Raw genomic sequence first — 57,257 nt, forward strand, 5'->3', positions numbered from 1 at the left:
TGCGTGACTACCAGCAGGAGGTTCGCAACTACACCCATGGACAGGGGCAGCTCGAATGCATCGTGGCCGGCTACCAGCCCTGTCACGACGCGGCGGCTGTTGTTAAACAGCACGCCTACGATCCGGTGGCCGACCTCGCCAACACCCCGGACTCGGTCTTCTGTGCCCACGGCGCCGGCTACCCCGTTCGCTGGAACCGGCTGCCGGAGATGGCGCACTTTCCATACCAGAAGAAATAGTAAAAAAAATCATCTTTGCCAATCGGCAAGGATGATTTTTTTACTTCTCTAGAATGTGGGCCAACTGGTGCAGGACGGCCTGGTCATCGTTCGTGCCGATTACCTGGCTGGCCGCCCGCTGAACATTGGCCGGAGCGTTCCCCATCGCGTAACTGGTTCCGGCCAGTTCAAACATCTCCAGGTCGTTTTCACCATCACCGAAGACCGCCAATTCCGCGGGATCAAGTCCCCACCGGTCGAGGAGGAGCTTGAGTCCGTACGACTTATCCATCCCCGGGATGATTAAATCGATTGCCCCGTAACCGCTGGCCGTGGCCCGGATGACCCCGGCGAAGCGAGTATCGATGGCGTGGGAAATCTCCCGCAGCCGGGTCGGCGGTACCGTCAGGGCAAATTTGAAGATCAGGTCATCCTGAATGTCCGCAAAGGTGCTGATCTCACGAACGCGGGTATAGAACTTCCGCATCCCCCGCTTGAAACCCTGGGGTGCGTCCTTCATCACGTAGGCGCTCTTGCGACCGCAAATGACGCCGTGAACGCCCGGCAGCTGAGAAACATATTGCCAGACCGCCAGAGCATTCTCCGGGGTCAAGCGACCACAGTACAGTTCCGTGCCTTTATCAATCGTCAGAACCCCGTTCTCCGCCACGAAGGCCAATTGATCGGCCTCCGCCGGGAAAAGGCTGCGTAGGAAATAGTACTGGTCCCCGCTGGCCACGATGAACCGAATCCCCTGATCGTTCATTTCCTGGTAGACCCGCTGAAACAGCGGCCGGTCGTAGTCCCGGTTGTTCGTCAAAAAGGTTCCGTCAATGTCGGTTGCTACCGCACGAATTGTCATTAATTATTCCTCCTCAATCTTCAACAGCAGACCATACAGGGCGCCCAGCAGGTTGGCCTCGTTCCCAAAATGGGCCGCCATGATTGCGGGCATCTGAATGTCGTCATGAAGGCGCCGGTCCTGGGCCTGCAACTGCCGAAACTGGCGCTTGACCTCCGTGATTAAAACCGGCTGGGCACTGATCCCCCCGCCGAGCAGGACCCGGTCCAGGTCGACCACCGCCTGGATGTTGACGATCAGGACTGCCACCTTCCGGCAAAAGTCGCTGAAGATTTTCCAAGCCGCCGGGTTGTGGCGGTTGATCTCGAGAAAGGCCCGGCGACCATCTTTCGGGTCGGGCAAATAGCAGGCCTGGGCGACCGCCATGATCATCCGCACCGCCGATGTACTGGCCCCCACCGTTGCCGTGTGGGGATCGGCGAAGTCGGCGTTATTGATGATCGCGCTCAGCTCACCCGCGCGGAAGTGGGGCCCGTGCAGTAGCTGGCCGTTGATCACCATGCCGCCACCCACCGAGGTTCCCAGGGTGATCACGGCCCCGTTGGCCACCCCCGTGAGGTTGCCCAGCCACATCTCGGCCAAGGTGGCGCAGTTGGCATCGTTGCCGACATAGACCGGCCGGCCCGCATAGCGCCGCAAGTAGTCCGCCAGGGCAAATTCACCCATGAAGCCCAGGGCACCGGTAAACCGGACCTCGCCCGTCACGGGATTGACGATGCCGGGCACGCTGACGCAGAGGGCCGCAGCAATCGGCTGGCGATCAATAATCGTCGTCAGGGCGTGCAGGAACGGGCCCTTCTGGTGTGGCGTGTCCACCCGTTTTTTAACAATGATGTTGCCCGAGTGGTCGATGACGGCGCTCTTAATTGCCGTTCCACCCACGTCGATGCTCAAGTATTGCCGCTGCATCCTGCTCACTTCCTTGCGCTTAAATTCTATTCACATTATACACTACTGCCGCCGAGGAGTTAGCCGCCAGCAAAGCAATCCGAAAACGGTGCCGACCAGGGCAAATGGCAGCCAACCCAGCCCCAAGTCATAAAGCGGCAGGCAGTGGTTGGCAAAGCTGATCAAGTCCTGGCTGCCCCTCAATTTCCGGAGCACCGGCGGGAAAGAATTGACCATGTCGAAAATGGCCGGTACGAAGGTGAAGAGCAGGGCACTTCGGTAAACGATTGGGGCGTTGCCGAAGAAGGGTGAAAACATCCCCAGCAAAACGAGGACGATCGCCAGCGGATAGAGCAGCATCAGCACCGGCGTCGACCAGAGAACGATCTTGTCCAGTCCCAAATTAGCGATTGCAAAGGACAACAGGCAGTTCATCCGTAAAAAGGCCTTGTAAGAGATCCTCGGGAACCGCTCGTGGAAATCCTGAGAAAAGGCAATTACTAGCCCCATCGCCGTCGTCATGCAGGTGATCGTCGCCAGCGTCAGCAGGAGGGCGTTGCCGAAGTCCCCCATGTAGTAATGGGCAACCTGGTTGAGCGTCGTTCCCCCGTTTTCAGCGATCGCAAAGTGGTGCCGGCTGGTGGTCCCCAGGTAGATCAGGCCGAGGTACATGATTCCAACTCCCAGGCAACCGATCAGACCGCCCTTGGTGGTGGCAAGGGAAACCGCCTTGCTGCCCTTAAAGCCCATCTGGGAAACGGCCACGACGATCGTCACCCCGAAGACCAACATGGCAAAGGCATCCATAGTGTTATAGCCCTGCAAGAAGCCACTGGTAAAGGCGTGGTGCACGTAGGCCGTCGTCGGCTGCGGCGTTGACAGCTTCCCCATCGGCCAGATGAAGGCTAGCAGGAAAATCACGAAGAGCATCACCAGGAAGACCGGATTCAAGACCTTGCCGATGATCTCGGTGATCTTCCCCTCCCGCGTCGCAAAGAAGTAGACCAGGAGGAAAAAGGCCCCGGTGTAAAGAGCCAGACCCCAGGGCTGCATTGCCGCGCTCAGGTAGGGGGCCACCCCAATGGCATAGGGAACCGTTGCGGAACGGGGCGTGGCGCAAAACGGCCCGATCGTGGCGTGAACCAGCAGGAGAAAAATCAGGGCAAACCAGGGGCCGACCGGCAGGGCCAGCTCAAAGAGGCCCCGTGACCGGGTGATGCTGATCGCCAATAGGGCAAAGAGCGGAAGCAGAACCCCAGAGAGGATAAAGCCCGCCGCGGCCGGCAGCCAGTTTCTTCCGGCCAGTTGCCCCAAGTGGACCGGGAAAACCAGGTTGCCGGCGCCGAAGATCATCCCAAAAATCAGTGAGCCGATGACCAGGTAGGTCTTACTCGCCGTTTTGAATCTATTCATGTTACTTCATTCCAATCTTTTTTAATAACCGATCTATTATAGCATAGTGCGCAGCTGAGCAAGTTAAGCCCTTGAAGTCGCTATGTTCACATAACTGACGTTTTCTTCAGCGAATGGCACAAAATTTCACTGTTCCCTCGCCAATGATAGCGGTTTGACCGAATAGTCATTATTATTGTCTTAGTACTTTTTAAACGGGAACAATTATATAATGAATGTTTTTGTTTTAGAGGACCAGTGGATTGAACAGCAATACCTCAGAAAGGTCCTGGAGCGGATTAGAACGCGACTCCACCTCACATCCTTTAATATCACCGCTTGGTCGTCGGTCGCGGAGGTGATTGCCAACCTGCCCGCACCCAGTGTCCATAACGTCTACTTGTTGGATTTGGAAGTCGATGGCGACAAAAAAGCCGGCCTTAAACTCAGCCAGCTGATTCGCCAAAACGATATTTTGGCCACCATTATTTTCATCACCGTTCACGACGAGTTTCTTCCCACAACCTACAGCTACCGGACCGAGGCCCTGGACTTCATCGCCAAGGATCAGGACAACATCGAGGACCGTCTCTATAAGGACTTTCAGTTCGCGGTGGAAAAGATCAATCACGGTCCCCAACCACGACTGGTCTTCAAGACGGCCGCGGGCTATTTGCGGATTGACTTTGCCAACATTCTCTATCTCGAGCCCAATCCCGCCAATTCGCATCAGGCCCTGCTGCATACCGTTGACCACCAGATGATCACGGTCAGTGGAACCCTGAACGAACTGGAAAAGCAATTTCAGACGCTCTTCCGCTCTCACCGGCATTTCCTGATCAACCCAACCCTGGTGGTTTCGGTCAACCTTGGCAATCACACCCTCCACTTCAAGGGCGAGACGCGTGACTACCCGTTCTCACGGCTGCGCACCAAGGAGCTCTTAAAGAGCCTTAAGCAGCTCAACCAGCCGTTCCAGATCATTTAGTCACGCCACCACTGCTGTTTAGCCAGCGAAAGTAACGAATTGAAGGCTTGTCGGTGACGTAACACCGCCCACTGTATTTCAATTTTCCCGTTTTCGTCTGGCAGTTCAGCACCATTGTCGGCGAGGCCTTAAGGGTAAAGGTACCGTTGGCTCGATTATCAACGTACTGAACTTGTCGCGCCCGCCGGTAATCGTTATCCGTTCGCAGATGAGAAACCAGCGCCGCCGTGCCGTCAATTCCGGTCGCAGTCGCCTTCTTTTTGGCGCCGATCAAGTAAAATTTTGAAACGACCCGCCGGTGCTGATCAAGCAGCTCGACCTCCTGGGGTGCGGAGTTGAGGAAGGTGGAGTAGGAGAGCGGTTGGTTGTCTTGAATGATTACTCCCAAAACTACCAGCGCCAAAATAATCCCAAAGGTTGCCATCATTGCCAGCCCACGCCGCGAAAGACGGTGCGTGGGGCTGGCCTTTTTTCTTGGCTGGGGGAGGGGAGCGCCGCAATTGCTGCACTGCCGGCTGCCAATGACGTTTAATTTGCCGCAGCGTGGGCAGGTAACGCTAAGATCATGATCCATTATTGTATTCCTTTCATCGTAAAATAGTATAATTAAAGTATACATCGATCTTAACAGAAAGCCGTCTATTATCCATGACATATATTAACCTGATTAATCCCTTCGTCTTGACGCCCTCACTCGGTTTCTTAATCGTCTGGGCCGTCAAGATTTGTGTTTTTTATCCACTGACCTTCTGGGGCACCTTTAAGCACCTGGGGCAACGTCGCGTGCCCTTTGTCCTCTACCTGGTCATTGCCGTAGTCGCCTTTTTCCTACCATTTAATTTCTTATTAAACGACTATCTGCTGATCACTCTGATGATCAGTCTTTACTATTTTTTTGCCAACCACTCCGGTGAGACCCTCACTGACCTGGTTGCCACCTTTTCTTTCAGTGCCCTCCTCGACTACTTTGCCTTTTTGATCGGCTCATACGGTCTCAGCATCTGCAAGGTCCTTTTTTCTTTCAACGGCACCACGTTTTACTACCTCTTAGTCAATTTGCTCGTTCTGATCTGCTACGGCATCGCATTGCTGATGGTGTGCGCCCTGCGACCATTTTTCCAGCGCTACCTAGCACGCCTGCACGGCCAGCACATCCTCGCCGAATGGCTCCTCAGTCTTGGCTTTTTGCCGCTGAGTTACTATCTTTACTACGCCCAGTACCACCGCTACCTCATGCAGTCACCGACCATGTTGACCGGTGCCGCCTTCCATCGTGCTTCACCCGTCCAAATTGGGGTGATCGCAATCCTTGAGGTCATCATTTACGTCTTGGTGGTACTGCTCATTATGGAACTGGTCAGCCGCTACCTGGCTAACCGGGACCGGGCCAACTTTGCCGACTACCGGCTGGCAAGTTTGACCCGCTACACCAGCCAGCTCGAGGTGATGAATGATGACCTGCGCCGTTTTCGTCACGATTATAAGAATATTCTCTACAGCCTCACTAGTGCTCTGGAGACCAACAATCTCGACTTCGCCAAGCGCTCCCTCGCCCAGCTGTCCGCCGCGACCAACAAAAGCATTGATGTGCCGACCGGAATTATCGGGCCGCTGAAAAACATTCAGGACGCCGGGCTTAAAGCCGTTATCTTTAACAAAATCTCAACAGCCATGGAAAAAAAGATCGATCTGCAAATCGAAATTGTCGACCCGATCGACTTCAACCAGACCATGGAGCCCGTCGACACCATTCGAATCGTCGCCATCCTGCTCGACAATGCAATCAAGGCCGCAGCATCCGCTCCACAGCCACGGATCAACCTCAGCCTGTACGAAAACGAGTTTGCCCAATTCATCGTCGTCGGCAACTCCACCGCCCAGCAGGTTGACCTGGCCACACTCGACCACTTCAGCCAAACGGTCAGCATCATCGGCAACCACCACCTCGGACTGCGCAACCTGCGGATCATCCTCGCCCGCTACCCCGACGCCAGCAACGACCGCCGTGCAGATCCACACTGGTTTGAGCAGCGGATTATTATTCCGAAGCGACAAGAGACGACTAACTGATTCCTACTCCTGCTTAGAAACAACTACTATTAATTGGGGGATAATCGCCATGCTCCTTTCTTCCATCACCATCGTCAGCGCGGCCGTCTTTGCCAGCATCCTCGCCGGCTTCATTCCGCGCCTGTCCATCAACTACGTCTGCATGCTCTTCGGGGTCCTGATCGTCGTCATCGCACCGCTCAACCACCTGGTGACCCGCTTTGACGCCGGGCTCTTCATGTACATCGTGGCACCCCTGATTTACTTTGAGGGGCAAACCACCCGGCTCAATGCCGTTCGCCAATCAATTGGCAAGATCATCGGCACCGCGATCGTCCTGGTCGTCGCCGCCATGGCCATTTCCGGCTCCCTCCTTACGCTCTGGGGAGTGCCCGCAGCCCTGGCTTTCCTGATTGCCGCCCTGAGCACCCCCACCGATGCCACCGCGACCGCAGCCGTTTCGACCGGTCTAATCGTGCCAAAGCGGCAAAATGATCTGCTCAAGATGGAGTCGCTCTTCAACGACGCCTCCGGAATCATCCTGATCACCGCCTGCACCCTCTGGATCCAAAACGGGGCCTTCCAGTACCAGTGGACCATTCTCCACTTCTTTACGGCAGCGATCGGCGGCATCTTGATCGGGATCGCGGCGGCCCTGGTAATGATCACCTTCCGCCGGGGCCTGCAGCAGCTGAATTCCTGGGCGGCCAACGCCCAAAACATGCTCTTCATTGCGACCCCCTTCGTCGTCTACTACTTGGCGGAGGAACTCCATGTTTCGGGGATCATCGCGGTGGTCTGCGCCGGATTGATGCAAAACAGCGAAAGCGCCAGCTCCCGTTTCATTCACCCGCGTCAGTACCACAATGGGCTTGTCTTGATGGGGATGCTCCAAGAGCTGTTGAACAACATGGTCTTCGTCATTCTCGGCATCATCGTCTCCCGGGTCGTTTATAAGGACCTTGTCACCCAAAGCTACAGCGGCAGGTGGCTGCTAATCGGTCTGGCCCTTTACATTGTTAACGTCATCGTTCGTTATCTCTACGGACGCCTGGTTACCATGACCCGGCGCGGCAGCCTCATTTTTGCCCTCGGCGGGGTCCGGGGCGCCGTCACACTGGCCCTGGTCTACTCGGTTGCCGCCAGTGTCAGTGCTCATCAGTTCAACCAGGTCATCCTGGTGGAAACACTGGTTGTCCTCCTAAGCATGATCGTGCCGTCCCTGCTTTTCCCCTTCCTGCTCGAACACGACATTTCCGAGAAGGAGACTGCCCGCCGAATCGTCAGCATCAAGGAAAAGATGGTTGAAGAGGGAATTAAGGCCATCGAAAAGATCTACCTGCCACCGACAATCCGCGCCAACGTTCTCTACGACCTGCGTGATCAGCAGTCGAACAACTCCTTTAAGAAGTTTTGGCAGCACTGGCTCCACACTAGTCGCCAGCCGGAGCTCTCACCCGGCGAAAAGGAAATGGAGCAGCGGGCCTTGCGCTGGGCCTTCCGGGCGGAGCGGGAATACCTGGACATGATCTCGCAAAAGGAAAATCTTCGTGACTATGTTTACCAACTCTATAACGGCGTTCTGCTGGCCGAATCGATCCTGATTGATCCCGACAACGAGCTGCGTTAAAGATACATAAAAAAGCGTACCAGCACGCAAATGCTAGTACGCTTTTTGATTTATTAAGTGTTTAATTAGTAATCAGGCAGATTACTTAAGACCCTTCCAAGTCCAGTTGGTAACTTCAGGCATGTCCTTACCTTCTGAACGGATGTAGTGGTTGTGCTTGTTGATCATGTTGTCCATCTTGGCAACAAAGGCAGCACTCTTCTGTTCGTAACCAGCTACGCTTTGGATAGCATCCTTAGCAAGGTGGTAACGGTCAAGTTCGTTCAGTACACGCATGTCGAATGGAGTGGTGATGTCACCATTTTCTTCGTATGAGTGAATGTGAACGTTGTGGTTAGCACGTTCGAAGAACAGAGCCTGGATCATGTCACGGAAGCCGTGCCATGCGAAGATCACTGGCTTGTCGGTCGTGAAGTAACGGTTGAATTCAGCGTCGTTCAGACCTTCAGGGTTCTTGTCGGTGTTCATCAGCTTCATGATTTCCACGATGTTGATGTAACGAATCTTCAGTTCTGGGAAGTTGTCGTGCAGAATGTCAATTGCGGCAAGAGCTTCTTCAGTTGGTTCAGTACCAGCAGAAGCAAAGACAACATCTGGTTCGCTGCCCTGGTCAGTAGATGCCCAGTCAACGTAGCCAAGACCGTTGTCAACCAGTTCAGTAGCTTCGTCAATGGAGAACCATTGTGCACGTGGGTGCTTGGAAGTTACGAAGATGTTGATGCATTCTTGGTCGTTGAAGGCCTTGTTGGAAACAGCCAACAGAGAGTTAGTATCAGCTGGCAGGTATTCCTTAACGAGGTCTGGACGTTCCTTTTCGAACATGTGAGTCAGCAGACCTGGATCCTGGTGAGTGTAACCGTTGTGATCCTGCTGGAAGACCGTTGAAGTATCAACGAAGTTCAGGGCAGGGTATTGCTTACGCCAGTACATGTCCTTGGCCTTACGTAACCACTTCATGTGTTGAGTCAGCATGGAGTCAACAACACGACCGAATGATTCGTAAGTTGCGAAGAAGCCGTGACGACCAGTCAGGGTGTAACCTTCGAGGAAACCTTCAGCCTGGTGTTCGGACAGTTGAGAATCAATCATCCGGCCAGAGTGAGCCAGGTTTTCATCGTTTGGTTCGTGGATCCCTTCCATCCATTGACGCTTGTCATCGTCAAGGAAGGCGTAGAGACGGTTAGACTTGGATTCGTCAGGACCGAAGCCACGGAAGTTGTCTGGGTTCAGTTCAGCCATCTTGCTGAGGTACTTACCCCATTCCAGCATGTCCTGCTTTACAACAGAACCTGGAGTTTGAACGTCAACGGCGAAGTCACGGTAGTTAGGCAGAACCAGTGGCTTAGGGTCGATCCCACCGTTAGTGATTGGGTTCATTGCCATCCGGTGGTTGCCTTCTGGTGCGTTTTCTTCAACCAGTGCTACTGGGCGACCGTTTTCGTCGAACAGTTCTTCTGGCTTGTAGGACTTCATCCAGTTGATCAGCAGATCCTTGTGTTCCATGTCATCCTGGGATACCGGAATTGGAATCTGGTGAGCACGGAAGGAGTTTTCGATCGGGTTGCCGTCGAGGTCCTTCGTTGGGCCAGTCCAGCCCTTTGGAACACGGAAGATGATCATTGGCCATTGTGGCAGAGAGTCATCGTTGTTTTCACGAGCATTCTTTTGAATAGCCTTGATGTCTTCGATTGCTTCGTCCATCGTCTTGGCCATTTCTTCGTGAACGTCCATGTGGTCCTTGTAACCGGAGAATTCACCGTCACGGTCAGCTTCCTTGTATGCGGAAACGAAGAATGGCTTCCAGCCCATCCCTTCGAAGTACTTAGTCAGTTCTTCGTCGCTCATCCGGGAAAGGATGGTTGGGTTAGAAATCTTGTAACCGTTGACCTGGACGATTGGTAATACGGCACCGTCCTTGATTGGGTTGATGAACTTGTCAGAGAACCATGAAGCAGCCAGTGGGCCGGTTTCAGCTTCACCGTCACCGATTTCAACAGCGGCAATTACATCTGGGTTGTCCAGAATTGCACCAACACCGTGGGACAGGGAGTAACCCAGTTCCCCACCTTCGTGGATGGAGCCTGGAACTTCTGGTGCGGCGTGGGATGCAGTACCACCAGGGAAACTAAAGTGCTTGAACAGCTTAGCCATACCCTTTTCGTCCTGAGTAAATTCAGGGTAGATTTCGGTGTATGAGCCGTCCAGGTATGAGTTGTTCATCATAACCTGGCCACCGTGACCGGAACCTTCGATGTAGAACATGTCCAGGTTGTACTTCTTGATAACCCGGTTCAGGTGGGCATAAATAAAGTTCTGTGGAACAATCGTACCCCAGTGACCAATTGGCTTTGGCTTAACGTCTTCAGCCTTCAGTGGCCGACGCAGCAGTGGGTTGCTCATTAAGAACAAGGTACCTGCTGAGAGGTAGTTAGCGGCACGCCAGTAAGCGTCAACACTTTCCAAGTATTGCTTGGAATCGTAATCTACTGCCATTCTAATAAACACTCCTTCTGAATAAATCAATACGTTCGTGTGCTTCAAACAACTAACGTAAATCATTCAATTTACATCTTTTATGATAACCGTTTTTCGTTTAAAGTCAACCTTTTTCAAAATTGATACGGTCCAATTACCAAATCTTAATATTTAGGTCATAAAAAAGGCGCAAAGATCACTCTCTACGCCATTGAATTGCCTATTATTCAATTATTGCCCGCTTCTTATTTCAGCGGCAGCATGGTCGGCTGGTCCAGCACGTGCCGGTACAAAACAACAATCCGTGCAAAGGCCCTCAATCTAATCTCTACTTAAAAAAGTCTGCCTGCTTGAACTCTGAATCAGGGTAGTGGTAGAAGCCCTGGCCGGCCTCGACACCGGTATGGCCGGCGTCGATCATTGGCTTGAGCTTATCCATAATCTTCTTGAACTGCTCGCTCTTTGTCTGCTCGTACTGGTTGGCAACCACGGCATAGGTTGTCCGCAGCCCCACGATGTCCTGAATCATAAATGGCCCCAGCGGTGCCCCGTTGGAGAGCATCCAGTCCTTGTCGATCGTGTGCGGGTCCGCGACGCCATTGGCCCAGAGTACCATTGCCGCGTTCAGGAACGGAACGAGCAGGGCGTTCATGATGTAGCCATGCTGCTCCTTCTTCAGAACCACCGGCACCATCTTGATCGAACGCGCGAAGGCCACCAGGGCGTCGATGACTGCCGGATCGGTCTGCGGGTTGCCGACAATCTCGGCCACGTTGTGTTTCCAGATGTGGTTGGCAAAGTGCAGGTGGGCAAAGCGGTCTGGCCGGTCGGTAAAGCCTACCAGTTCGCTTGGCACGAAGGTCGATGAATTGCTGGTGATGATCGTCTTCTCCGGGAGCAGTGGGCACAGTTCGGCGTAAAAGGCCTTCTTGATCTCCACGGATTCGGAAACGGACTCGATTACCAGGTCAGCGTCGGCTACCGTCTGGGCCAGGTCGCTGCTGATTGACACGATGTTGGCCATCGCCTGATCATAGTCGCTCGCGGTGGCATCCATGTCCTTGATGAAAGTATCCTTGATTGCCGCTAAACGGTGCTGAGCACGGTCCACGTGACGGTTCCAGACCTTGACCTGGTAGCCGCACCGGGCTGCCTGAAATGCGATTTGACTGCCGAGTACTCCCGCACCCGCAACTACAACGTTTTTAATTTCCATAAACATTCCCTCCAAAAATAAGCCTCTGCATATCTTTATTATAACAGAAATGATACCGCTTTCACTATTAAGCATGCCTGAGCTGTGTTTTTGGACACTTCTTAACTATTGTCAATTTTATCGGCCAGCACGCGCGCCTCCCTGCTGATTCGGTGGTACCCTAAGAAGTAACTTGATTACGAAAGGGGGAAGAGCATTTTGCAGCAGCTCGGTTCAAATGGTGAAGCCGACATCGGCGATTTTGCGAAGATGTTCGCAGTCGCCACGGTGATGACCCAGTCCGTCATCTCATTTTTAATGACGGACCGCCTTCCCGTCGGCCAACAGTTCTTCCTCGGCGGGATCTACGAGACGATCAAGTTCAGCGCCTCCGCCTTCATCTTTGGCATCCTCTTCTCCACCATCCGGACCCACCCGGATGCCAGCTGGAAGGACTACCCCCGCTTCATGAGGAACCGCTGGCACATTCTCTTCGTTCCCTCCATCCTCTGGACCGTTACCTACCTTCTCCTCGTCCCCCAGCTCCAGCAGCACCGCTACTATCACAACCTGGCGACCTTCTGCTGGCAGTTCATCAACGGAAACGCGGCACCCCACCTCTGGTACAACGTGATGATGCTCCAGTTCATCATCCTGATGCCCTTCTTCTGGGCCCTGGCACGCTGGATCAACGGAAGCAGACGCCGCGCCCTGGCTGCAGGGATCCTGGCCCTGGTCTTCGAGTTCATCTGGAACTGCGTCTACGCCAGCCGGATCTTCCACGGTCCCGAGCAAACAAGCTGGTACATGTTTGACCGGATCTTTCCCAGCTTCATCGTCTTTGCCGTCTGCGGCACCATCCTTTGGCAGTGTTACCCAGCAATCACCGAATTTCTGCAGCGTCACTGGCTGACCCAGATTCTCGTCTGGCTGGCCCTGCTCTACTACGTCACCCTGAACTTCTTTGGCTACGGGCTGCCGGTCAGGCTGACCAACGCGCCCTACTACCTGCCCTCGATGATCTTCTACAACCTGGCAACGATCGGCCTGATCGCCACCTTTGCCCTCTACATGCAGAGATTTTGCAATCAGTGGCTGCCGCTGGTTCACTGGATCGCCCTCTACGCGCACCGGGCCTACCTGTCACACGTTTTCTGGCTGTACTGGTGCTGGCGCCTGACTACCGGCTGGCACTTACCGCTGGTGATTTGGTTCCCACTTTTAATTTTCTTGACGATTCTCCTCGCCTTTTGCTCGGCCTACTCTTTCCATAGGATTTGGGTGAAAATAAAGGACCTGCTGGGAATCCACCGCCACCTTGCCAATGGCTAAACAAAAAGGCCTCGCAAAATAAGCGAGACCTTTTTGCTATTCATAATGTGGTGCGGATACCCACACTCACTACTTTTCCTGATCCAGGTTTACGAAGGTGCTGTACTTCATGTAGCGGTAGTGGATCCGCATGTTAGAAACCTCAAAGGGCGTGCCATCGTCTAAGAAGAAGACCCCGCCCATGATGCCTACGGGCTCGGTCGGCTTCAGCTTCAAGAGCTCTTGGTCCTGCTGGTCCGACGGGGCGACGCTGATCGTCATGAAGGACTTGGTGACCCGCTTGCCCTTGCTTTCTTCAAGGTAATTAAAGATCGACTTATCCACGATCGCCGGCGACAGGGTTGGCACGATCTTGATCGGGATAAAGCCCGTTTCGATCATGAAGGGCTGCTGGTCAATCAACCGCAGCCGTTTGATTTGATAGACAAAATCGTTATCATTGAGGAAGAGTTCCTCTTGGATATCCGCGCTGGCGGGCACCACCTGGTAGTCCAGCAATTGGATGCTTTGTTTCTTGCCATCCAGTTGGAAACTGTCCGTGACCCCCAAGTTGTTACCCTCGTAGTGGAAGAGCGACTGGTTCTTAAGGTAGAGCGGGTTGATGAAGGTCCCCGAACCCCGCTTTTTGAAGATAATCCCCTGCTGTGCCAAGACACCCAGGGCCCGCTTGACGGAACTGCGGCTCACCCCATAAGTTTCGCTGAGGGTCCGCTCATCCGGGAGACGCATCCCCGGATATTCATCTTTGAGAATTTTTTGTTTTATATCACGCATCACAGAGCGATATACTAAGTCTGCCATGTAATTCAGCTCCTTGGGCCAATTTACTATCTGATTACTTTCAACCTCTAGTATAACAGACCTGGCAAAAATTGGTACCTTGGTGGCAAAAATTGGTCCGTTCCAGTGATTTTAAAGAAAGGATGCAAAAAAATTGAGTAAGAAAAATAAGAAGAGCAAGTTGAAGAAGACTCAGGTCGAACAGATCCTCGACAAGAACAAGGTGGCCTACCAGCAGTTCGAATTTCCAACCCACCAGGATGGTGACGTGCGGACGATGACGGTCGACCACCTCGACATCGACGAGCACCACATTTACAAGACCCTAGTTCTTTCCGGCAACGTTACCGGGCCCCTGGTCGGTGTCATTCCAATCGACAACCACCTCGATGAAAAGAAGCTCGCCAAGGTGTCCGGCAACAAGAAGGTCGACATGGTCCCATTGAAAAACCTGCTGAAGACGACCGGCTACGTCCACGGCGCCAACACCCCGGTCGGGATTTACGAAAAGCACCACTACCCAATCTTCATCGACAGCGTCGCTAAAAAGCAGGGCGAAATCTACGTCTCCTCCGGCAAGATCGGCCGTTCGGTGAAAGTTAACGCCGAGGATTTAGCCAAGCTGGTGCACGCCGAATTCGCCGACCTGGAGCAAAAGGAGGGTTAATTGACCCGCCGTCAGCCCCGGTTATAGAATAGAAGGGTAATACTGAACTTTAGAAAGGTCTTGAACAAATTGAAGAAAAACCTATCTGCCTGCACGACCGTCCTGGCCGGCAAGGAAGCCACCATCGACGGCTCAACCATGGCCGCCCGCAACGATGACACCTTTGGTCCGTTGACGCCCCAGCGCTTCGTCACCTATCCGGCCTATCATAACCACCCCAACCAGGTGAAGGCCTACCTCAACAAGTGCGTCATCGACCGGCCTGCCGATGGCTACCGCTACCAGGGGACCCCGAACGTCAACTACGAGACTGAAGGGGTCTTCGACGAGAGTGGTTTCAACGAGAAGAACGTCGGCATGTCCGCCACGGAGAGTGTTTACGCCAACGAACGCGTCCTAGCCTGCGACCCGCTGAACACGGAGAGTGGAATTAACGAAGACCTGATCGTCGCCGTCACCCTGCCGTTCATCGACAGTGCCAAAGATGGGGTTGCTTACCTGGGTCAGCTGGTCAAGAAGTACGGTTCCGCCGAGGGCAACGGGGTAATCTTCTCCGATAAGAACGATGTCTGGTACATGGAAATCGTCACCGGTCACCACTGGGTTGCCCAACGGATTCCGGATGATGCCTACGCCGTCACCGGGAACCGGGTTGCCATCCAACAGGTCGACTTCGATGACACCGACAATTTCATGTGGTCCGACGGGATTCAGGAATTTGTCGAGAGCAACCACTTGAACCCCGACAAGCACGGCTGGGACTTCCGCCACATCTTCGGGACGGCCGACGTCTTCGACCAGCACTACAACACGCCCCGGCAATGGTATGGTCACAAGCTGCTGAACCCGAGCGTTGAGCAGGATCCACTCGACTTCGACCTGCCATTCATCATGCGAACCGATCACAAGATCACCCTGGAAGACGTTGAAAAGATCCTCAGCAGCCACTACCAGGGCACGCCGTATGATCCGTTGGGCCACGGCACCGAGGAGGAAAAGCACCTCTTCCGGCCAATCTCCTTGAACCGGACCCAGAACTCCCACGTCCTGCAAGTCCGCAACGACCTGCCGGAAGCAGCCTCCACGATCATGTGGATGAGTTTCGGGATCCCGACCTTTACGCCGTACGTGCCGTTCTTCGGTAATGCTGACGACGTTGATGTTTCCTACCGGGAGACGCCGAAGGAACTCAACATGGACTTGAAGAGTGCCTACTGGATGTACCGGGCCCTCTCGATGATCGTGGAGTCCCATCACGCTGAATTTGCCCAGGACGACCTCAATTACTTGAAGGACGCCCGGGAATACTTCTACCGGTGGGTCAACCAAACGGCTCCCCAGGTCAAGGACATGGATGCTCGGCAGGCCAGCGCCTTTCTGAGCGGAGAGACCCACAAGATGGTTGCTGAGATGGCCAAGCGGACCAAGGATCTGATGGCCAAGCTGATCATGCACGGTCTGGAGTTGTCCAAGCTGACCTTCATCATGGACAAGAATCTTTAATTTAACTATTTTGCTAAAAGGCGGTTGCTGTGGCAGCCGCCTTTTTCTATTCATGACAAAGTCTGCTATGATAGATGTAGCTTTAAAATATGCAAAGGAGATCCTCACAATGTATCAGCCAATGCTTGGTCTTAAGGGCAGCAGCGCGCGCGTCCAGATCGACGACCGCTTGCAGCATGATCCCGTCGTCTACGAATTTTTCACCGCCGCCAGCGACTTTACTCCCGACGGTTACAAGCACCTGTATGATGCCGTTCAGTACGTGCAATCGCAGGGCATCCAGCACATCGTCCTTCACCACCCGATGAAGTTTCACGAGCACCACTCCGATGTCGTCGCCCCGGAGAAGGATTACCCGGACCTGTACCGCTTCATCGAAAACACGACCGAGCAGCTAATTCGTCTGGGTCATGACCTCCACGTTCAAATTCTCGTCCACGGCGGCTATTCGGGTCCCGAGGTCGCTCACATGGTAGACCTCTACCCGAATGTTCAGGCGGCCCGGCAAGCCGTTTACGACCGTCTCGACCGCTTTGCCGATGAGGGTGGGCAGCAAATCATGTTTGAAAACTCGATTGCCCCGGTCTTCGCCTACGGTCATCCCGACCAGGAAGATGAAATCCTGGCCCACCACTACCGGCTGGCCTTTGACACCTCACACTGCTTCATCGAGCTCCACGGTGACAATGCCGGTCTGCAGAAGTCGCTCCAGCACCTGGCACCCGCCGTCGTCCACTACCACCTCGTCGACTCGATGGGCCAGACCCACGACAGCCTGCAACTTGGCACCGGCAAAATTGACTGGGCGGGCGTGTTGCCCCTGCTCAACCCGGCTGCCACCAGCATCTACGAGATCAACCTCCACGATCAGACTAATTGCCGCGAACAGTTGGCCAGCCACACCTACCTGACCCGGGTGTTTGATCAGCTCCAGTCTAAAAGGGGGTAGCCAATGAACCTGCACATCAACCGGCGCCACCTCTCCCTGGTTCTGGCCCTCTTTCTTCTCTACCTGGCAATTACCTACTGGAAGACGGTTGCTAGGTTTATCCAGACCATTTGGTCCGCTGCTATGCCCCTGGTGGTCGGCTGCGTGATCGCCTACATCGTCAACCTCCTCCTGCGCCAGTACGAGCACCTCTACCTGCGGATCTTTCCCCAGCCCCGCGCCCAGCGCTTCAAGCGGGTGTTTGGGATCGTCCTTTCCTACCTATCGATCATCGTCATCGTCGCCCTGGTGATTCGGCTGGTCATCCCCGAATTAGTCAGCTGTATCCGCCTGCTCTTCTCCAACCATAGTCAATCGGTCAACAAGATCGTCAGCTTCGTCCAGCAAAACGGTCTCTTCAAGAATGTTTGGAAGCATCTCGACCTTCAGCACTTGGATTGGCAAAAGACCAGCAAGCTGCTCGGCTTTGGCGTTGGGGGCACGATGAAGAAGATCGTGACAACCGCCTCTTCGGTTGTCACGACGACCACCAAAACCGTCATCGCGATCTTCTTCTCGATCTACCTACTGATTTACAAGGAAAAGCTGGCCCGCCAGTTTTACCAGGTCATGGACACTTACTTTGGCAAGATCAAGCGGCCATTCATGCACGTTGTGAAGACCTTTGACGAGAGCTACAGCAGCTATATCGTTGGCCAGTGCAAGGATGCCGCCATTTTGGGGGTCGCCTGCTTCGTGGGGATGCAGGTGCTGCGGATGCCGTACGCCTCCATGATCGGCGTCGTCACCTTCTTCGGCGCCTTGATCCCGATCGTTGGTGCCATCCTGGGGGCCGGGATCGGGGTCATCCTGATCTTCGCCGTTTCACCCGTCAAGTCGCTGATCTTCTTGATCTTCATCATCGTCCTCCAGCAGTTCGACAACCGGATCACCTATCCCCTGGTGGTCGGCAAGAGCATCGGCCTGCCAAGCGTCTGGGTTTTCGCCGCCGTCATTGTCGGTGGGGGCATTTCCGGGATCCTCGGGATGATGCTGACGGTGCCACTCTTCGCCGCTATCTATAAGCTGGTGGCCGAGGACATCGAGCGCCGGCACCTTGCCAAAATTGAATAAAGAAAAAAGCTGCGTGAGAAATTTGAGCATTCTCGCGCAGCTTTTTTAATATTTGCCAATACCAATATGGTTAGCGCAGTTCTTCTGGAACCTCGGCTTCGGGCGCGTCCTTCGTCAGGTGGTAAACCTGCGTCGTCTCAACGCCAAAGTACTTGGTGATCAGCTTGCTCAACTCGTCCATCGCCTCGTTGGCGTGCGGAATCTGTTCCTTATTCACGGACTCGATGACGGCAACGACCTTGGTCGAGTCCTCCGTCAGCATCGTCCGCTGGGCATCACGCCAGTTCAGGCACCGGCAAACGGCGCCCTCGTCGTCGTACCAGCAAACCTCACCGGGCAGGGTTGGCTCATCCTTGTCGGCACCAACCGGACGGAAGGCTTGGCCGCCCTCGACCTTGCCCAGGTGCATCGTTCCCTTGATCTTGTCCCGGTCTTCCATGCCGACCGGCACCCCGTAGGACAAGGAAATGCTGTTGTAGACGTCCACCATCGGGTCGATTGGTTCGAACTTGTGCCCCTGGTTGGCACGCTTTAGCAGTGCTTCAACTGAGGCCCGGGCCCCCTTCTTCTTCTTGAACTGCTGGTAGGCCTTCCGCCACTGGTCAACAACCGGGTTCAGCCGGAAGGTCTCGTTGGTCAGGAACTGGCCGGCCTCCTTGGTTGCGTTTGCCAAGAGCTTGCGCCGGTCGTCCAAATTCTGGTCGGTGTCGTGGTTATCAATTCCGCTTGCGTACAGGATGTTCACCTGACCGTCCGGGAACAGTTCAAAAAAGCTGGGATCAACTGTTACTTTATCCATCATAATAAAAACCTCCTAGTACTTTCGCTTACCGCCATGCTTGACCAAGTCCCAGTCGCCATCAATGTTGTGGCGAATCCGGACCAGGTAGTCATGGACCTGCTGTGCTTCCTCATCGCTAAAGTCACGCAATGCCACCGCGTTCGAATGTTGATTCTCACGGATGATAAAGGGATAAATGTCCTTACCCTTTTGAGTAACGTACAGGCGCTTGATCTTCTTGTTTTTAGGATCGCTGCACCGCTCAATGAATCCCTTGTCCTCCAATTTCTTAACGGCACGGGCAATGGTGGTGCGATCAACCTTTATCAAGTTCGACAGTTGCTCGGAGATAATGCCCGGATGCTCGTAAATGCGCACGACGTAGAGGTACTGTCCCCGCGCTAAGCCAATCTGCTTAAACTCAATATTCGACATTGAATCCAATGCGCGCTCGATCATCCCGACTTCCCTTAAAATATCGATCATGGTAAAAATCTCTCCTCGTCCATTATCTTATCACCTTTTGTTGCAATTGCAACAAAAATATAAAAATAAAAGAGACGGCACTATGCCGCTCCTTTTTAGCCCTTCTCCACATCCAAGGGCTGCTGGTGATCATGCATCTCGGCGAAAATGTGCTTGGCTTTCAAATGAGCAAGCACCGCCTGAATAGCTGCCTCCATCAATGCCTGGCTGGCCGGATCAATCTGGCCGTTTGCCGGCGCTGCCTTTTGCCCGGCCAAGGTGGCCTCAAGGATCGTGGCAAAGTGATCGTAGGCCTGTTGTGGATAGGTACTGATCGTCACCTGGGCGATCCCGGCCCGGATGTCATCAATGCTAAAACTTACCTTGAAGAAGCCGATCAGCAGCAGATCGACCAGTTGGTTCACCGCGTACTTTTTCTTTACCGGGGCCTGGATAACCTTCTTTTTGACGTAGTTATTAACCATTGCCTTAGTCAGGGGCTCAACGTCAAAGGCGGCCAACTGTTCGTTGACCACGGTCACTACCTGGTCAACGTAAAGGCCGAGGCTAGGAAGCTCCTTCCACCGTGGCAGACGAATATCTTGGAGCTGCTTTTGCCATTGCTGGTAGTCGGTTAATTTTCTTTCCATAATTTTCCCTCATTTCGTTTTTGGCATAACGCCAATCGAGTGGTTGTCGTAACGGGCCGTGGTCAGTGCCGTTTGCAAAACGGTAGCCAGCGCTTGATCGCCAACACGTTCTCCCGTCATCGTCTGGCCCTCGTCGACGATTTGCAGCGGGCCATCTCCCTCGACGATCGGCAGGGAACGGACCACGACGTAGGGCAATTCCAGCTCGTCAATCATCTTGGCGGCGTACTGGTGGGCCCAGACCGCTTGCTGACCGTGCTTGCCGTACCAGTGCTTTACCTGGTCGGGGCTGGCGTCGTCGGCTGTGCCGGCAATCGACAGCATCACAATCTTTTGCGGCGTGAAAACTGCCCGGTCAATTGCCGCGGCCAGGTCCTGCACCTCATCGTCAACCGGTTCGTTGACCGTCGGTAGCCAACAGAGCAGGTCCCCCGCCTGGAAGTCAACCGCAAAGCTGCTGGCGACCACCGCCGAATACGTATTTTCCATTAAGAGACGGGCGAGCCGGTCGTGCCGGTGACTTACAATTACAATTCTTGTCATCGCTGCCTCCTTAGTAGGCCATCAGCTCATCTTCCACCGAAGCGTCCTCAATCCGAACATCGGTGATCGTACTCTGCTCCAGTAATGGCAGAAGGGCCTGGATGTTGCCGGTGTAGAGAAAGCGGGTCTCATTTGGCGCTTCCTCAAGCATATGGGCACCCATTTTTACCGCCAGTTCCACCGGCAGTCCCGTCCCGGTAACCGTCACCGTACAATCAACCCCGTCGCTAGCACGCAGGGCCCGCGCCGAAGTCAGGCGGCTGCCATTGAAGTAGTAGATCACGTCGGCGAAACGCATCATCGTCGAAACGTCGGTGCTCGTGAACAGAACCAGTGAGTTGGTCTTTTGAACGTAGTCACGGAGCAGGTTACCGATGGTGAGTCGGGCATCCCCCGGTAACGCGTCCAGGCCGTCTTGAAGCATCACAATCGGCCGACGCAGGGCCAAGAGAATCACCAGTTTTAGTTCCTGCTGCTGGACATCCGTCAGGCTTGCCAGCCGGGCGTCCAGCTGAATCCCCAGTGACTGGGCCAGCTGAGTCGTGGCCGCCAGTGACAGGGCATTGGGCTGGCGGCGCAGGGCCTTCTTAATCGCCTTATTGACCCGGCGCCCCCGCAGATCAATTTCAGCCAGACTGGCGATGTTAGCGGCGTGACGGCGTTTCAGGTGCGCGACATCCTGATCGTTCACCTGCGCGTTACCGTCTAGCACCTTGCCGCTCCCGGCGACGAGCTGCTCAATCGCGCTTGCTGCCCCCTGATCGTCGCTGCAAATCGCAATCATCTGTGGTGACGTCAATTCCATCGAAACCCCTTCAAGCTGATCACCCGACTTAGCTTCAAAGGTTAGATCATTTAATACAATTCTGCTCAACTTTTGCTCCCCCTACTGTGCACATTCTTACTTATAATTTTATCATTTTCTGTCCGTGGTCAAAGGGCCTTTCGCTATTTTTAACTAATTCGATCGGGCACCACATCGTAATTAGGGGCCTAAGCGTTGTATAATTAAAAGTATTCAAACACATCAAGCGATAAATCAAAAGGAAGAATCAGCAATGGCACCAATAAATATCATCTACATTTCACTTGAGGGCAATACCCGCGCCTTTCTACACCAATTGAGCGAGTATGCTCAGCAGCAGCACACCCTTAACGCCGAAAATCCGCTGATCACCACTAAAGAAATTAGTGACCAGACCATTCCCGCCAAGGAGGAAAAGCCCTTCTTCGTCTTTGTCCCAACCTACCTCACGGGGGGAAACGGAATCGATTCCGGCTATACCGAAATCATGACCAACGCCCTGGGTGAGTACATTGCGGATGGCAACAACGCCGACATGTGCCTGGGAATCGTTGGCAGCGGCAACCGCAACTTCAACGAACAATATTGTTTGACCGCCCGGATGTACGCCAGGCGCTTTAACGCACCGTTCTTGGCCGACTACGAATTGCGTGGTACTTCTCGGGATGCCGAGCGGATCTATGCAATCCTTAAGAAGCGTTGGGCAGAATTCAATTAAAAAACAAGGGAATGGGGAGGCGCTTGGCCAACTCATTCCCTTGTTTTTTTAATTATTGTTCCGGCAAATCGTAATCAGTGGTGATCAGCCAGGTGATCCCGTACTTATCAACTACCTGGCCCATCTGGCTGCCGAACATCCAGTCACCAAAGGGTACCGTCACCCGCTGATCCTCGGACTGGGCAAGCTGGTTAAACAACTGCCGGGCCTGGCTGGGGTCGTCGGTAAAGCTGAGCATGATCGACACCAGGCTCGACGTCTGGGGAGTTCCCATCGTGGCGTCGGCGCAGATGAACTTCTGACCAGCAATGGTAAATTCACCACGCAGGGTCGTTTGTTCCAGGTGCTCGCGGTCAGTCGGCATCCCCAGACTCTCCGCCTGTTCTTCATTTAACGATTGGTGATAGGTGATTTCCGCCCCAAATTCCTGGACATAGTAGTCCATGGCTTCCTTGGCATTTTCGAATGTGAGGTACGGGTATATTTTTGCCGTCATGTTTTTCCTCCGTCTCAAACTTCTTGTTCGATTATATGGTTTTCACCAGGTGGCGTCAAATCCACCGCCCCCGGCAAGAAGCGGATTAATACCTGCGCGGCAAAGAATGTGCCGGTTATTCAACCCCTGCTATTTGGGCTGTTTTGCGCCCCTCTCATCGTTATTTAATCGGGATCTGCCGGACATTATGCTATAATAAGATTGTTTAATTTAGTTTAAGGTTTTACCTAATCTCACAAAGAAAGGACGAATCTCGTGAAAAAAATTAAAAACCACAGCCCGCTGCTGCTCCTCGGGCTGCTCCTGCTCGGTGTCTGCATGCGTATGCCGATCACCGCAATTCCTTCAGTCGTCAAGGAAATCGCCGCGACCTTTAACGTCGCCCCAACCAGCTTGGGGATCCTGACGACCATCCCGCTGCTCTGTTTCGGCCTGCTTTCCGCATTGGTCTCTTCGACCGCTCAACGCCTGGGGAACGAGCTGACCTTGGAGATTGCCATGGTCCTGATGTTCATCGGTTCCTACCTGCGAATCATCAACTTCACTTGGCTGATCTTGGGGACGGCGCTGGTCGGGATCGCGATCACCTGCATCAACGTCCTCCTGCCAGCCATCATTGCCGATAAGTATCCGGACAAGATCGGGAGCGTCACCGGGATGTACAACACCGCGATGACCCTTTTCGCGGCGATCGGGGCCTACGCAATCACCCCGATTACTCATCAGAGCTCCTGGCAAACCGCGGTCACGATTATCAGCGCCATCGCCTTGATCACCGCCATCGTCTGGCTGCCAAACCTGAAGTACAACGAGCGGGTCGCCAACACGGCCGCTACTCAGGAAACTAAGGGGACCAACATGTGGAAGAACATGAACGCCTGGTGGCTCTTGCTCTTCTTCGGTGGACAATGCTTCGTCTTCTACAGCATCGTTGCCTGGCTGCCGTCCATTGCTATGGACGCCGGCCTGTCCAGTAACCAGGCCAGCCTGATCGCCGGCCTGCTCCAGCTCTTCTCAATCCCGTTCGCCTTCCTGATTCCGGTGATCGCCACCCGGATGACCAACCGGCAGCCAATCATGCTCTTCGCGGGGATCGTCTCGATGCTGGGCACGCTGATGATGTTCTTCCATGTCGGCTCCTTTGCCTATTTCTGCATCGTTGCCCTACTCCTGGGTGCCGGAACCACGACGACCTTCGTCTTAGCCATGACCCTCTTTGGCCTCAAGACGAAGAACGCCACCGATACCCGGAGCCTGTCCGGAATGGTTCAATCCGTCGGCTATCTGATTTCGGCGCTGGGTCCGATCGTGGTCGGCAACCTGAACGCACAGACGCACGGTTGGTTCGCCAGCCTGGTTGTCATCATGATTGCCGCCCTCTTCTTCACCGTCTGTGGGGTTCTCGCGGAACGGCACCAATATATTTAACATTTATCTAGGGACTGTCGTATAACTTCGGCGGTCCCTTTTTAATTGTCCAAATTTTAGTAAACAATTTTGTTCTAGACCAATAAATGACAAGCGGTTAGCAAATGACGATCATGACGCTTTTTCCCCCTCCTATTCCATTTCTGGGCCGCCTGACAAATCTGCGCAAACGGTTTCTTTTTTAGTGCAGAAGCGGCCTGAAGAGTATATAATTGAACCGTTATAGAATTTTCTGAAATTTCAGAAGGAGTGAACATTTTTGGCTACAGAAAATAAAGCTGTCATTACGTTATTTGGGGCAACCGGTGATCTAGCTAAGCGGAAGCTGTACACGGCTCTCTTCAAGCTCTACCAAAAGGGCTACTTGGCTGACCACTTTGCATTGCTCGGTACCTCCCGTCACGAATACAGTGACGACGAATTCCAACAACTTGTTCGTGACTCCATTAAGGACGTTAACGAAACCCGTTCAGGCGAAGCAGAAGAATTCTCTACGCACTTCTTCTACAAGGCACACGATGTCACCAAGCCTGAACACTACACCGCACTGAAGGAACGGATTGTGGAACTCGACAAGCAATTCGGCACCGACGGCAATCGTCTCTTCTACATGTCCATGGCACCACAATTCTTCGGTACCATCGCACTGAACCTGAAGAAGCAGGGGCTCTTAAGCGACGACGGTTTCAACCGCCTGGTTATTGAAAAGCCATTCGGCCGGGACTTTGATTCCGCTAAGAAGCTGAACGACGAATTGTCCAAGACCTTCGATGAAAACCAAATCTTCCGGATCGACCACTACCTGGGTAAGGAAATGGTTCAAAACATCCAAGCACTGCGCTTTGGTAACACGATCATCGAATCCCTCTGGAACAACCGTTACATCGACAACATCCAGGTAACCCTGAGTGAAAAGCTGGGTGTCGAAGAGCGTGCCGGCTACTACGACAACTCCGGTGCCCTGCGTGACATGGTTCAAAACCACATCATGCAGATCGTTGCTCAACTGGCAATGGAACAGCCTGTTTCCTTCACCGACTCCGATGTCCGGGTTGAAAAGATTAAGGCCCTGCGTTCTCTGCGGGTCTACACCCCATCCGAAGCCGCAGCCAACTTTGTTCGTGGTCAGTACGACGCCGGCAACGGCACGGAAGCTTACCGTGACGCCGACGGGGTTGACCCAGAATCCGGTACCGAAACCTTCGTTGCCGCCAAGCTCCTGTTTGACAACTACCGCTGGTCAGGTGTGCCATTCTACGTTCGGACTGGTAAGAAGTTAGCCGACAAGTTCACCCGGATCGACGTTGTCTTCAAGAAGCCATTGATCGACATCTTCGCCGACCCACGCCACGAAAGCGACCAATCCCTGAACTCCAACGTTCTGACGATCTACGTTGAACCAAAGTCTGGTTTCGGTCTGCAGCTGAACGCCAAGCGCGCCGGTCAGGGCTTCGTTACCCAACCAGTTGACCTGTCTTACCTGCAAAGCGACAACGATAAGAAGGAAGCGCCAGAACCGTACGAACGGCTCTTCCACGATGCTCTGGAAGGCAACCACACCAACTTCGCATCATGGGCTGAAATTGCCTACGCATGGAAGTTCGTGGACGTTATCCGGAAGCTCTGGGACATCGAAAAGCCACAGTTCCCTAACTACACGCCTGGTTCCATGGGCCCAGCTGCTTCTGACGAGCTGCTTGCCCGTGACGGCCGGAAGTGGGTTTACCAACTCAACCACTAAAAATAATCAAAAAGCTTTAAGGCTGCAAAGTCTTAAGGCTTTTTTATGTTGAATGGTTTTCAATTGCAGTATTTTACCGATTTGCTATAATGGTAACTGTGAAATGACTCACAAGTTTTGATATGAGGAGAGTGACTTGAATGTCTGATCAAAAAGCACAAATTGGTGTTGTTGGTTTAGCTGTCATGGGGAAGAACCTGGCCCTGAACATCGAAAGTCGCGGTTTTACCGTTGGTGTTTACAACCGGCACCGCAACCGGACCGATGAAATGATGAAGGACCACAGCGACAAGAAGCTGGTCCCAAGCTACACGATTGAGGATTTCGTCGCTTCGCTGGAAAAGCCACGGCGGATCCTGATGATGGTCAAGGCTGGGAAGCCAACTGACGCCGTCATCGACGAACTGCTGCCACTGCTTGACAAGGGTGACGTCCTGATCGATGGTGGGAACACCAACTTCCACGACACGATGGCCCGGAACGCCAAGCTTGACAAGTCCGGCATTAACTTCATCGGCATGGGTGTTTCCGGTGGTGAACTCGGTGCTCTCCACGGCCCAGCCCTGATGCCTGGTGGTCAAAAGGAAGCCTACGACCTGGTTGAACCAATCCTGACCCAGATCGCTGCCAAGGCCGAAGAAGATGGCAAGCCATGCGTTACCTACGTTGGTCCAAACGGGGCCGGTCACTACGTCAAGATGGTCCACAACGGGATCGAATACGGTGATGAAGAGCTGATCGACGAAAGCTACAACATCATGCGCAACGTCTTAAAGATGCCGGTTGACGACATTGCCAAGACCTTTGCCGAATGGAACAAGGGCGAGCTGTCCTCCTACTTGGTTGACATCACTGCCGACATCCTGACCCGCAAGGATGACATTGGTGACGACAAGTCCAAGCCAATCGTCGACATGATCCTCGACCGGGGTGCCAACAAGGGTACCGGGAAGTGGAGTTCCGAGACGGCCCTCGACGGTGGCGCACCACAGTCCGTAATCACCGAAGCCGTTTACGCTCGTTACATCTCAATGATGAAGGACGAGCGGGTGGCCGCAAGCAAGGAATTGCCTGACGTCACCGAGGACGTTTCCATCGCCGACAAGCAGGAAATGATCGAAAAGATTCGGGAAGCCCTCTACTTCGGTAAGGTTATGTCCTATGCTCAAGGATTCGAGCAGATGCGGATCGATTCCGAACGTTACAACTGGAACCTCAAGATGGGTGAATTAGCCCAGATTTGGCGTGCCGGCTGCATCATTCGGGCCCAATTCCTGCAAAACATCACCGATGCCTTCGACAAGAACCCTGACCTGAAGAACCTGCTCCTGGATGACTACTTCAAGGACATCACCAAGAAGTACCAGCAGGCTATCCGGGACGTGGTTTCACTGGCTGTTAAGGCTGGTGTCCCTGTCCCTGCCCTGTCCGCCGCTATTTCCTACTACGACTCCTACCGGGCAAAGGTTCTACCTGCCAACTTGCTGCAAGCCCAGCGTGACTACTTCGGTGCTCACACTTACGAGCGGGTTGATCGCCCAGGCAACTACCACTACAGCTGGTACGAAGAACAATAATTTATTCGATCGCTTTTAACATAAAATAGTGCAGTTCGATCAATTAGCGAATTAATCGACTGCACTATTTTTTTGCGATTAATAAACACAACGTCCCACCAAAATGCTCAACGAAAATTTGCAAAATGTTTACTAGGCAAATGATAAATTTTGTTATTTTCCGGGGCCCTTTCCACCGCCGCTAAGTCAGTTTACAGAACAGTTTGTGCCCAATGTGCACGATTGAGCTTAAATCACAAGTTGATTTCTCGTAAAACTTTACTAAAAAAGCATTGACATATTTATTGAAAGCGCTTAACATTACACTTGTAAGTTATTTCAAGTTGTTGCAGAAAAGAGGAGTCAATATGGATAGTTCAAAGCAAGAGCAACATGTTGTCCGCTCGCGTGTCGCGTACTCACTCGGGGCATTTGGACATGATGCTTTCTTTGCATTACTTTCTACTTACTTTATGATGTACGTTACCGGTCACTTGTTTGACTCTGGTAATAAGGCATTCGATAACCGCATGGTTGGTTATGTTACCATGATCATCCTGGTTCTGCGGATTGGTGAATTGATCATCGACCCAATGATCGGGAACGCAATTGACCGGACCCATACTAAATGGGGTAAGTTCAAGCCATGGGTTGTCGGCGGTGGTATTATTTCTGCCGTTCTGTTAGCCGCACTGTTTACGCCATTTGGTGGACTGAACCTCAGTAACCCAGTTCTTTACCTGATTCTGTTTGCTATTGTTTACATCATTATGGACGTATTCTATTCATTCAATGATGTTGGGTTCTGGTCAATGGTTCCAGCGATGTCCTTCGATTCACACGAACGTGACAAGATCGCTACCTTTGCCCGTGTTGGTTCAACGATTGGTGGTCAGATCATTGGTTTCGTAATCATGCCAATGGTTCTGTTCTTCTCCGTTAAGCAAAATGGCGGAACCGGTGATGACCGTGGTTGGTTTATCTTCGCCGTCATCGTTGCCGCCATCTCAGCTATCACGGCTGTCGGTGTTGGGATGTTTACTCACGAACAGCAATCACTGTTGCGTGAAAACAAAGAGCAGACGAAGTTTAAGGATATCCTGAAGATCCTGGTTAAGAATGACCAGCTGCTTGCAATTGCGATGTCCTACCTGTTCTTCACTACTGGTCAGACCCTGCTGAACAGTTTTGAACTCTACTACTTCACTTACATCTTAGGCAACTCACGGGCCTTCTCCATCTTGGGTGGTCTGAACACGGTTGTCGGTGTGATTTCTGTCTTCGCCTTCCCACTCTTCTCTGGTAAGATTGGTCGTCACAAGTTATTCTATGGCGCCGCTTCAATCGAAGTTGTGGGTGCCCTGATCTTTGCCTTTGCTGGCAAGTCCTTAGCACTGGTTCTGCTTGGTGCTGAACTGTTCTTCATTCCACAACCAATTATCTTCCTGGTTGTTCTGATGACCATTACTGACTCCGTTGAATACGGTCAGTTAAAGCTTGGTCACCGTGATGAATCATTGACCCTGTCAGTTCGTCCACTGCTCGATAAGTTCGGTGGTGCCGTTGCCAACGGTGTTGTTGGGATGGCAACCGTTGCTGCCGGGATGACCGGTGGTGCTACCGCCGCTACTGTTACTGCACACGGCGTTTCCATCTTCAAGATTTACATGTTCTTAATTCCAATTTCCTTAATCATTGTTGGTATTATTATCTTTGCCCTCAAGGTTAAGCTGGATGAATCTTCACACGCCAAGATCGTTGCCCAACTCGAAAAGACCTGGGGCAAGCACCTTGGTGACACGGACAGTGACGACACTGAAGCCACTGCTGCTCCTGCTCCACAGCCAGGCGTTACCGAAATCCCAGCCCCAGTTGCTGGTAGCTTAGTTGCTCTTAAGGACGTCAAGGACCCTGCCTTTGCTAACGGCAGCATGGGTCAAGGATTTGCCCTGAAGCCATCCGACGGTAAGGTTTACGCACCATTTGCCGGGACCGTTCGGGCAACCTTCTCCACGAAGCACGCGGTTGGTCTGGTTTCCGACAGCGGCGTTGCACTGCTGATCCACGTCGGGATTGACACTGTTCAGCTGCACGGTACTGGTTTCGTTACCTACTTCGACAAGGGTCAACACGTCGAAAAGGGCGATGAACTGATGGAATTCTGGGACCCAACCATTAAGAAGGCTGGCCTCGATGATACCGTCATCGTTACCGTCACTAACAGTGAAGAGTTTGACTTCGAACTGGAGAAGCAAGCCGGCGAAGAAGTCACCGTTAAGGACAATGTTTTGAAGGTCACCAAGAAGGATCTGGAAAACAAGTAATTGTCTCTTAATTAAACCAAGAGGCCGCGGCCCCAAATAAAAAGACTCGCTCGGGAGAAATCCCGAACGGGTCTTTTTTGCTTATGCTTGTTGCTTGGCCGCGTAGTTCTTTTGGTAGTCGATCAGCTCCTTGATGTCGTGACACTTTGCCAGGGCCGCCTGGTACTGCTCGTGGATGTCTGGATCGACCCGCTCGCCCTCAGCAGTCTGGATCATGTGGATCTCCTCGGTCCCCGCCTCCAGAGCCGTCTTGAAGTACCACATCTTATAGTGGAGGAAGTCCTGCTGGGCCTTGAGCTCCGCAATCTGCTTGGCAACCGCCTGCTCTTCCCTGGCCAGGAGCTCGTAACGATCCTCTAAGGTGACGTCACCTTCCATACAGAGGTCGATGAAGTGACGGATTTCACTGATCGTCATCCCACACTTCTTCATGCACTCAATTACTTCCAGGAAGTTAAGATCGTTGTCCTTAAAGGAACGCCGGCCGGCCTCATCGCGGTCAACAAAGGGCAGCAGCCCCTTCTTATCATAGAAACGGAGGGTTGAGGTTGGCACGTCCATCTTCTTTGCCACATCGCCAATTGAATATCTCATAAAAAAATCCGTCCTTCCTGTTGACTTAAACCATAGTTTAACTTGTAGTATAGCACTTGTAGATAAGAAACAGCAAAAAAGAGTTTAACAAAGGAGATTTTTATTATGAGTAAAACATGGTTAGTTACTGGTACCCACACCGGCTTTGGTAAGCAGTTAGCAATTCAATTGGCCCAGCACGACGACATCAACCTCGTCGCCACCTCCCGGAAGGCCGGGCAGCTGGACTACCTGGACCAATACGACCACGGCCAAATCGCCAAGGTGATCTTGGACGTCACCAAGCACGATCAGGTGGTAGCCGCTGTTAAGAGCGCTACCGAGCGTTTCGGTGGCATCGACGTCCTGGTCAACAACGCTGGGCTCGGTTACTTCGGCACCTTTGAAGAGTCTAACTTGGAAGACGTCAAGTACATGTTTGACGTCAACGTCTGGGGACTGGTTGACATGACCCGTGAGACACTGCCGATCATGCGGAAGCAAAAGTCCGGCGTGATCGTCAACTTCTCGTCGATCGGTGGTCTCTACTCCTTCCCGACCCTTTCCTTCTACCACGGCACCAAGTACGCCGTCGAAGGGATCACGGGCTCGATCGAAGAGGAAGTCAAGGGCCTTGGCATCAAGACCATGCTGGTTGAGCCAAGCGGCTTCCGGACCGACTGGGCGGGGCGGTCATCACACAAGACGATGCCGACCCACGATGACTACGAGCAGTTCACCAAGTTCATCGATGACATGGCTAACGGTGCCCACCACGAGCCTGGTGACCCTGTGATGGCCGCTGAGATCATCATTGATCAGGTCACCAACCATAGCGACCAGTTGCCAACCCACCTGCCACTGGGCAAGATCTCATCGGACCTGGCAATTGACAAGTACACCAAGTTGCTGCAACAATTTAAGGATGAACGTGAATTGTCACTCTCTGCTGATCGTCCTGAAAGGAATGATAACTAGTGTCTGAACTCGACAAGCTTGAAGCGGGCGAATGGTACAACTTCGGTGCTCCCGAGGTGGCGGCCCGCAAGCTCAACGCGGCCACCCTTGCCCAAGAATTCAACGCCATCCCCGAAAACGAAGCTGAAAAACAAGAGGCCAAGGCCCGTGAGATCCTCGGTTCCGCCGGAAAGAACCTGGTGATCCACTCCACCTTTAATTTCGACTACGGCAAGAACATCCACGTCGGCGACAACTTCCTGGCCAACTACAACTTGACCGTCCTGGACATCGCCCCAGTGAACATCGGTGACAACGTCTGGATCGGTCCGAACACCGATATCTACACCGTCAACCATCCCCTGACAGTCAAGGGGCGGCGGGAACGCCTGGGAATCGGCAAGCCAGTTACCATCGGCAATGACGTCTGGATCGGTGGCCATTCCACCATCTGCCCAGGAGTTACGATTGGTAACGGGGTCGTCGTGGCCGCGGGATCGGTCGTCACCAAGGACATCCCGGATAACGTCGTCGTGGGCGGCGTCCCGGCCAAGGTGATCAAACAGATTCAACAAGAAGACTAACCAAAAAATCATCCGTGAATCAAAAAACGATTCACGGATGATTTTTAATTCAGATTATAATCAGGCGCTTAGTCCTTAGGCTGGTCCACGTCGGTCCGGACAACCAGGACGTCAACGGGGGCGTTCCGCTTAACGTAGGAGGTAACGGAGCCCATGACCGCCCGCTGCATCCGAGAAAGGCCACTAGCACCCATGATGATCATGTCATTGTGGTGATCGTGTGGGAAGTCGAAGGAGATAATGGTCTTCGGGTTCCCCAGCCGAATGTGGATGTCTAAGTTGTCAAAGCCGTCCTTGGTCTTGGCGGACTTCAACAGGCCGTCCAGGTATTCCTTGGACTTGTCAACCAACTGGTAGGCAATACTGCCATCGGACATTCCGGCGAAGTTGTAGGCCATTGCCCGGGTGTCAATGACGTTTAAGATGTCAATGTGCGCCCCGTTTCGCTTAGCAACAAAGATTGCCCGGTGCAGTGCTTGCTCGGATTCTTTTGAGCCGTCGACTGGTACTAAAATGTTTTGGTATTCTTGATCCATAATAATAAGCCTCCACTTCAAACAGCTTTTGTATATATTGTAACATTATTTATAGCGCTTTCGTAACTCTGCTTGCCGAATCAGGCAACTTTTTGAAATCCTTTTGAAATTGACTTTTCGGTAGATTATAGAATGAAGTTAGCCACCCAGTTGGTGGTAAATAAAAAACGCCATTCGGCGTGACATCAGGTATCATATTAAGTGAACCAAACCTATATGAAAGGATGTCCGTCAAATGACGCACTTAAATGATACCATGTCTACTATTTTATTGACTACTCATAAAAAGAATGCTCATCTTACTAAAGAAGAACGTGTGATGATTGCGACTTTAAAGTCGCAAGGACTTTCCAATCGCGCAATTGGTCGCCAATTAGGAGTTAATCATCAAACAATTAATAACGAGCTCAACCGTGGTACGGTCCGCCAACTTCGTCGTCAAAAATCTAATGGTAAGATTTACGAATATTCTTACTACATCTATAGTTATGAAGCTGGTCAGGCCACATATCTTGAACATCACCGCCATTCTGGTCGTCGTCGCTTATATTATTCTTCAAAGCAATTTTTACGATTAGCTGATCAGCTAATGCTTGGTGAGTTTGACGACCACCATTACTCCCCACAAGCGGTTATTTATAAGGCTCGAGATTTAATGAATGATGGCACCCTGATCCCAAAGTCGGTTGTAACTTTATATCAATGGATTAATGAGGGTGTGCTTCGTACGTCCAATTTAGACCTCTTTGAAAAACCTAAACGTAAGCATCATCAAACTCATCCGCAAGCTAAAAGGTGCTTAGGGCCTAATATTGCTCAACGACCTCAAACTGCGGACCAACGGTCCGAAATTGGCCATTGGGAACTGGATACAGTTCAGGGACAGAAAAACGGTAATGACAGTGTTGTACTAGTAATGACTGATCGCCTTTCACGAGTTAATATCACGAGTAAAATTGCTGGTAAAACTGCGCATGCAGTAAATCAGTTCTTTATAAATTTGCGCCAGAAAATGGGCACAGATGCTTACTATCGCATTTTTAAGACAATAACCTCTGACAACGGTTCAGAATTTAGTGAGTTAACACAAGTTCACGATCATGTTTTCTATGCTGATCCGTATTCCCCTTGGGAACGTGGATCCAATGAGATCAATAACCGGTTTCTCCGCAAGGAGATTACCAAAGGTGAAGCTATAAATAACTATAGTAGTGCTCAGATCATAGCGACTAATGATTGGATGAATCACTATCCACGAGCTATGTTTAATGGACATTCGTCAATGGATATCTATCGTAAGGCCTTCTACCAAGAGATATCACAGCTCCATCAACCAATAATCAATTGGTCAGTATTATTTATTTGAGTCCAGTGGCTAACTTATTCTTGAAATTTAGGAAATTGACTTTTCGACAAAAATCTCCTACAATTTGAAAGTATATTAAGTAATGATTAGAAAATTAACGTTTTATCATATTTTAAGACAAACGATTGAGTGAGGCTAGTATTTATGGATAAAATTGATCGGAAAATCGTAAACTTGCTGCAGCAGAATGCCCGGGCCTCATTAAAGGATCTTTCCAAGGAGTGCTTCATTTCCTCGCCAGCCATCGCCGCCCGGATCACCAAGCTGGAACGGGCCGGCATCATCACCGGCTACCATTCCAGCATCAACATGGAGGAGATCGGCTTCCACGTTCGAGCCTTCATCCAGGTCCAGCTGGAACCACGGCAAAAGCAGGAATTCTACCCGTATATTCAAAGCATCCCCAACGTGATCGAGTGTAATTGCGTCACCGGTGATTACTCCGAAATCATGGAGGTTGTCTTCCCTTCAACCACCAACCTGGATGACTTCATCAACACCATCCAGCAGCGGTTCGGCAAGACCAGCACCCAGATCGTCTTCAGTACCAGTGTTGAGCACCGTGGGGTCGAATTGCAGGCACCGGAACAAGAGACTAAAGAATAAATAAATCGCCACTACGAGCTTATTGCTCGCGGTGGCGATTTTTTACTTATTTTTTATCTTTTCCGTAATTATCCAGGTACTCGTTGTACTGCTTCCGGTCCAGCTCACCTTCGGATTCACCGATGACCAGGGTGGCAATCGAGTTGCCGACCACGTTGACCGCCGTCCGGCCCATGTCGACGAAGCGGTCAATTCCGGCGATGAAGGTCAGTCCCGCCATCGGTACCCCAATCGTGGAGACGGAGGCCAGCAGGACGACGAAGGACGCCCCCGGCACCCCAGCCATCCCCTTACTGGTGATCATTAAGACGACCAGCAGGGTGATCTGGTGGGAAAGGGACAGGTGCAAGCCATACGCCTGGGCCAGGAAAATGGCGGCCAGGGATTGGTAGATCGCTGACCCGTCCAAGTTGAAGGTGTAACCGGTCGGAATAACGAAGGAGGTAATCCCCTCGCTCACCCCCATCAAATGGGTCTTCTTCATCAGCCGCGGCAGCGTCACCTCGGAACTGGCGGTGGTGAAGGCCAGGACGATTTCTTCCAAAATTACGTGCATCGTCTTCCAGTAGCGCAGGTGGAAAAGGTGGGCCGTGATGCCGAGGATGACAATGATGAAGATCAGCATCGTCAGGTAGGCGATCAGGATAAAGTAGCCCAGTGGCAGGAGGGCCTTCAAGCCCATCTCAGCCACGGTCATCCCAATCAGGCCAAAGACACCGATGGGGGCCAGCTTCATGACCCAGTTGGTGACCTTGAACATGACCTCGGCCACCCCGTTCAAGACGTCGATCAAGATCTGGGCCTTCTCCCCGACGGCAGCGATTCCCAAGCCAAAGAGGACTGAGAACAGGATTACCGGCATCATGTCCCCGTCGGCCATCGACTTAAAGATGTTTGTCGGGATGATCGACAGAATCAGGGGCCAGAAACCACTGTTATGGGCGGCCGACTTTGCCGTCGACATGTACTGCGAGATGTCCGTCGCGTGCAGGTCGTGGATATTAATGAAGGTTCCCGGGTGGGTCAGATTGGCCATCGTAATCCCGAGAATCAGGGCAATCGTCGTCAAAACTTCGAAGTAGATGATGGTCTTGCCACCGATCCGCCCGAGTTTCTTGATGTCACCGATGTTGGCAATCCCAACCGTCAGGCAGGAAACCACGATCGGCATGACGATCATTTGGATCAGCCGAATAAAGATGGTCCCCAGGCTTTGCATCGCAACAATCGCGTTTTGGTTATGGTAGGACAGGACCCCACAGATAATCCCGAGGACCAGGCCAATCATAATCTGCCAGCCCATGCTGAGCCGGCTAAAACGGTAATTTTTCACTTTTTCATCCAACCTCTCAGATAGTCTTGTTCTACTTTAGCACATCTCAGCCTAATTTTTGCAAAAATTTAACAATTTATCATTAAAATCCGAACGGTTAGAAAATGCCGCCCAGCATGCATTCACTTTTTATTTTACACAGGTGAAAGCGGTTTACATTTCGATAAAGTCAGGTAGGATTATATTTAGGAATGCTAATAAAGTCCAAAAGAAATGAGGTTATTCAGATGACAACCACTTACGTTAATGGAAAGATTTTCCTGGGGACCGACGAAACCAGCTTTGCGGATTCCATGATTGTTGATTCCGGCAAGATCAAGGCCGTGGGCACCGCACTGACTCCTGAGGGAACGGTGGTCGACCTACATGGCCAGACCGTCCTGCCCGGTCTGATCGACTGTCACACCCACCCCAAGTACATCGCCGACGCTCTGCACGGTACGGCCTGCACCCCGCCGAACGTCAATAGCATCAAGGAGATGCAGGAGGCCCTGCGTCAGTCGCCGAGCTTCGGCAAGGGGCCTGACACCTGGATCGAGGGCTGGGGATTTGATGAGACCAAGCTGGCCGAGCACCGCAGCCCGAACAGGGACGACCTGGACGCCGTCTCCACGACCCAACCGATCTTTATCTACCGGTCGGACTGCCACTCTTCAGTCGGCAACTCCAAGGCCCTGGAACTCGCTGGAATTGATGAGAACACCCCCGACCCGGTTGGCGGGAAGATCGAACGCTTCGCCGATGGCCGACCGACCGGCTTCATGCGGGAGGTGGCCGCATCCCAGCTGCTGATCCGGGCCAAGTCCGCCCAGAGCTACGAAAATGACGTCACCAACATGGTCAACAGCTCCAAGCACTACCTGGCAAACGGCCTGGTGGCAATCGGTGAAATGATGGGGCGGATGAAGCCTTATACCACCCTCAGACTCTACCAGGACGCCGTGAAGGACGGTTTCGCCCCGAAGGCATCAATCTACTACGTCTTCGATGAACTGGACCCAGAAGCGCCGCTCACGCCCAGTGGCGACCAGCAGCTTCGGGTTGCCGGCATCAAGGTCTTCATGGACGGCAGCATCTCCGGCGAGACGGCCTTCAACAAGGAGCCGTACCCGTCCGGCAAAATGGGCGTCAGCCTGACGAGCGTGGAAAAGCTCAAGCAGGAAGTGACCTTTGCCCAAAAGAACAAGCTCCAGATTGCCATCCACGCGATGGGCAATGCCGCCATCCAGCGGGTCATCGACATTACCAAGGACTTGCAGCCATGGCTGCCTGACATGCCATCAGTCCGGATCGAGCACGCCTCATTGATGACCGATGAGATGTTTGCCCAAATCGATGCCAGTCCGATGAACTATGCCCTGGTTACCCAGCCGATCTTCTACTTTGCCGAGGACGAGTCCTACCGGAATTACCTTTCGCCAGAGCAGTTCAAGACCGCCTACCGGGTTAAGACGATGCTAAACTCGTCTGCCCTGCTCGGCCTGAGCTCCGATGCCCCATGTACGCCCTGGGCGGAGCCTGACAGTCCCTTCTACAGCATCTACGCGGCGGTCACCCGGAAGGCCGCGAATGGCGACGTGGTCAACCCCGAAGAGGCCATCACGGTGCCGCAGGCAATTCTCGGCTACACCCGGGACGCAGCCAAGATCGGTGGCTTCGATCAAAATGGAACCCTGACGGCCGGCAAGGATGCCGATTTTGTAATTTTGAATAAAGATATCTTCACGACCACGCCAGAAGAACTGAAAGATGTTAGAGTTAGTGAAACATGGATCGGTGGACAAAAGGTCTACCAAAACTAACTCTCGACAGGAGCGTGCTGAATGAACGCGTGGATCACCACCCTCATCAACCACTATGGCTACCTAGCCATCACCCTTTTAATTGCCCTGGAAAATATCTTTCCACCCCTGCCCTCTGAAATCATCCTGACGATGAGCGGCTTTCTTGCCACCAAAAGTGCACTGACGATCGGCGGCGTGATTTTCAGCGCTACCGTGGGCTCGCTGATCGGTGCCCTGGTGCTCTATGCGCTGGGCCGCCAACTCACCGTGACCCGGCTGGGAAGCGTGCTTACAAGCCGGCCCTTCCGGCTGCTCGGTTTTCGCCACGACGATGCCCAAAAAGCTGTCGATTGGTTTAACCAGCACGGCACCGGCGGAATCCTGTACGGCCGGTGCATTCCCGTCATCCGCAGCCTAATCTCGATTCCGGTGGGGATTGCCCAAACATCGCTCCCCCGTTTCTGCCTGCTGACGACAATCGGAAGCGCGGTCTGGAACACCATTTTGGTTGGTCTCGGTGCCTGGGTGGGCGCATCATGGTCAAAGATCGTGACCATTTTCGACCAGTACACCACCGTGGCGATAGTGATCATGGTATTCATTGCTGCCTATTTTCTGTATCGGTGGTATCAAAAACGAATTAAGAAGTGACAAAAAGGCCCCGTTCGCGTTGTTGCGAACGGGGCCTTTTTTCGCCTCTGAATGGAAAAGCAGATTTCTAAAGTCCTTCCCCACTTTTTACTACAATGAAGGCTTGTCAATAAACTCAACTGGCAAAACTGTCAGGTCACTCTGGGTTGTCTTGCCTTGAATCTGGTGGAGCAGTTTCTTGGCGGCAAGCCGACCCATTAATTCAACATCCTGCTTTAGTAGAAAGATCCCACCCTGAACATACTTCGACCAGTCCCAGTCATCAAAACTAACTAGGCCAACATCTTCGGGAAAACGGATACCAGCAGAATGGAAAATATCAAGGATCGAGAAAAGCACCGGTCCCATCAGCGAAATTACAGCAGTCCGACCGCGCAAGCCTCTAATTGCCTTTAGTAGCTCACGATGAAGCCACTCGCTGCTATGCCCCTGCGTTTCAAGATCATAGTACAGCAAGCCGAAGTCTTCAGCAGCCATTTTGAGCCCGGCAATCCGGGGAATCTGTCCTGAGGCTTGGGCAAAGTGGGCACTGACCGCCAAGATGTTTTGATAGCCACGCTGTTTAAAAACCCGGCCCAGCTGATAACAGGCATCCTGGTTGGCACTTGTTACTTTCCCGATGTCATCAGGTTGATCTTTAACTTCTCGGTCAACCAGCACCAGGGGAACATCCCGACGCCGACATTCGGCGAATGAGTCATAGTTGATTGAATCAGGTTGAACAATAATTCCGTCAGCCCGCAGTTCAAATAGGCGTTGCAACGATCGTTGTTCGACGTCTAGCATGTTGTTAGTATTCATCATCACAATGTCGTAGCCCGCCGGTTTCAAAACATCATCAATTCCCTTTGCCAGCAAGCAGGAGAAGGTGTTGGAAACATCCCCTACTAGAAGCCCGACGACATAGCTGTTGCTTTGACGCAGTTGCCGGGCAGACGCAGTCGGAACGTAATTCAATTCCTTAATTGTCTGGGCAATTTTTGCCTTTGTCTTGTCGCTCATCTTCGAATATTTGCCATTGAGATAGCGCGAAACGGTGGTTTGGGAAACACCGGCCGTTTTGGCAACTTGTGAGATCGTTGCTCGTTTCACTGCTTTTCCACTTCCCATAATTAAGATAACAATTTATTATACCAGCTATCTTAGCAGGTAACCGCCATCAACTGGAATTGTTACTCCGGTAATATAATTGGCAGCGTCACTAGCCAGGAAAACGGCCACTCCCATCAGTTCAGACGGGTCGGCCCAGTGCCCGGCTGGAATGTGCTCCAGAATCTCTTTACTCCGAACGGGGTCTTCTTGCAGCGCCTTTGTCATCGGGGTGTTGATATAGCCCGGCGCGATTGCATTGACTTGGATGTTTTCCGGTGCTAATGCATCAGCGTATGCTTTTGTCAAGCCAACGATTCCGTGTTTGCTGGCCGTATATGGAAAGATAAACTTACCGGCCCGATACGACTGCATGGAGCCAATGTTAATGATTTTCCCCGAGTGCTGCTTGGCCATTTCTTTGGCAACCGCGTGCGATAGGTAATAAACCGCGTTTAAATTCAAATTGATCACTTTGCGCCAGTCAGCATCCTGAAAATCCCGCCAGTTATTGCGCAGCTGCATTCCGGCATTATTAACCAGGATGTCAATACTGCCCAGTTGCTCTAGCGCTGCGGCAACGATTTTGTCCGCGGCACCGTCTGCGGTCACATCTTGCGAAAGAAAACTGGCCTTACCGTCATGCTGATCCGCGAATTTGCGAATTTGGTCCCAGCCTTTCTCAGTGCGACTAACAACCATAACATTAGCACCGACCGTCAGCATCGCCTTAGTGTAGTACTCACCAAGGCCCGTTGCCCCACCGGTAATAATTGCGTTCTTCCCTTTCAAGGAAAAGCTATTCAAACTAAACATCACGACATCTCCCATCCTGAAATGACAACTATGCTAAGAACAGTGACATTGCGTAAACAGAGGCCAAACCAGCTAAGGCAAGGACCGAGGTCAGAGTTGACCAAGAAAGCAGCGTTTCCTTCAGGGACAGGCCGAAGTATTCCTTGATCATCCAGAAGCCGGCATCGTTTACGTGGTCACAGAAGACGGAACCGGCACCGATTGCCAGCACCATCAAGGCGGCCATCGCGGACTGAGAGCCAAATTGCTGTGCCATTGGGGCAATCAATCCGGCAGCAGTCATTGAAGCAACCGTCGATGAACCCAGGGCAACCCGCAGCACGGCAGTAATCAACCAAGCGGCCAGGATTGGCGACATGTTGGTGTGAGCAAAAAGCGTGGAAACATAGGTGGAAACACCACCGGCAACCAGGACCTGCTTGAAGGCCCCACCACCACCAATGATCAGCAGCATTGGTGCGATGTTCTTAACTGAGGTCGTCAGTGAATTGTTAATTTCTTTAATCGTCTTATTCCGGTGAACACCCATCGTAAACATGGAGAAGATCAGGGAAATCAGCATTGCGGCATCGGGAGCCCCAACAAATTGAATAAATTCGTTTACTGGGTTGCTCTTCGGCAGTACGAATGAGCAAATTGTGGCAACAGCAATCAGAATAACAGGCATCATGGCAGTCAGAACGGAAATACCAAAGCCTGGGGTGTCTTCCAACTTAAATTCCTTGTATTCTCCAAGGACGGAGATGTCAACGTCCTTCCGGTAAACGCGTGGGTAAACCTTTTGCAGAACCCAGTTGAAGACTGGCCCGGCAATGATAATCGTTGGAATTGCAGCAATGATTCCAAGCAGGAGAACGTGACCCAGGTTAGCATCGAGCATTCCAGCAACCGCCGTCGGAGCCGGGTGTGGTGGCAAGAAGGCGTGGGCAACATTCAACGTAGCAGCCATTGGAATACCAAGGTAGAGCAGTGGCATGTCCAGTTCCCGGGCAATGATAAAGATGATTGGCAAAACAACGACCAGCCCAACCTCAAAGAAGAGGGCCAAACCAATGATAAAGGAAGCCAGAATAACGGCAAGCTGAATCCAACGGCGACCGAACTTCTGAATCAAAGTCGTTGCAATCCGGTAACCACCACCGGCATCGGAAACCAGGGCGCCAAGCATTGAACCAAAACCAAAAATAATTGCTAAGTGGCCGAGCTGGCTGCCGATCCCGGCTTCAATTGCTGTTGGGATTTTAGCAATCGGCACTTTTAAGAGGAGTGCAATCAGGAACGACGTGACAACTAATGAAACAAAGGTGTTTAACTTTAATTTAACAATCAAGAAAATCAGAAAGATAACACCAATTAGAACGATAAGTAATGGCATTTTGTTTGCTCCTTTCCTACTTGTCTTCTGTCATTTGCTGAAGATCGGCAATTTTGGCATATGCCGGGGACATTAAATCAGCAATCTGTTCAAACACTGGTTGATATTTCTGGTAGACGGAAACGGCAGCCGCCTGTGGCTTGTAAACTTCCTCTTTGCCAATGAATTTTTGAACGGCGTCAAGGCTATCAATCATCCCGAGGCTCTTCATCGCCATCGTAATGGCACCTAAACAGCCCGACTCAAATGCATCGGGAATCTCAACCTGGCAATTCAAAATATTTGCCAGCATTTGCTTCCAGACTTTTGACTTGGCAAAGCCGCCGGTCGCAGTCACACTCTTCGGTTCACCCACCAGGTTCGTGACCGCCTTGTAGACGCTATGGATGTTCATATTGATTCCTTCCATCACCGCCCGCAGCATATCGGTCCGAGTATGGAGATTATTAAGTCCGCAAAAGCTGCCGCGTGCATTGGCATCCCACAACGGCGCGCGTTCACCACCGAGGTATGGGTTGAAAATCAATCCATGAGCACCAGCCGGAACATCAGCAATGACCTGATTGGCAAGCGTATACGGATCGATTCCCTCATTCTTGACGGCACTAGCGTCAACGAAATGCTCAACTGCCCACTGGAAAACCGCCCCACCGTTATTCAGCGGTCCACCAACTAACCACAGTCCGTTATCAATTGCGTAACAGAATAGCCGTTGCTGCGGATCGATTACTGGTTGGTCAGTGGCAACCCGGACAGCGGCGGACGTCCCAATTGTGATTGCCACCGTATTTTTCCTCGTAGCACCAACACCGAGATTTGATAGGGCCCCGTCAAATGCCCCGTAGACGAACGGGGTGTCTCGAGGAATCCCCATCGCTTCTTGGGCCTGAGCGGTCAAGCCAATTTCTTGAGCCGTTCCGCTGACGATCTCTGGCAGCTCTTCAGCCGAGACCTTTGCCAAGGCCAACGCCTGTTCATCCCAGCTGCCAGTATTGATGTTCAGCATTCCAGTACAAGAAGCAATCGAAACATCGACCTTGAAAACACCGAAGAGCTGATAAAACAGGTACGATTTAATATCGGCAACGTACTTTGTTTGCGCCCAGATTGCCGGCTTTGCTTTTTGCAGCCACATTAACTTAGTCAACGGTGACATCGGGTGAATCGGTGTCCCTGTCTTAACGTAAATCTGCTTGCCTTCCGGTGAACGCCGCAGATTAGCCGCAATTGTTTTTGCTCGGGTATCCGCCCAGGTCAGTGCCCGGGTCAGTGGCTGGTGATGCTCATCCAGCAAGATCACACTTTGGTTAGCGCTCGAGAAGGAAACCGCTAACAATTTTCCATTTGTTAAATCTGCCTGAGCAGCGACATCATGAATGACCTTCTCGACCGCAGCAACCAGCTGATCAGGGTTTTGTTCCGCCATTCCGAGCGGGTCACGGTATAGGGGATAGCCCTGCTTGGCCTGCCCAAGAACCGTTGCCTGTTCATCGTACAGAACAGCCTTGGTGCTGGTAGTTCCTACGTCGACTCCAATTAAGTAATTCACATCTAACCCACCTTTATATGCATTCTAATAGTTTTGAAAGCGTTTTTGTTTATCGATACACCAAGTATAATATATCTAGTTGATAGCGCTGTCAATAGTTTTAGAAAAATAATGAAATCGATTCCCTAAATAAACAAAATAAAAATGAAAAAGCCCCCGTTCGCTGTAATAAAACGAACGAGAGCTTCTTCATTTTACTTAGTTGTTTGACGCTTAATCAGGTGGGTCCCGACAACGGTCTTGCACGGGTCGTTATCCGGATTCTGCAGACGCTTGATCATCATGTCCACGGCGGCATGAGCCATCTCATCGGTGGCAACATGCACGGCCGACATGCTTGGGTAGACGTACTTGACCAGAGCCGTGTCGTTGAAACTGATCAGTGCCAGCCGGTCGGGGATCTCAATTTTGGCTTCCTGAACCGCCTTAAGGGCCCCAACCGCCATCGGATCATTAGCAATAAAGATCCCATGGGGCAGGCGATCACCAAGCTTGGCAATTGCCTCCTTCATCACCTGGTAGCCGGACATCGAGGTGTAGTTGCCGGCAAAGATATACTCCGGATGATAAAGCTTGCGCTGGCGCAGGTCACTCTCAAAGTAGAACAGCCGCAGGTCGGGAACGATCTCATTATCGGTCGTTTTTTCCGTCCCCGCCAACATTCCGATGTCATCAATCCCTTCATTCAGGAATTCGGAGATGACCGAGTGAACCGCATTTTCAAAGTCGGGCACGAGGCAGTCGTAGCCAGCAGCCAGACTGTCATAATCGACGAAAACAATGTTAGGAGTCACCAGCCGCAGCTTCTTGACCTGGGAGTCACTGAATTTCCCGATCGCGATCACGCCGGTAACGTCCTGAGGGATATCCTCCATGTTGTTTTGGTAGATTGGCACCGTCTGCAGGCCCTTTTGTTGGGCGGAACGCTCGATCTCCATTCGAATGGCCATGTAATAGAGATCATCGAGTTCCTGAGTCAGCGAATACCACTGAACAACCGCAATTTTCTGCACCCGGTTGTTTTGGGAACGCTTGTGCTTCGTGTAGTTAAAGCGTTCCGCGGTATCCAAGACCCGCTGCCGCGTCTTCTCGTTGACGGAAAGGGTCGCGTCGTTATTAAGAATTCGCGAAACGGTTGCAATCGAAACACCCGCTTTATTCGCAATGTCGCGCAACGTTACTGCCATTCCTAATTCAACCCTTTCCGTTTTAAGTACAAACTATTTTACCAACTTTTACTATAATTTTTCAACAAAGCGATCCCAGCCGGCTTGACCCGCGGCGTCATCCTTGAAGACCCCGGCATTTTCAAGCACGTTGGCAAAGACGTTGGCCAGTTCCTGTTCCATCACTTCGTCCACGTTGTCCTTGGTAATGGTCATCTTGGCCTGGATTTCTTTGGCCCATGGCAAGTGGCTGTCGGCAATCTGGTTGTCTTCGCCGAGCCAGAACTTCTTAACTTCGGCCAATTCACTCTTCAGCCGTGCTGGCAGGATTGCCCGGCCCATGACTTCGATCAGGCCGATGTTTTCCTTCTTGATGTGCCAGAGCTTTTCGTGTGGGTGGAAGATGCCCAGTGGGTACTGATCGCTGGTGTTGTTGTCACGCAGAACCAGGTCGAGGACGAACTTCTTGCCGTCACGGTGCATGATTGGCGTAACCGTGTGGTGACGGGTATCACCATCGAAGGCCTTGATGCTCAGGCTCTCGTCGCTGTAGTGATCCCAAACGTTGATGATGTGGGTTCCGAGGTCAATCAGTTGTTCAGTGTTGGCACTGGTCAGGCGAATGTCGCTCATTGGCCAGTTGACGATGCCGGCTTCGACATCTGGGAAGTCCTTGAATTCAAGCGGCTTCTTGATCTCAGCCTTCATCATTGGGAAGCTGTGCCGACCACCCTGGTAGTGTTCGTGGGCCAACATGGAGCCACCGACGATTGGCAGGTCGGCGTTGGAGCCAACGAAGTAAGCAGGAATCTGCTTCTCAATCTCGACCAGGTTGATCAGGGTCTGCCGGTTGATGTGCATTGGTTCGTGCTTGCTGTCCAAGAAGATGCAGTGTTCGTTGAAGTAGGCGTATGGTGAGTACTGGAAGCCCCACTTGTGACCGCCGATCATCATCCGAATGACCCGGTGGTTGCTCCGCGCAGCCTGGCCTAAGCGACCCTTGTAGCCTTCGTTTTCCATGCAGAGGGCACATTGTGGGTACTTCTTCTTGGTGTCGTGGGCAGCAGCAGCAATGGCCTTTGGATCCTTTTCCGGCTTCGAAAGGTTGATGGTAATTTCCAGGTTGCCGTACTTGGTTGGCTTGTCAAAGACGACGTTCTTCTTGATGGCTTCGACCTTGACGTAGTTGTTGCTGGTACACAGGTTGTAGAACCAGTTGGTTGCCGTGTCCGGTGACTGCTGGTACTTTTCCCAGAATTCGTGGTTAACAACGGACGGGCGTGGCGTCATCAGGTCATACAGCTGGTCGTTTAAGATTTCGCGCGCCGTCTGACCGTCCTCGATCTTGCCGCGTGAAACAGCCAGGTCGACCAGTTGGCTAACCAGGGATTCCCCGTCTTTTGCTTCAACGTCTTCATCACCGACAAAGCCGCGGATCTTGTTCAAGACGTAGATCCGGTCCAGCGGTTCATAAGCGCCGCTTGCAATGACCTTATCAGCATATTCTTCCATTAACTTCATTGAATCTCGTTCCCCTCATTTTCAGCGTTCAAACAAGTAAATACGAATTAAAGCTTGTGTGGGCCGTCGACAACTTCGGCATCGTAGAAGCTGGCGTCGTAACCGATCTTGTCACGGTAGATCTTGCCAATGTTCTTCTTGAATTCGTCAGCAGCAGACTTCTTGACGATCGCAATAGCGGAGCCGGCGAAACCGCCGCCGACCATCCGGGCACCCAGGCAGCCTGGTTGTTCCCAAGCATTTTCAGCCAGGGTATCCAGTTCCTTCCCGGTGACTTCGTAGTCGTACTTCAGTGAAACGTGGGAGGCGTTGATCAGGCGGCCAAGCTCTTCCAGGTCACCCTTTTGCATTGCGTCGATGGCCTTCTTGGTCCGTTCGTTTTCGCTAACGGCGTGACGGGCACGACGAATCAGGGTGTCGTCGTTGATCAGGTAGGTGTATTGGTCGAAGGTGTCGAGGTCAATTTCACCCAGCTTCTTGATGTCGAGCTTCTTGCTCAGACGCTTAACGGCCTCTTCACATTCCTGAACCCGCTCGTTGTACTTGGAGCCAGCCAGGGAGTGGGTCTTGTTGGTGCTCATGATGACGATTTCGTAGTCACCGAGTTCCAGTGGCAGGTACTTGTATTCCAGGGTGTTGCAGTCGAGGTAGATGGCGTTGTCCTTCTTCCCCATGCCGACAGCGAACTGGTCCATGATTCCGGAGTTCAGACCAACAAAGTCATTTTCCGTCTTCTGACCGAGCTTAACCAGTTCGATTTCGTCGATGTCGAGGTTGAATTCTTCCTTCAGCAGGTTCCCCATCAGCATTTCGATGGAAGCAGATGAAGAAAGGCCAGAACCGTATGGCAGGTAACCATGGATGTAGAAGTTGAACCCGTGGTCAATCTTGTAGCCGCGTTGCTTCAGGTAAACCAGCATCCCCTTGAAGTAGTTAACCCACTTCTCGTCCTTGGCAGTTTGTGGTTGGTCATCATTGATGTCAAAGGTGATGATCTTACTGTTTTCTTCCTTGGCGGAGTTAGCGGAGTAGATGGCAACCGTGGTGTCCTCACGCGGACCGTAAACCCCGTAAGTACCAATACTAATGGCACATGGGAAAACGTGTCCACCGTTGTAGTCGGTGTGTTCACCGATCACATTGATCCGGCCTGGTGAGAAAAAGACGTCCTTGCCGTTTTCGTTGAAGACCTTTTTATATTCATCTAAAAATTGTTGTTTATCCATCACAATAACCTCCATGCTTCAATCCAACAGATTGTAAAACAAGTGTAGTAAACTTTTACTAAATCTAATTTAGTCTTCTTTACCCGATTTGTCAATAAGCGCTTACATTTTTATTTTATAAGTTTTGCAAGCGCTTTCGCGAAATACCGGCAGACCGTCCATCTGCCGCGGCTTTGTGGTACCATACTTAAAATTAGAATTTGCGAAAGAAGGCTCGTTATGCAGACCTATTCCCCACAACAATTGCTCCCCCTCGCCAAGCGCACCGGCCGCTGGACCATTAAAGATTTTCCCGACGGTCCGGTCCTTTATACGACCAACCTGGGAAGCGTGCTCCGCTGTCAAGTGACCAAGAGCCACCATTTCATCGTCAACGTGGAGAACCACCATGCCCAGCTCGGCCCCAGCCAGCAGTACGCCGTGCGGATCGACGGCCAAGCCTGGCAGCGATTCCCGGCCAGCGGCGGCAGGACCAGCTTCACCATCAGCCCCGCTTCCCACACAATCGAGGTCATGACCGCAGGCAACAGCGATCTCGATGCGGTGTGGGACGGCGACCAGGGGTTTGCCATCCGCTCAGTTGAAATTGACGATGCGGGACAAATCACAATGGCAGCGGCCAAACCCGTCGTCGACTTCATCGGCGACTCAATCACGGCCGGCTGCTGGGTCAACGGGAAGCACGCCGCCGTCGACTACCGGCCTGAAAGCAACTATACGGCCATTGCAGCCGACCGGCTCGGCGTCGACAGCGTTCGGATCGCCTATTCCGCCGGCGGGGTGCTGCGCCCGGCGACCGGTGGCGTGCCCGTGGCCAGCGGTTTTTTGCCCCGAATCGACCTGGCCACCCCTTGGCAGCCCAACCGGCCCCAGCTCGTGGTGGTCAACCTCGGCGTAAATGACCGCCGCTTCAGCAGTGCGGACTTCGCCACCGCCTATGAAGCCTTTATCGTTCAGGTTCTGACAACCTTCCCCGCCATCCCCGTCGTCCTCCTGGTGCCGTTTAGCCAGAGCTTTCGGTCACTGATCACCACAATTGGCCACAGGCACCGCCTCCCGGTTATCAATACCGCCGGCTGGTGCCCGTCCTTTACCGACGGCCTCCATCCCGACCAGGCAGGATCTTGTGCGGCCGGCAAGAAGCTGGCAACGGCTTTGACCCCATTTTTGGGTAAAAATGGTATAAAATAGGAATTAACTAACTTAACGAAAGAAGGATCACAATGCCAGAACGTTTACTTGACATTACTAGTGGCCACAATTTCCGCGACCTTGGTGGCTACCAAACCACTGACGGCCACACGGTGAAGTGGCGGCGGCTCCTCCGCACCGGGTCGCTGGCGGAGCTTGATGACCAGGACCTGACCAAGCTTGCCCGCATCCCCGTTACCGTCGACATCGATCTGCGGGGCTTTGCGGAAATCAAAAAGGATCCCGACCGCGTTCCTGCCGGGGCGAACTACTACCATCTGCCCGTCTTTGCCGAGGATGAGACCGACGCCTCGCACAGCGATGAGGAAATCGCCAAGCAGATGAGCAAGCCCGGCAACGGTTACCGTCACATGCTGGTGGTCTACGAACGAATGGCCACCATGCAGAGCGCTAAGAAGGCCTACCAGGAAATGTTCGCTCGCCTGGCCGCCAATGACCAGGGTGCGGCCATCTTCCACTGCACCGCCGGCAAGGATCGGACCGGGATGGCGGCCTTCCTGCTCCTCAGTGCGCTGAATGTTCCCCGTGAAACAATTTTGCAGGACTACCTGCTGACCAATCGGGTAACGAAGGACTTCCGGGAGCATTGGCTGGCCCAGATGCGGCAAAACCTGCCTCAGGGTCCGACGACCGACGCCCTGATTAATAACCGCCGTGAGCTGGCCTCCGTCAATTCCGATTACCTGACTAAGGCAATCACGACGATCGAGGCTAATTACGGGGACGTCCATCACTACCTGACCGACTATCTCGCAATTAGCCCGACGGAACTAGCGCAGCTGCGGCACAATTATCTTGAATAGGAGATGGGTTTTATGAAGATTTCTGTACCTCTCGAAGATGGCTTATTGGCGGACGAATACGGTAAGTACGCCCCCACCTCTGCCATGCTGGCGGATCACCCGATCAAGTCCTTCCCAATTTCGATCAGTGGCGCTCCCGCCGGCACCAAGTCGTTTGCCATCGTTTTCGTGGACTTTGACTCCACCCCGGTCTGCGGTTTTACCTGGATTCACTGGCTAGCCGCCAACATTCCGGCAAGCATGACTGAATTACCGGCCGATGCCAGCCGCCAGCTCGCCGACCAGTTTGTCCAGGGCCGCAACAGCAACGCCGGCCGACTGGTCAATGGTGACCCGCGGATTGCCAACGGCTATGTCGGCCCACAGCCACCGGATAAGACCCACGACTATACCCTGACCGTTTACGCACTGGACACCGTGCTGCCGCTAGAAAATGGCTACTGGCTGAATGATTTTCGTCGTGCCGCTCGCGGTCACGTTCTCGATCGTGCTAAAATAGACTTACCAAGTCGCGCGTAAGAAAGGGGAGGATAGTATGGAAACACGGATCTTTTTCAATCCTGGCGATTCGATTGCCAACATCCATGACTACAACGAGGCCGTGCGCAAGGGCCAGATTTTCAAGCGGGAACGCCGCAACGACGATCTGGTGATTGCCAAGGGCCCCGGCGATGAAGAATACGCCATCTTCTACGCCAAGGATGCCGCTAAGGAACCCGGCAAGGGCCAGAAGCCTTACGACATTAAAAACACACTGTAAGATACGAGGGATGATGATCAAAAAATGATTATCATCCCTTTTGCAACTTGAAGTTAAATCCCATATACTTAAGGCAACGCCTGCAAGCGATTTCAAGGAGGGATTAGCATGCTATTTACCAAAGCAATTGTTCGGACACCAGCACCCAGCGTGGTGAACGGGATTGACGACTATGCTGACGAGGGCAAGCCCGATTACGAGCTGGCACTAAAGGAGCACCAGGACTACGTTGCCCTGCTGCAGAAGCTGGGCATCACCGTCACTACCTTGCCACCATTGGCCGACTTTCCGGACTCCTGTTTCGTTGAGGACCCGGCAGTGGTCTTTGATGACTTCGCCGTCATTACCAACCCCGCCAGGGACACCCGGCAAAAGGAGCGGGAGCTGATCAAGCCGGCGATTGAAAAGTTCTACGATGACAAGCAGATCTTTGAAATCACCGCCCCAGGAACGCTCGAAGGTGGTGACGTCATGCCGGTGGACAACGACCTGATCTACGTTGGCCTCTCCGCGCGGACCAACCAGGCCGGAATCGACCAGTTTAGTAAAATTGCCGCCAAGTTCGGCAAAACCGTCAAGGCCGTCCCGGTTAAGCAGGTTCTCCACCTCAAGACCGGCACCACCTACATGGGCAACAACAAGCTGCTGGTGTCCGGCGAGTACATTGACAGTCCCTACTTTAAGGACTACGACCAGCTGAAGGTTCCTGCCGGCGAGGACTACGCCGTCAACTGCATTAACACCGGCAACGGCGTCATCATGCCGGCCGGCTTCCCAGGGTCAAGCAACTGCTAGAAGAGAACGGCTTCACCACCCACGAGGCCAACATGTCGGAGTTCAGCAAGATTGACGGCGGTCTGACCTGCCTGTCGCTGCGTTTTAACTAAAATTTGCTAAAAACAAAAACTGGCTAGCAAGCGTAAATTCACGCCTGCTAGCCAGTTTTAATAAAGATAACGTGGAAAAAAGCGAGCCCTTAGTGTCTAAGCATGAACGAAGGCCGACGCTTGCAGCGCCAACCTCCGTCCACACTTAGCCATACAGGGCTCTTTAAAGCTTTTTCCCACTCACTTTTTTACCGTCCGCCCACAATCTTGGTGACAACCGTGGTGAAGTAGTCCATCAGGCCGTCGGGATTGGCGGTGAAGTCCTCAATAAAGGTCCCCCGCTGTGGCTGGGCCATTCCAACCTGCTTGCCCATGATGTCAAATACCAGGAGGTTTTGCTGCTGATCATCCCACTTGACGTCATCGTAGTGGCCTTCCAGGGCCTCATCCATCAGGGCCTGAAGGGTATCCTTGACGGCATTTTGGATGATCTCTTCCTTGGTGACCTGTTCGCCAGCCTTCTTGCGGTCGATCAGCTGAACCTCAACCTCGGTCATATTTTGTGGAATCTGAATACTCACCTGTTCTCACCTCTTTATTTGCGGTGGTGCTTCTTCCGAGCCTTCTTGCTAAACTTAATGCCCCGTGGTGCCCGGTGGTGGCGAACCGCCTTTTCGCCCGGTTGGCTGAGGCGGGCCCGCTGTTGCGCCGCGTTTTGCCGCTGAACAAGCTGCTGGTGCTCGTACTCACGCCACGGCCGCAGGAGGGTCCGCATAAAGCCGGCGACCTCTTCCCGGTGCCCGTCCATCCACTGGTCGGCGGCCTTCATGTCGTCAATGTTGACGCCGTTGCTGCGGATGAAGGACATGACCAGCTGGGTTTCCCGTTCCTTGCGCGAAAGGGAGGCCAGCATTGACTGGGACGGCTGCATGTTGGCAATCGCCTTGAGTGCGGTCTTGTACTGGTCCATGTCGATCTTGTCGGTCCGCTTGAGGTAGTCAAAGAGGGCCTGGGCAGTTGGCACGATGTTTTGGATCTGCTTTGCAGTAATGTCCGGATCCAGCGGCATCATCATCCCTAAGACCCGCTGCAGGTCGCTAAATTCCCATTCGCCCGGGTATTCGTTGAACTCCTGGTGAATCAGGGTCAAAAACTCCACCACGATGTACTGCTGCTGGGCGTGGTCCAGGAACTGGTGCTGGAATTCCGGCGCCGTCCCCACCGCCGCCTTGGCATCGCTGATGAACTGATCCAGTTTTGCCGGTGACCAGTCGGCCCGGTGCGCCTTCTTGGTTGGCGTAGCCTTCTTGGTTGTCTTTGGCTTAGCGACTTTCTTTTCGGCAGGTGCCGGCGTTGCTTCCCCGTGCAGCTGGGCCCAGGTCTGGTGGGCCTTCCGGCAAGCGTTCATGTTCGTCCGCTGCGAATCAATGGCAGCCTCAATCTCCTTGAGCTGGTCAACCTGCAAAAACTGCTGATAGGCCTTTAATACTGGTGCCACGGCAATGCCAAATTGATTGGTCAGAGTCGGGTCCGCAATAAAGTCACCAACCATCACTTCTTGAACCGCCTGGGGTGTCCACGCGGTGTCGGCCAAGTGCTGCTCGTCTAACATGTGCTGGTTAAAGCGGGTCAGGATGTCCTGGGCATGCTTCTGCTGGTTGGCAGAAAGCTGGTGATACGTGGACGAAGTGAGGAACTGATTCAGATGTTCTTCTTGCTCGTTCATTTTTACAATTATTCCTCCGTCTCAAATAATTAAATTACCATTCTATGATACCATAAATGGAAAATAGCGAAAAAAGAAAGGATCGATCTCGATGCAGCGCAAAAAATTGGTTGAGGAAATGAAGCACGTCTACTTTCAAAAGATGACGGCCAACGGCTATCACGAGATTGAGGAGCAAATCGCTACTCTCCAAAAGCAGCGGCCGGCCAAGATCGAACAGCTCAAGGCCGCCCGGGCCCTCGGCGACCTCTCGGAAAACACCGAATACAGCACGGCCAAACGGGAACTGCGCCACCTGGAGAGCCGACTGCGCTACCTCAACAAGCAGCTTCAGTATGCCCAAATCATCACTCCCGCCGACGACTCCCACGTTGATCTGGGAACCAGGGTCACCCTGCAGTTTGAAGACGACGATGCCCAGGCCACCTACCAAATCGTCGGCAAACAGGAAGCCGACCTGGCCAAGCAGAAAATTACCTTTGACTCTCCGCTTGGCGCCGCCCTCATGCACCATCAGGCAGGCGACACCGTGACGGTCCAGGCCCCGCAGTCCGCTTATCAGGTTAAGATCATCCGCGTCCAGCTCGGTGACTAAGCCTTCCCCTGTCCCGGTCGCTTCCTGGCCGCTCGCTACTTTCTAATTGACTTTTAATCTAAATCGGGTTAAAATGTTGCTAACAAATTACAAGCGTTAAGTAAAAAGGAGTGGTGATTATGATTAAAACATTAACCCTCAGCCAGTCCCAGCACATTACCTGCTGTTGTTAATCTTCCGTTCAATTCCCAGCATCGTTTGCATGGTGGGCTTTTTGGCGTAGTGCAATCCCGCACGCAGAAGATTAACGACAGCTTTTTTTGTACCAAATTTTCACGAAAATTGAGGTGATATCGTGACCACGACGCCCATTCACATCGGGATCCTAAATTTAATGCACGATAAGGTTGACACCCAACGGCGTTTCCGGCACGTGCTTACTCAATCGGCCTTCCCGGTGAAGCTGACCTTTTTGTATCCCCAGCAGCATTACCAGGGGCGGCCCGTTCCCGAGCTTGTCCAGCGCATCTCCCAACCGCTCGTTTTAGACGAACTCGACCAGTTCGACGCCTTCATCATCACCGGGGCGCCGATTGAACAGTTGCCCTTTGACAAGATCACCTACATTGATGAAATTCACCGACTGATCGACCGCCTCAACGAGCTGGACATTCCCCAGCTCTACGTCTGCTGGGGAGCAATGGCCGCCGCTAACTACCTGTACGGGGTTGACAAGCATCTGTTGCCGAGCAAGCTCTTTGGCATCTATTCCAATCGCCTCCTGCAGGCCAGCCCGCTTTTGGCCGGCCTGCCCGATGGCTTCCTTGCTCCCCACGCCCGTTACGCGGAGCTTGACCACCAGCAGATCTTTGACCATCCCGACTTAGTTTTAGAGGCTGTAACCCCGGGTGGAAACCTCTTCTCCTTCCGGGCACGTCACCATCCCCAGTACTTCCTCTTCTCTCACCTGGAATACGGGCGAGAGGCGCTGACCAAGGAGTACCGCCGGGAAAAGAACGCCTACCCGGACCGGGAGTATGCTAAGCCACAGAACTACTACCTCGATCCCATTCACATGCGGGGTCCTCAGTTCAAGTGGCAGCCGGCCCAGCACATTTTCTTTGACAACTGGCTCCACCTGGTTGCCAGCCGTATCCAAGCCCAAAATTTAGTAAAGGAGTAATTACTATGACTGAAATCGTTAATTCCATCACCGACCTGATCGGCAATACCCCCATCGTCAAGCTCAACCGGGTTGTCCCGGAAGGCGCCGCTGATGTCTACGTTAAGCTGGAATTCTTTAACCCCGCCGGCTCTATCAAGGACCGGATCGCTCTGGCCATGATTGAAAAGGCCGAAAAAGACGGGAAACTTACGGAAGGCGGCACGATCGTCGAACCAACCTCTGGTAACACCGGGGTTGGCCTCGCCATGGTCGCCGCGGCCAAGGGCTACCACCTGGTAATCACCATGCCGGAAACGATGAGTGTTGAGCGGCGCAAGCTCATGCAGGGCTACGGCGCCGAGCTGGTCCTCACCCCGGGTGCCGACGGGATGAAGGGCGCCATCGCCAAGGCCGAGGAACTGGTCAAGGAAAAGGGCTACTTCATGCCGATGCAGTTCGATAACCCAGCCAACCCGGCCATCCACGAAGAAGCCACCGGTCAGGAAATCATCGAGGCCTTTGGCAAGGACAACCTGCCCGATGCCTTCGTTGCCGGGGTTGGTACTGGCGGCACCCTGACCGGGATCGGTCACGCCCTGAAGAAGGCTAACCCAGCTACCAAGGTTTACGCCCTGGAGCCAGCCGAATCACCGGTACTGAAGGAAGGCCACGGTGGCAAGCACAAGATCCAGGGAATCTCCGCCGGCTTCGTTCCGGAGGTGCTGGATCAGAATGTTTACGACGGCATCCTCGAGATCAAGAGTGACGACGCCATCGCCATGGCCCGGGAAGTTGCCCACCAAGAGGGGATCCTGGTCGGTATCTCCGCCGGCGCCAACATCAAGGGTGCCATTGAACTGGCTAAGAAGCTGGGCAAGGGTAAGAAGGTCATCACCGTTTCACCGGATGGCGGCGACCGTTACCTGTCTACCGAAATGTTCAACTACTAATACCACCAATTAAAAACAACCTGGAAGAAGCACTCAAGTTTCTTCCAGGTTGTTTTTTTAGTCAAAGCTCTTCAGTGAGTCCATTATCAGTTGGATAAATCGTGGCCGGTCGATGTCTAGCAGCACCTCGGTATTTGCTGGCTTCCCGGTCAGCTGGTAGTAATCACAGACCGTTTCGCCCCGGGTAAGGTCGCCCTGCGTTTCGACGTCAACGTTCATCTTGTCGGTCTTGAACATCGTCGGATCAATCAGCCAGGCAATCGTGCACGGGTCGTGAAGCGGTGCCCCCTTGAAGCCCCACTTTGGATTCTCATGGTACTGTTCAAAGAAGCTCAGCAATCCATAGAATGCCTGGCCAACGGGGTTCTTAATCTCCTTAACCGCTTCGATCTCGTCCTTCATGATCTGGGCCTTATGGGTAACGTTCAGTGGTGCCATCACCAGTGGGATACCAAAGTTCAGGACAATTTTAGCCGCCTCGGGATCAACGAAGATATTGAATTCCACAGATGGCCGCCAGTTGCCCAGGCCCATCGCGCCACCCATGAAGACAATCTGGTCAATTTTCTCCCGTGCCAGGTCCGGGTAGACCCGCAGGAAAAGCGCCGCATTGGTCATTGGCCCAGTAACCACCAGGGTGACCTGATCGTCACTTTCGCGCAGCGTCTTGGCAATCAATTCGATTGCGGTCATTTTCTGAACCGCAAAGTCGGGATCCGGCAAATCGGCCCCGTCTAAGCCGGTTTCCCCGTGAACCTCAGAAGCCGTCTCCAGGGGCTTCACCAGGGGCGTCTGGTTCCCCGAAGCGACCGGGATGTCTTCGCGCTTCAGCAGCGTCAGCATCCGCAGGGCATTATTCAATGTTTTGTCCGGAGTCTGGTTTCCCGCGGAGGTGGTCACCGCTAAGAGGTCAATTGCCGGATTCGCCACCGCCAGCGTCATTGCTAGGGCATCATCATGGCCCGGGTCACAGTCTAAAATAATTTTCTTTGCCATTTCGATCATCCTTTCGAAAATTACCTTTTTCTTTGATCTTACCGAATCTTGGAAGCGCTTGCAATCTTTGGCTGGCAATTAATCCATTATTAAACCCGCTGCAGTCGCAAAATGCACCGCAGCGGGTTTTCGAATTCTATAAGATTGGCGAGAGGAGCCGTGAGAAGTACTGCTTGAACTTACGCCAGCGCGACTGCGAGGCGAAGTATTCCGGCGTCAGTAAGGTGCTGTCCTTGATGTCATCCTCAAAGATCTTTTTCAGCTGCGCCGTCAGCTTGGCGTTATAGGCAAAGGCGTTGGCCTCGAAGTTCAGCCGGTAGGAGCGGTAGTCCTGGTTGGCCGAACCGACCGAGGAGAGGTTGTTGCCGCTGACCATCGTCTTGGCGTGAATGAAGCCGTTGTTGTACTTGTAGACCTTGACCCCGTTGTTGACCAGGTACTTCGCGTAGTACTCGGTTGCCCGGTAGACAAAGGGGTAGTCGGGCATGGCCGGGATCATGATCCGCACGTCAATCCCACTCCGGGCTGCGATGATCAGCGACTCCAGGATTGGTTCCCCGGGGATCAGGTACGGCGTCTGGATGTAGACGTACTTGCGGGCCGAGCTGATGATCGACTCATACCCTCGCCGGATCGCGAAGTTTTCGTTGTCCGGGCCGGACGAGACGATCTGCATGGCGACCTCATCTTCATCCCCCGTCGGCTTCTTCACCTTAAAGCTGGTAAAGGTCTTGCTGATATCGATCCGGGTTTTGTTAGTCTTCCGGCAGGTGGTGTTCCAGTCCATCGCAAAGCGTGCCGTCAAAAGCATTGCGGCCTGGCCGATGACCCGCAGGTGGGTATCGCGCCAGTAGCCAAACTTCGGGTCAACGCCCAGGTACTGGTCACCGATGTTAAAGCCCCCGATGTAGCCCAGCTTGCCGTCGATCACCACGATTTTGCGGTGGAGGTGGTAGTTCAGCCGCGGGGTCGAAATCCGCTTGTCGGACCGGGAGTTAAATGGCTGGGCCTCCCCGCCGAGCTCCTCCAGGTGTGCAAAGAAACGGAAAGTGGTCCCCCGTGAGCCACTCAGGTCATAGAGAACCTTCACGGTGACGTGGCGCGCGGCGGCCCGCTCGAGTGCCTTCAGGATCCGCGTCCCCAGCTCGTCGGAATAAAAGGTGTAAAACTCAATGTAGACGTGATCCGTGGCATCATCGATGTCCTCAATCATTTTATCAAAGAGCTTGTGCCCATCGGCGAACACGTCCACGTGGTTGTTAAAGGTCACCAGGGCGTTATCCAGGCCCAGCGAAAGGCGGATCAACTGCCGCGCTCGGGCAAACTGCCCCTGGGGTGCGCCCGGCTGGCGACTATTGATCACCGCTTCCTGCTTACCAACCAGTTTCTTAGCAATTGCCCGTTGCTCGGCACGGATGTTGAAGATATCATCATTCGACAGTTTACGCCCGACGAAAAGATAGGCGATGAAGCCGACGATTGGAAACAGTGACAAAACTAATAGCCAGGCCCAGGTCGACGCAATGTCGCGCCGGGTCCGAAAGACCGTCCAAATCGCAAAGGCAATGTTAATCGCCCAGATTACCTCAATGATCCGGCGAAT

General features: G+C 52.9%; 55 protein-coding genes (2 of these 55 only partly in view). 28 read left to right on the top strand and 27 right to left on the bottom strand.

What is annotated here, in order from left to right:
* Positions 1-239, top strand: partial view of an elongation factor G gene (locus LKE23_RS05915; RefSeq protein ID WP_291976406.1) — the 3' end only. 1,684 nt of this gene lie to the left of the window's left edge; the window shows 239 of its 1,923 coding nt (coding positions 1,685-1,923); its start codon lies beyond the left edge, outside the window; its stop codon occupies positions 237-239.
* 40 nt (positions 240-279) lie between these two features.
* Here LKE23_RS05915 and LKE23_RS05920 read toward each other — a convergent pair whose 3' ends face one another.
* The 3 genes from LKE23_RS05920 to brnQ are packed head-to-tail and all read right to left on the bottom strand — an operon-like array spanning position 280 to position 3,381.
* Positions 280-1,080 (bottom strand): Cof-type HAD-IIB family hydrolase, encoded by an 801-nt coding sequence (locus tag LKE23_RS05920; protein ID WP_291976407.1) that lies wholly within the window; start codon positions 1,078-1,080, stop codon positions 280-282.
* A 3-nt stretch (positions 1,081-1,083) separates the two neighbouring features.
* Positions 1,084-1,989 carry an ROK family protein gene (locus LKE23_RS05925; RefSeq protein WP_291976408.1) on the bottom strand — a complete coding sequence of 302 codons (906 nt, stop codon included), beginning with the start codon at positions 1,987-1,989 and terminating at the stop codon, positions 1,084-1,086.
* Positions 1,990-2,031: 42 nt separating this feature from the next.
* Positions 2,032-3,381, bottom strand: coding sequence for a branched-chain amino acid transport system II carrier protein (brnQ, locus tag LKE23_RS05930; protein ID WP_291976409.1), 1,350 nt, complete (start codon positions 3,379-3,381; stop codon positions 2,032-2,034).
* 211 nt (positions 3,382-3,592) lie between these two features.
* Between brnQ and LKE23_RS05935 the strand changes: the two genes are divergently transcribed.
* Positions 3,593-4,348 (top strand): DNA-binding response regulator, encoded by a 756-nt coding sequence (locus LKE23_RS05935; protein ID WP_291976410.1) that lies wholly within the window; start codon positions 3,593-3,595, stop codon positions 4,346-4,348.
* Here LKE23_RS05935 and LKE23_RS05940 read toward each other — a convergent pair.
* A complete protein-coding gene (locus LKE23_RS05940) occupies positions 4,341-4,922 on the bottom strand; it encodes a zinc ribbon domain-containing protein (protein ID WP_291976411.1) in 582 nt (193 codons plus the stop codon). The genes LKE23_RS05935 and LKE23_RS05940 overlap by 8 nt on opposite strands.
* 74 nt (positions 4,923-4,996) lie before the next feature.
* Here LKE23_RS05940 and LKE23_RS05945 point away from each other — a divergent pair, with 74 nt between their 5' ends.
* On the top strand, positions 4,997-6,418 hold the full coding sequence (locus tag LKE23_RS05945) for a sensor histidine kinase (protein ID WP_291976412.1): 1,422 nt from the start codon (positions 4,997-4,999) through the stop codon (positions 6,416-6,418).
* Between the two features lie 49 nt (positions 6,419-6,467).
* Entirely contained in the window at positions 6,468-8,027 is a 1,560-nt protein-coding gene (locus LKE23_RS05950) for a cation:proton antiporter (protein WP_291976413.1), read from the top strand.
* Between the two features lie 81 nt (positions 8,028-8,108).
* Here LKE23_RS05950 and LKE23_RS05955 read toward each other — a convergent pair whose 3' ends face one another.
* Both LKE23_RS05955 and LKE23_RS05960 read right to left on the bottom strand, forming a co-directional pair.
* Positions 8,109-10,520 carry a phosphoketolase family protein gene (locus LKE23_RS05955; protein WP_291976414.1) on the bottom strand — a complete coding sequence of 804 codons (2,412 nt, stop codon included), beginning with the start codon at positions 10,518-10,520 and terminating at the stop codon, positions 8,109-8,111.
* A 310-nt stretch (positions 10,521-10,830) separates the two neighbouring features.
* Positions 10,831-11,718, bottom strand: coding sequence for a 3-hydroxyacyl-CoA dehydrogenase (locus LKE23_RS05960; protein WP_291976415.1), 888 nt, complete (start codon positions 11,716-11,718; stop codon positions 10,831-10,833).
* A gap of 198 nt (positions 11,719-11,916) precedes the next feature.
* Here LKE23_RS05960 and LKE23_RS05965 point away from each other — a divergent pair, with 198 nt between their 5' ends.
* The gene (locus LKE23_RS05965; RefSeq protein ID WP_291976416.1) at positions 11,917-13,029 is read left to right on the top strand and encodes an acyltransferase family protein; all 1,113 of its coding nucleotides are present in this window, start codon (positions 11,917-11,919) and stop codon (positions 13,027-13,029) included.
* A 69-nt stretch (positions 13,030-13,098) separates the two neighbouring features.
* Here the strand turns inward: LKE23_RS05965 and LKE23_RS05970 are convergent, their stop codons facing one another.
* Positions 13,099-13,830, bottom strand: a complete 732-nt coding sequence (locus LKE23_RS05970; protein WP_291976418.1) for a GntR family transcriptional regulator — start codon at positions 13,828-13,830, stop codon at positions 13,099-13,101.
* A gap of 133 nt (positions 13,831-13,963) precedes the next feature.
* On the opposite strand from LKE23_RS05970, the gene ybaK reads away from it, so the two are divergent.
* The 4 genes from ybaK (at position 13,964) to LKE23_RS05990 (ending at position 18,041) form a co-directional block, all read left to right on the top strand.
* Positions 13,964-14,476, top strand: a complete 513-nt coding sequence (gene ybaK, locus LKE23_RS05975) for a Cys-tRNA(Pro) deacylase (RefSeq protein WP_291976419.1) — start codon at positions 13,964-13,966, stop codon at positions 14,474-14,476.
* Between the two features lie 69 nt (positions 14,477-14,545).
* On the top strand, positions 14,546-15,979 hold the full coding sequence (locus LKE23_RS05980; protein ID WP_291976420.1) for a C69 family dipeptidase: 1,434 nt from the start codon (positions 14,546-14,548) through the stop codon (positions 15,977-15,979).
* Positions 15,980-16,088: 109 nt separating this feature from the next.
* The gene (locus LKE23_RS05985) at positions 16,089-16,928 is read left to right on the top strand and encodes a TIM barrel protein (RefSeq protein ID WP_291976421.1); all 840 of its coding nucleotides are present in this window, start codon (positions 16,089-16,091) and stop codon (positions 16,926-16,928) included.
* 3 nt (positions 16,929-16,931) lie between these two features.
* Complete coding sequence (locus tag LKE23_RS05990; protein WP_291976422.1) at positions 16,932-18,041, top strand: AI-2E family transporter; 1,110 nt, start codon at positions 16,932-16,934, stop codon at positions 18,039-18,041.
* A 70-nt stretch (positions 18,042-18,111) separates the two neighbouring features.
* Here LKE23_RS05990 and LKE23_RS05995 read toward each other — a convergent pair whose 3' ends face one another.
* The 5 genes from LKE23_RS05995 to LKE23_RS06015 all read right to left on the bottom strand — a co-directional run bounded on the left by LKE23_RS05995 (position 18,112) and on the right by LKE23_RS06015 (position 21,354).
* Entirely contained in the window at positions 18,112-18,840 is a 729-nt protein-coding gene (locus LKE23_RS05995) for a B3/B4 domain-containing protein (protein WP_291976423.1), read from the bottom strand.
* A 15-nt stretch (positions 18,841-18,855) separates the two neighbouring features.
* Complete coding sequence (locus tag LKE23_RS06000; protein ID WP_291976424.1) at positions 18,856-19,308, bottom strand: MarR family winged helix-turn-helix transcriptional regulator; 453 nt, start codon at positions 19,306-19,308, stop codon at positions 18,856-18,858.
* Between the two features lie 95 nt (positions 19,309-19,403).
* Positions 19,404-19,937 (bottom strand): DUF1836 domain-containing protein, encoded by a 534-nt coding sequence (locus LKE23_RS06005; RefSeq protein WP_291976426.1) that lies wholly within the window; start codon positions 19,935-19,937, stop codon positions 19,404-19,406.
* A gap of 9 nt (positions 19,938-19,946) precedes the next feature.
* A complete protein-coding gene (locus LKE23_RS06010; protein WP_291976427.1) occupies positions 19,947-20,480 on the bottom strand; it encodes a saccharopine dehydrogenase related protein in 534 nt (177 codons plus the stop codon).
* A gap of 10 nt (positions 20,481-20,490) precedes the next feature.
* On the bottom strand, positions 20,491-21,354 hold the full coding sequence (locus LKE23_RS06015) for a multidrug ABC transporter ATPase (RefSeq protein WP_291976429.1): 864 nt from the start codon (positions 21,352-21,354) through the stop codon (positions 20,491-20,493).
* A 184-nt stretch (positions 21,355-21,538) separates the two neighbouring features.
* Between LKE23_RS06015 and nrdI the strand changes: the two genes are divergently transcribed.
* The gene (nrdI, locus tag LKE23_RS06020) at positions 21,539-22,003 is read left to right on the top strand and encodes a class Ib ribonucleoside-diphosphate reductase assembly flavoprotein NrdI (RefSeq protein WP_291976430.1); all 465 of its coding nucleotides are present in this window, start codon (positions 21,539-21,541) and stop codon (positions 22,001-22,003) included.
* 52 nt (positions 22,004-22,055) lie between these two features.
* Here nrdI and LKE23_RS06025 read toward each other — a convergent pair whose 3' ends face one another.
* Positions 22,056-22,499 carry a VOC family protein gene (locus tag LKE23_RS06025; protein WP_291976431.1) on the bottom strand — a complete coding sequence of 148 codons (444 nt, stop codon included), beginning with the start codon at positions 22,497-22,499 and terminating at the stop codon, positions 22,056-22,058.
* 255 nt (positions 22,500-22,754) lie between these two features.
* Between LKE23_RS06025 and LKE23_RS06030 the strand changes: the two genes are divergently transcribed.
* The 4 genes from LKE23_RS06030 (at position 22,755) to LKE23_RS06045 (ending at position 29,548) form a co-directional block, all read left to right on the top strand.
* Positions 22,755-23,927: a CynX/NimT family MFS transporter gene (locus tag LKE23_RS06030; protein WP_291976432.1), complete on the top strand. Its 1,173-nt coding sequence runs from the start codon at positions 22,755-22,757 to the stop codon at positions 23,925-23,927.
* Positions 23,928-24,186: 259 nt separating this feature from the next.
* Positions 24,187-25,668 carry a glucose-6-phosphate dehydrogenase gene (zwf, locus tag LKE23_RS06035; RefSeq protein WP_291976433.1) on the top strand — a complete coding sequence of 494 codons (1,482 nt, stop codon included), beginning with the start codon at positions 24,187-24,189 and terminating at the stop codon, positions 25,666-25,668.
* Positions 25,669-25,808: 140 nt separating this feature from the next.
* Complete coding sequence (gene gndA, locus LKE23_RS06040; RefSeq protein ID WP_291976434.1) at positions 25,809-27,245, top strand: NADP-dependent phosphogluconate dehydrogenase; 1,437 nt, start codon at positions 25,809-25,811, stop codon at positions 27,243-27,245.
* Positions 27,246-27,592: 347 nt separating this feature from the next.
* Positions 27,593-29,548 (top strand): glycoside-pentoside-hexuronide (GPH):cation symporter, encoded by a 1,956-nt coding sequence (locus tag LKE23_RS06045; protein WP_291976435.1) that lies wholly within the window; start codon positions 27,593-27,595, stop codon positions 29,546-29,548.
* 81 nt (positions 29,549-29,629) lie between these two features.
* Here LKE23_RS06045 and LKE23_RS06050 read toward each other — a convergent pair whose 3' ends face one another.
* Positions 29,630-30,142 (bottom strand): MerR family transcriptional regulator, encoded by a 513-nt coding sequence (locus tag LKE23_RS06050; protein ID WP_291976436.1) that lies wholly within the window; start codon positions 30,140-30,142, stop codon positions 29,630-29,632.
* A 102-nt stretch (positions 30,143-30,244) separates the two neighbouring features.
* On the opposite strand from LKE23_RS06050, the gene LKE23_RS06055 reads away from it, so the two are divergent.
* Both LKE23_RS06055 and LKE23_RS06060 read left to right on the top strand, forming a co-directional pair.
* On the top strand, positions 30,245-31,099 hold the full coding sequence (locus tag LKE23_RS06055) for an SDR family NAD(P)-dependent oxidoreductase (RefSeq protein ID WP_291978272.1): 855 nt from the start codon (positions 30,245-30,247) through the stop codon (positions 31,097-31,099).
* Entirely contained in the window at positions 31,099-31,662 is a 564-nt protein-coding gene (locus LKE23_RS06060) for a sugar O-acetyltransferase (RefSeq protein WP_291976437.1), read from the top strand. Before LKE23_RS06055 ends, LKE23_RS06060 begins: the two co-directional genes overlap by 1 nt.
* A gap of 68 nt (positions 31,663-31,730) precedes the next feature.
* Here the strand turns inward: LKE23_RS06060 and LKE23_RS06065 are convergent, their stop codons facing one another.
* Entirely contained in the window at positions 31,731-32,198 is a 468-nt protein-coding gene (locus LKE23_RS06065) for a universal stress protein (protein ID WP_291976438.1), read from the bottom strand.
* 235 nt (positions 32,199-32,433) lie between these two features.
* Between LKE23_RS06065 and LKE23_RS06070 the strand changes: the two genes are divergently transcribed.
* Both LKE23_RS06070 and LKE23_RS06075 read left to right on the top strand, forming a co-directional pair.
* The gene (locus LKE23_RS06070) at positions 32,434-33,564 is read left to right on the top strand and encodes an IS30 family transposase (protein ID WP_291976173.1); all 1,131 of its coding nucleotides are present in this window, start codon (positions 32,434-32,436) and stop codon (positions 33,562-33,564) included.
* Between the two features lie 144 nt (positions 33,565-33,708).
* Positions 33,709-34,170, top strand: coding sequence for an Lrp/AsnC family transcriptional regulator (locus tag LKE23_RS06075; RefSeq protein ID WP_291976439.1), 462 nt, complete (start codon positions 33,709-33,711; stop codon positions 34,168-34,170).
* A gap of 46 nt (positions 34,171-34,216) precedes the next feature.
* Here LKE23_RS06075 and LKE23_RS06080 read toward each other — a convergent pair whose 3' ends face one another.
* Positions 34,217-35,503, bottom strand: a complete 1,287-nt coding sequence (locus LKE23_RS06080; RefSeq protein ID WP_291976440.1) for a cation:dicarboxylate symporter family transporter — start codon at positions 35,501-35,503, stop codon at positions 34,217-34,219.
* Positions 35,504-35,730: 227 nt separating this feature from the next.
* On the opposite strand from LKE23_RS06080, the gene LKE23_RS06085 reads away from it, so the two are divergent.
* Positions 35,731-37,305 (top strand): amidohydrolase, encoded by a 1,575-nt coding sequence (locus LKE23_RS06085; protein ID WP_291976441.1) that lies wholly within the window; start codon positions 35,731-35,733, stop codon positions 37,303-37,305.
* A gap of 21 nt (positions 37,306-37,326) precedes the next feature.
* Positions 37,327-37,938: a DedA family protein gene (locus tag LKE23_RS06090; RefSeq protein ID WP_291976443.1), complete on the top strand. Its 612-nt coding sequence runs from the start codon at positions 37,327-37,329 to the stop codon at positions 37,936-37,938.
* A gap of 90 nt (positions 37,939-38,028) precedes the next feature.
* On the opposite strand, the gene LKE23_RS06095 is transcribed toward LKE23_RS06090, so the two are convergent.
* The 7 genes from LKE23_RS06095 to LKE23_RS06125 form a co-directional block, all read right to left on the bottom strand.
* The gene (locus LKE23_RS06095) at positions 38,029-39,048 is read right to left on the bottom strand and encodes a LacI family DNA-binding transcriptional regulator (protein ID WP_291976444.1); all 1,020 of its coding nucleotides are present in this window, start codon (positions 39,046-39,048) and stop codon (positions 38,029-38,031) included.
* A 27-nt stretch (positions 39,049-39,075) separates the two neighbouring features.
* Entirely contained in the window at positions 39,076-39,858 is a 783-nt protein-coding gene (locus LKE23_RS06100) for a glucose 1-dehydrogenase (RefSeq protein ID WP_291976445.1), read from the bottom strand.
* A gap of 13 nt (positions 39,859-39,871) precedes the next feature.
* Entirely contained in the window at positions 39,872-41,218 is a 1,347-nt protein-coding gene (locus tag LKE23_RS06105; RefSeq protein WP_291976446.1) for a gluconate:H+ symporter, read from the bottom strand.
* A 16-nt stretch (positions 41,219-41,234) separates the two neighbouring features.
* Positions 41,235-42,767, bottom strand: a complete 1,533-nt coding sequence (locus LKE23_RS06110) for a gluconokinase (protein WP_291976447.1) — start codon at positions 42,765-42,767, stop codon at positions 41,235-41,237.
* 194 nt (positions 42,768-42,961) lie between these two features.
* Positions 42,962-43,954 carry a LacI family DNA-binding transcriptional regulator gene (locus tag LKE23_RS06115; protein WP_291976448.1) on the bottom strand — a complete coding sequence of 331 codons (993 nt, stop codon included), beginning with the start codon at positions 43,952-43,954 and terminating at the stop codon, positions 42,962-42,964.
* A 51-nt stretch (positions 43,955-44,005) separates the two neighbouring features.
* On the bottom strand, positions 44,006-45,454 hold the full coding sequence (locus tag LKE23_RS06120) for a UDP-glucose--hexose-1-phosphate uridylyltransferase (RefSeq protein ID WP_291976449.1): 1,449 nt from the start codon (positions 45,452-45,454) through the stop codon (positions 44,006-44,008).
* Positions 45,455-45,501: 47 nt separating this feature from the next.
* Entirely contained in the window at positions 45,502-46,680 is a 1,179-nt protein-coding gene (locus LKE23_RS06125) for a galactokinase (RefSeq protein ID WP_291976450.1), read from the bottom strand.
* A gap of 219 nt (positions 46,681-46,899) precedes the next feature.
* Between LKE23_RS06125 and LKE23_RS06130 the strand changes: the two genes are divergently transcribed.
* The 5 genes from LKE23_RS06130 (at position 46,900) to LKE23_RS06150 (ending at position 50,250) form a co-directional block, all read left to right on the top strand.
* Positions 46,900-47,871, top strand: a complete 972-nt coding sequence (locus LKE23_RS06130; RefSeq protein ID WP_434737591.1) for a GDSL-type esterase/lipase family protein — start codon at positions 46,900-46,902, stop codon at positions 47,869-47,871.
* Positions 47,872-47,903: 32 nt separating this feature from the next.
* Positions 47,904-48,695 carry a tyrosine-protein phosphatase gene (locus LKE23_RS06135; RefSeq protein WP_291976452.1) on the top strand — a complete coding sequence of 264 codons (792 nt, stop codon included), beginning with the start codon at positions 47,904-47,906 and terminating at the stop codon, positions 48,693-48,695.
* A 12-nt stretch (positions 48,696-48,707) separates the two neighbouring features.
* Positions 48,708-49,214, top strand: coding sequence for a YbhB/YbcL family Raf kinase inhibitor-like protein (locus tag LKE23_RS06140; protein WP_291976453.1), 507 nt, complete (start codon positions 48,708-48,710; stop codon positions 49,212-49,214).
* A gap of 16 nt (positions 49,215-49,230) precedes the next feature.
* Positions 49,231-49,455: a hypothetical protein gene (locus LKE23_RS06145; RefSeq protein WP_291976454.1), complete on the top strand. Its 225-nt coding sequence runs from the start codon at positions 49,231-49,233 to the stop codon at positions 49,453-49,455.
* A gap of 108 nt (positions 49,456-49,563) precedes the next feature.
* Positions 49,564-50,250: a dimethylarginine dimethylaminohydrolase family protein gene (locus LKE23_RS06150; protein WP_291976455.1), complete on the top strand. Its 687-nt coding sequence runs from the start codon at positions 49,564-49,566 to the stop codon at positions 50,248-50,250.
* 280 nt (positions 50,251-50,530) lie between these two features.
* On the opposite strand, the gene LKE23_RS06155 is transcribed toward LKE23_RS06150, so the two are convergent.
* Positions 50,531-50,863 (bottom strand): hypothetical protein, encoded by a 333-nt coding sequence (locus LKE23_RS06155; RefSeq protein ID WP_291976456.1) that lies wholly within the window; start codon positions 50,861-50,863, stop codon positions 50,531-50,533.
* A 14-nt stretch (positions 50,864-50,877) separates the two neighbouring features.
* On the bottom strand, positions 50,878-52,008 hold the full coding sequence (locus tag LKE23_RS06160; RefSeq protein ID WP_291976458.1) for a hypothetical protein: 1,131 nt from the start codon (positions 52,006-52,008) through the stop codon (positions 50,878-50,880).
* Between the two features lie 91 nt (positions 52,009-52,099).
* Here LKE23_RS06160 and greA point away from each other — a divergent pair, with 91 nt between their 5' ends.
* The 3 genes from greA to cysK all read left to right on the top strand — a co-directional run bounded on the left by greA (position 52,100) and on the right by cysK (position 54,658).
* Positions 52,100-52,603 carry a transcription elongation factor GreA gene (gene greA / locus LKE23_RS06165; RefSeq protein ID WP_291976459.1) on the top strand — a complete coding sequence of 168 codons (504 nt, stop codon included), beginning with the start codon at positions 52,100-52,102 and terminating at the stop codon, positions 52,601-52,603.
* Positions 52,604-52,898: 295 nt separating this feature from the next.
* The gene (locus tag LKE23_RS06170) at positions 52,899-53,726 is read left to right on the top strand and encodes a homoserine O-acetyltransferase/O-succinyltransferase family protein (protein WP_291976461.1); all 828 of its coding nucleotides are present in this window, start codon (positions 52,899-52,901) and stop codon (positions 53,724-53,726) included.
* A gap of 5 nt (positions 53,727-53,731) precedes the next feature.
* Positions 53,732-54,658, top strand: a complete 927-nt coding sequence (cysK, locus tag LKE23_RS06175; RefSeq protein ID WP_291976463.1) for a cysteine synthase A — start codon at positions 53,732-53,734, stop codon at positions 54,656-54,658.
* A gap of 57 nt (positions 54,659-54,715) precedes the next feature.
* On the opposite strand, the gene rihA is transcribed toward cysK, so the two are convergent.
* On the bottom strand, positions 54,716-55,654 hold the full coding sequence (gene rihA, locus LKE23_RS06180; protein ID WP_291976465.1) for a pyrimidine-specific ribonucleoside hydrolase RihA: 939 nt from the start codon (positions 55,652-55,654) through the stop codon (positions 54,716-54,718).
* Between the two features lie 136 nt (positions 55,655-55,790).
* On the bottom strand, positions 55,791-57,257 hold the 3' portion of the coding sequence (gene cls, locus LKE23_RS06185; RefSeq protein WP_291976466.1) for a cardiolipin synthase. It continues 27 nt past the right edge of the window; the window shows 1,467 of its 1,494 coding nt (coding positions 28-1,494); the start codon falls outside the window, past its right edge — the gene reads right to left on this strand; the stop codon is at positions 55,791-55,793.

Origin of the sequence: Limosilactobacillus sp. (assembly GCF_022482365.1) — a bacterium.
In the GTDB taxonomy this organism is placed as follows: Bacteria; Bacillota; Bacilli; order Lactobacillales; family Lactobacillaceae; genus Limosilactobacillus.

Excerpts from the sequence above, each read along its gene's own strand:
- LKE23_RS05920 (WP_291976407.1), bottom strand. The coding sequence starts at position 1,080 with ATGACAATTCGTGCGGTAGCAACCGACATTGACGGAACCTTTTTGACG.
- LKE23_RS06005 (WP_291976426.1), bottom strand. The coding sequence starts at position 19,937 with ATGGAAAGAAAATTAACCGACTACCAGCAATGGCAAAAGCAGCTCCAA.
- LKE23_RS06085 (WP_291976441.1), top strand. The coding sequence starts at position 35,731 with ATGACAACCACTTACGTTAATGGAAAGATTTTCCTGGGGACCGACGAA.
- LKE23_RS06145 (WP_291976454.1), top strand. The coding sequence starts at position 49,231 with ATGGAAACACGGATCTTTTTCAATCCTGGCGATTCGATTGCCAACATC.
- LKE23_RS06065 (WP_291976438.1), bottom strand. The coding sequence starts at position 32,198 with ATGGATCAAGAATACCAAAACATTTTAGTACCAGTCGACGGCTCAAAA.
- LKE23_RS06115 (WP_291976448.1), bottom strand. The coding sequence starts at position 43,954 with ATGGCAGTAACGTTGCGCGACATTGCGAATAAAGCGGGTGTTTCGATT.
- LKE23_RS06070 (WP_291976173.1), top strand. The coding sequence starts at position 32,434 with ATGACGCACTTAAATGATACCATGTCTACTATTTTATTGACTACTCAT.
- LKE23_RS06135 (WP_291976452.1), top strand. The coding sequence starts at position 47,904 with ATGCCAGAACGTTTACTTGACATTACTAGTGGCCACAATTTCCGCGAC.
- rihA (WP_291976465.1), bottom strand. The coding sequence starts at position 55,654 with ATGGCAAAGAAAATTATTTTAGACTGTGACCCGGGCCATGATGATGCC.
- LKE23_RS06045 (WP_291976435.1), top strand. The coding sequence starts at position 27,593 with ATGGATAGTTCAAAGCAAGAGCAACATGTTGTCCGCTCGCGTGTCGCG.
- LKE23_RS06090 (WP_291976443.1), top strand. The coding sequence starts at position 37,327 with ATGAACGCGTGGATCACCACCCTCATCAACCACTATGGCTACCTAGCC.
- LKE23_RS05935 (WP_291976410.1), top strand. The coding sequence starts at position 3,593 with ATGAATGTTTTTGTTTTAGAGGACCAGTGGATTGAACAGCAATACCTC.
- LKE23_RS05970 (WP_291976418.1), bottom strand. The coding sequence starts at position 13,830 with ATGGCAGACTTAGTATATCGCTCTGTGATGCGTGATATAAAACAAAAA.
- LKE23_RS06150 (WP_291976455.1), top strand. The coding sequence starts at position 49,564 with ATGCTATTTACCAAAGCAATTGTTCGGACACCAGCACCCAGCGTGGTG.
- LKE23_RS05925 (WP_291976408.1), bottom strand. The coding sequence starts at position 1,989 with ATGCAGCGGCAATACTTGAGCATCGACGTGGGTGGAACGGCAATTAAG.
- greA (WP_291976459.1), top strand. The coding sequence starts at position 52,100 with ATGCAGCGCAAAAAATTGGTTGAGGAAATGAAGCACGTCTACTTTCAA.
- LKE23_RS05950 (WP_291976413.1), top strand. The coding sequence starts at position 6,468 with ATGCTCCTTTCTTCCATCACCATCGTCAGCGCGGCCGTCTTTGCCAGC.
- LKE23_RS06050 (WP_291976436.1), bottom strand. The coding sequence starts at position 30,142 with ATGAGATATTCAATTGGCGATGTGGCAAAGAAGATGGACGTGCCAACC.
- LKE23_RS06025 (WP_291976431.1), bottom strand. The coding sequence starts at position 22,499 with ATGACGGCAAAAATATACCCGTACCTCACATTCGAAAATGCCAAGGAA.
- LKE23_RS06000 (WP_291976424.1), bottom strand. The coding sequence starts at position 19,308 with ATGATCGATATTTTAAGGGAAGTCGGGATGATCGAGCGCGCATTGGAT.
- LKE23_RS05955 (WP_291976414.1), bottom strand. The coding sequence starts at position 10,520 with ATGGCAGTAGATTACGATTCCAAGCAATACTTGGAAAGTGTTGACGCT.
- gndA (WP_291976434.1), top strand. The coding sequence starts at position 25,809 with ATGTCTGATCAAAAAGCACAAATTGGTGTTGTTGGTTTAGCTGTCATG.
- LKE23_RS06140 (WP_291976453.1), top strand. The coding sequence starts at position 48,708 with ATGAAGATTTCTGTACCTCTCGAAGATGGCTTATTGGCGGACGAATAC.
- LKE23_RS06075 (WP_291976439.1), top strand. The coding sequence starts at position 33,709 with ATGGATAAAATTGATCGGAAAATCGTAAACTTGCTGCAGCAGAATGCC.
- LKE23_RS05995 (WP_291976423.1), bottom strand. The coding sequence starts at position 18,840 with ATGGATAAAGTAACAGTTGATCCCAGCTTTTTTGAACTGTTCCCGGAC.
- LKE23_RS06125 (WP_291976450.1), bottom strand. The coding sequence starts at position 46,680 with ATGGATAAACAACAATTTTTAGATGAATATAAAAAGGTCTTCAACGAA.
- LKE23_RS06010 (WP_291976427.1), bottom strand. The coding sequence starts at position 20,480 with ATGACAAGAATTGTAATTGTAAGTCACCGGCACGACCGGCTCGCCCGT.
- LKE23_RS05985 (WP_291976421.1), top strand. The coding sequence starts at position 16,089 with ATGTATCAGCCAATGCTTGGTCTTAAGGGCAGCAGCGCGCGCGTCCAG.
- LKE23_RS06095 (WP_291976444.1), bottom strand. The coding sequence starts at position 39,048 with ATGGGAAGTGGAAAAGCAGTGAAACGAGCAACGATCTCACAAGTTGCC.
- LKE23_RS05960 (WP_291976415.1), bottom strand. The coding sequence starts at position 11,718 with ATGGAAATTAAAAACGTTGTAGTTGCGGGTGCGGGAGTACTCGGCAGT.
- LKE23_RS05990 (WP_291976422.1), top strand. The coding sequence starts at position 16,932 with ATGAACCTGCACATCAACCGGCGCCACCTCTCCCTGGTTCTGGCCCTC.
- cysK (WP_291976463.1), top strand. The coding sequence starts at position 53,732 with ATGACTGAAATCGTTAATTCCATCACCGACCTGATCGGCAATACCCCC.
- LKE23_RS06130 (WP_434737591.1), top strand. The coding sequence starts at position 46,900 with ATGCAGACCTATTCCCCACAACAATTGCTCCCCCTCGCCAAGCGCACC.
- nrdI (WP_291976430.1), top strand. The coding sequence starts at position 21,539 with ATGGCACCAATAAATATCATCTACATTTCACTTGAGGGCAATACCCGC.
- LKE23_RS05945 (WP_291976412.1), top strand. The coding sequence starts at position 4,997 with ATGACATATATTAACCTGATTAATCCCTTCGTCTTGACGCCCTCACTC.
- LKE23_RS06160 (WP_291976458.1), bottom strand. The coding sequence starts at position 52,008 with ATGAACGAGCAAGAAGAACATCTGAATCAGTTCCTCACTTCGTCCACG.
- LKE23_RS06100 (WP_291976445.1), bottom strand. The coding sequence starts at position 39,858 with ATGGGAGATGTCGTGATGTTTAGTTTGAATAGCTTTTCCTTGAAAGGG.
- LKE23_RS06105 (WP_291976446.1), bottom strand. The coding sequence starts at position 41,218 with ATGCCATTACTTATCGTTCTAATTGGTGTTATCTTTCTGATTTTCTTG.
- LKE23_RS05940 (WP_291976411.1), bottom strand. The coding sequence starts at position 4,922 with ATGGATCATGATCTTAGCGTTACCTGCCCACGCTGCGGCAAATTAAAC.
- LKE23_RS06120 (WP_291976449.1), bottom strand. The coding sequence starts at position 45,454 with ATGAAGTTAATGGAAGAATATGCTGATAAGGTCATTGCAAGCGGCGCT.
- brnQ (WP_291976409.1), bottom strand. The coding sequence starts at position 3,381 with ATGAATAGATTCAAAACGGCGAGTAAGACCTACCTGGTCATCGGCTCA.